General features: G+C 70.5%; 35 protein-coding genes and 2 pseudogenes. 19 read left to right on the top strand and 18 right to left on the bottom strand.

Going from position 1 to position 50,627, the window contains the following annotated elements; genetic code table 11:
• Positions 1-118 precede the first annotated feature (118 nt).
• Genes ABZ920_RS27600 through ABZ920_RS27585 form a run of 4 tightly spaced genes read right to left on the bottom strand, consistent with a single transcriptional unit; the run spans position 119 to position 4,938 of the window.
• Positions 119-1,258 carry an XdhC/CoxI family protein gene (locus tag ABZ920_RS27600; protein ID WP_361510498.1) on the bottom strand — a complete coding sequence of 380 codons (1,140 nt, stop codon included), beginning with the start codon at positions 1,256-1,258 and terminating at the stop codon, positions 119-121.
• On the bottom strand, positions 1,251-3,398 hold the full coding sequence (locus tag ABZ920_RS27595; RefSeq protein WP_361510495.1) for a xanthine dehydrogenase family protein molybdopterin-binding subunit: 2,148 nt from the start codon (positions 3,396-3,398) through the stop codon (positions 1,251-1,253). Before ABZ920_RS27595 ends, ABZ920_RS27600 begins: the two co-directional genes overlap by 8 nt.
• On the bottom strand, positions 3,395-4,387 hold the full coding sequence (locus ABZ920_RS27590) for a xanthine dehydrogenase family protein subunit M (protein WP_361510492.1): 993 nt from the start codon (positions 4,385-4,387) through the stop codon (positions 3,395-3,397). Before ABZ920_RS27590 ends, ABZ920_RS27595 begins: the two co-directional genes overlap by 4 nt.
• Positions 4,384-4,938, bottom strand: a complete 555-nt coding sequence (locus ABZ920_RS27585; RefSeq protein ID WP_361510489.1) for a 2Fe-2S iron-sulfur cluster-binding protein — start codon at positions 4,936-4,938, stop codon at positions 4,384-4,386. The genes ABZ920_RS27590 and ABZ920_RS27585 overlap by 4 nt, the downstream gene beginning before the upstream one ends.
• Positions 4,939-5,217: 279 nt before the next feature.
• Here ABZ920_RS27585 and ABZ920_RS27580 point away from each other — a divergent pair, with 279 nt between their 5' ends.
• Positions 5,218-5,796: a TetR/AcrR family transcriptional regulator gene (locus ABZ920_RS27580; RefSeq protein ID WP_361510486.1), complete on the top strand. Its 579-nt coding sequence runs from the start codon at positions 5,218-5,220 to the stop codon at positions 5,794-5,796.
• Positions 5,797-6,426: 630 nt separating this feature from the next.
• Here the strand turns inward: ABZ920_RS27580 and ABZ920_RS27575 are convergent.
• Positions 6,427-6,849, bottom strand: a complete 423-nt coding sequence (locus ABZ920_RS27575; RefSeq protein ID WP_361510483.1) for a secondary thiamine-phosphate synthase enzyme YjbQ — start codon at positions 6,847-6,849, stop codon at positions 6,427-6,429.
• A 120-nt stretch (positions 6,850-6,969) separates the two neighbouring features.
• Between ABZ920_RS27575 and ABZ920_RS27570 the strand changes: the two genes are divergently transcribed.
• Complete coding sequence (locus ABZ920_RS27570; protein ID WP_361510480.1) at positions 6,970-8,049, top strand: FAD-dependent oxidoreductase; 1,080 nt, start codon at positions 6,970-6,972, stop codon at positions 8,047-8,049.
• A 203-nt stretch (positions 8,050-8,252) separates the two neighbouring features.
• Here the strand turns inward: ABZ920_RS27570 and ABZ920_RS27565 are convergent, their stop codons facing one another.
• Entirely contained in the window at positions 8,253-10,073 is a 1,821-nt protein-coding gene (locus ABZ920_RS27565) for an ABC transporter ATP-binding protein (RefSeq protein ID WP_361510477.1), read from the bottom strand.
• 115 nt (positions 10,074-10,188) lie between these two features.
• Here ABZ920_RS27565 and ABZ920_RS27560 point away from each other — a divergent pair, with 115 nt between their 5' ends.
• Positions 10,189-10,644, top strand: coding sequence for a MarR family transcriptional regulator (locus ABZ920_RS27560; RefSeq protein WP_361510474.1), 456 nt, complete (start codon positions 10,189-10,191; stop codon positions 10,642-10,644).
• 111 nt (positions 10,645-10,755) lie between these two features.
• Here the strand turns inward: ABZ920_RS27560 and ABZ920_RS27555 are convergent, their stop codons facing one another.
• Positions 10,756-11,511 carry a L,D-transpeptidase family protein gene (locus tag ABZ920_RS27555; protein WP_361510471.1) on the bottom strand — a complete coding sequence of 252 codons (756 nt, stop codon included), beginning with the start codon at positions 11,509-11,511 and terminating at the stop codon, positions 10,756-10,758.
• Between the two features lie 274 nt (positions 11,512-11,785).
• Here ABZ920_RS27555 and ABZ920_RS27550 point away from each other — a divergent pair, with 274 nt between their 5' ends.
• The 3 genes from ABZ920_RS27550 (at position 11,786) to ABZ920_RS27540 (ending at position 16,266) form a co-directional block, all read left to right on the top strand.
• Complete coding sequence (locus ABZ920_RS27550) at positions 11,786-13,663, top strand: ABC transporter ATP-binding protein (protein WP_361510468.1); 1,878 nt, start codon at positions 11,786-11,788, stop codon at positions 13,661-13,663.
• Entirely contained in the window at positions 13,660-15,480 is a 1,821-nt protein-coding gene (locus ABZ920_RS27545; RefSeq protein ID WP_361510465.1) for an ABC transporter ATP-binding protein, read from the top strand. Before ABZ920_RS27550 ends, ABZ920_RS27545 begins: the two co-directional genes overlap by 4 nt.
• Positions 15,481-15,990: 510 nt before the next feature.
• Positions 15,991-16,266, top strand: a complete 276-nt coding sequence (locus tag ABZ920_RS27540; protein ID WP_361510504.1) for a type B 50S ribosomal protein L31 — start codon at positions 15,991-15,993, stop codon at positions 16,264-16,266.
• A gap of 101 nt (positions 16,267-16,367) precedes the next feature.
• Here the strand turns inward: ABZ920_RS27540 and ABZ920_RS27535 are convergent, their stop codons facing one another.
• A complete protein-coding gene (locus ABZ920_RS27535; protein WP_361510462.1) occupies positions 16,368-17,162 on the bottom strand; it encodes a metal-dependent hydrolase in 795 nt (264 codons plus the stop codon).
• A gap of 145 nt (positions 17,163-17,307) precedes the next feature.
• Here ABZ920_RS27535 and ABZ920_RS27530 point away from each other — a divergent pair, with 145 nt between their 5' ends.
• Together ABZ920_RS27530 and ABZ920_RS27525 are read left to right on the top strand one after the other, a co-directional pair.
• The gene (locus ABZ920_RS27530; RefSeq protein WP_361510459.1) at positions 17,308-19,821 is read left to right on the top strand and encodes a DUF3516 domain-containing protein; all 2,514 of its coding nucleotides are present in this window, start codon (positions 17,308-17,310) and stop codon (positions 19,819-19,821) included.
• 19 nt (positions 19,822-19,840) lie between these two features.
• Positions 19,841-20,710, top strand: a complete 870-nt coding sequence (locus ABZ920_RS27525) for an acyl-CoA thioesterase II (RefSeq protein WP_361510456.1) — start codon at positions 19,841-19,843, stop codon at positions 20,708-20,710.
• Positions 20,711-21,285: 575 nt separating this feature from the next.
• Here ABZ920_RS27525 and ABZ920_RS27520 read toward each other — a convergent pair.
• Entirely contained in the window at positions 21,286-21,549 is a 264-nt protein-coding gene (locus ABZ920_RS27520) for a hypothetical protein (protein WP_361510453.1), read from the bottom strand.
• Between the two features lie 167 nt (positions 21,550-21,716).
• On the opposite strand from ABZ920_RS27520, the gene ABZ920_RS27515 reads away from it, so the two are divergent.
• A complete protein-coding gene (locus tag ABZ920_RS27515; protein WP_361510451.1) occupies positions 21,717-26,516 on the top strand; it encodes a CHAT domain-containing protein in 4,800 nt (1,599 codons plus the stop codon).
• A gap of 235 nt (positions 26,517-26,751) precedes the next feature.
• Positions 26,752-27,273, top strand: a pseudogene (locus tag ABZ920_RS27510) (IS5 family transposase); the annotation flags it as partial.
• 27 nt (positions 27,274-27,300) lie between these two features.
• On the opposite strand, the gene ABZ920_RS27505 reads toward ABZ920_RS27510, so the two are convergent.
• The 9 genes from ABZ920_RS27505 to ABZ920_RS27465 form a co-directional block, all read right to left on the bottom strand.
• Positions 27,301-30,504, bottom strand: a complete 3,204-nt coding sequence (locus ABZ920_RS27505; protein WP_361510448.1) for a CHAT domain-containing protein — start codon at positions 30,502-30,504, stop codon at positions 27,301-27,303.
• A complete protein-coding gene (locus ABZ920_RS27500; protein WP_361510445.1) occupies positions 30,488-30,823 on the bottom strand; it encodes a hypothetical protein in 336 nt (111 codons plus the stop codon). Before ABZ920_RS27500 ends, ABZ920_RS27505 begins: the two co-directional genes overlap by 17 nt.
• Before the next feature lie 166 nt (positions 30,824-30,989).
• A complete protein-coding gene (locus tag ABZ920_RS27495) occupies positions 30,990-31,640 on the bottom strand; it encodes a hypothetical protein (RefSeq protein WP_361510442.1) in 651 nt (216 codons plus the stop codon).
• A 65-nt stretch (positions 31,641-31,705) separates the two neighbouring features.
• Positions 31,706-32,527, bottom strand: coding sequence for a hypothetical protein (locus ABZ920_RS27490; RefSeq protein ID WP_361510440.1), 822 nt, complete (start codon positions 32,525-32,527; stop codon positions 31,706-31,708).
• Positions 32,528-32,574: 47 nt separating this feature from the next.
• Complete coding sequence (locus ABZ920_RS27485; protein WP_361510437.1) at positions 32,575-33,729, bottom strand: hypothetical protein; 1,155 nt, start codon at positions 33,727-33,729, stop codon at positions 32,575-32,577.
• The gene (locus ABZ920_RS27480) at positions 33,726-35,999 is read right to left on the bottom strand and encodes a hypothetical protein (protein WP_361510434.1); all 2,274 of its coding nucleotides are present in this window, start codon (positions 35,997-35,999) and stop codon (positions 33,726-33,728) included. Before ABZ920_RS27480 ends, ABZ920_RS27485 begins: the two co-directional genes overlap by 4 nt.
• A 744-nt stretch (positions 36,000-36,743) precedes the next feature.
• A complete protein-coding gene (locus tag ABZ920_RS27475) occupies positions 36,744-39,665 on the bottom strand; it encodes a CHAT domain-containing protein (protein WP_361510431.1) in 2,922 nt (973 codons plus the stop codon).
• A gap of 94 nt (positions 39,666-39,759) precedes the next feature.
• Positions 39,760-40,410 (bottom strand): hypothetical protein, encoded by a 651-nt coding sequence (locus tag ABZ920_RS27470; RefSeq protein WP_361510428.1) that lies wholly within the window; start codon positions 40,408-40,410, stop codon positions 39,760-39,762.
• Between the two features lie 3 nt (positions 40,411-40,413).
• Complete coding sequence (locus ABZ920_RS27465; RefSeq protein WP_361510425.1) at positions 40,414-40,851, bottom strand: hypothetical protein; 438 nt, start codon at positions 40,849-40,851, stop codon at positions 40,414-40,416.
• Between the two features lie 393 nt (positions 40,852-41,244).
• On the opposite strand from ABZ920_RS27465, the gene ABZ920_RS27460 reads away from it, so the two are divergent.
• From ABZ920_RS27460 to ABZ920_RS27420, 9 genes and pseudogenes are all read left to right on the top strand, one after another.
• Positions 41,245-41,607, top strand: a complete 363-nt coding sequence (locus tag ABZ920_RS27460; protein WP_361510422.1) for a CATRA system-associated protein — start codon at positions 41,245-41,247, stop codon at positions 41,605-41,607.
• The gene (locus ABZ920_RS27455) at positions 41,576-43,351 is read left to right on the top strand and encodes a CATRA conflict system CASPASE/TPR repeat-associated protein (protein ID WP_361510419.1); all 1,776 of its coding nucleotides are present in this window, start codon (positions 41,576-41,578) and stop codon (positions 43,349-43,351) included. The genes ABZ920_RS27460 and ABZ920_RS27455 overlap by 32 nt, the downstream gene beginning before the upstream one ends.
• Positions 43,352-43,452: 101 nt before the next feature.
• On the top strand, positions 43,453-43,950 hold the full coding sequence (locus tag ABZ920_RS27450; RefSeq protein ID WP_361510416.1) for a Pycsar system effector family protein: 498 nt from the start codon (positions 43,453-43,455) through the stop codon (positions 43,948-43,950).
• 120 nt (positions 43,951-44,070) lie between these two features.
• Positions 44,071-44,697, top strand: a pseudogene (locus ABZ920_RS27445) (metallophosphoesterase); the annotation flags it as partial.
• A 439-nt stretch (positions 44,698-45,136) separates the two neighbouring features.
• A complete protein-coding gene (locus ABZ920_RS27440; RefSeq protein WP_361510414.1) occupies positions 45,137-46,576 on the top strand; it encodes a hypothetical protein in 1,440 nt (479 codons plus the stop codon).
• Complete coding sequence (locus ABZ920_RS27435; RefSeq protein ID WP_361510411.1) at positions 46,573-47,727, top strand: hypothetical protein; 1,155 nt, start codon at positions 46,573-46,575, stop codon at positions 47,725-47,727. The genes ABZ920_RS27440 and ABZ920_RS27435 overlap by 4 nt, the downstream gene beginning before the upstream one ends.
• Before the next feature lie 395 nt (positions 47,728-48,122).
• Positions 48,123-49,040 (top strand): DUF5134 domain-containing protein, encoded by a 918-nt coding sequence (locus ABZ920_RS27430; RefSeq protein WP_361510408.1) that lies wholly within the window; start codon positions 48,123-48,125, stop codon positions 49,038-49,040.
• A 256-nt stretch (positions 49,041-49,296) separates the two neighbouring features.
• Positions 49,297-49,749: a hypothetical protein gene (locus ABZ920_RS27425; RefSeq protein WP_361510405.1), complete on the top strand. Its 453-nt coding sequence runs from the start codon at positions 49,297-49,299 to the stop codon at positions 49,747-49,749.
• 98 nt (positions 49,750-49,847) lie between these two features.
• Positions 49,848-50,510 carry a DUF305 domain-containing protein gene (locus ABZ920_RS27420; protein ID WP_361510501.1) on the top strand — a complete coding sequence of 221 codons (663 nt, stop codon included), beginning with the start codon at positions 49,848-49,850 and terminating at the stop codon, positions 50,508-50,510.
• Positions 50,511-50,627: the final 117 nt, after the last annotated feature.

Raw genomic sequence — 50,627 nt, 5'->3', positions numbered from 1 at the left:
CCTCTAACCCTAAATAGTCCCTGGTGACCGATAGCGGATAGTACCGTGAGTGAATGGTGAAAAGTACCCCTCCCGGCTCCCCGGGCGCGGCCGTTCCGCGGCGGCGCTCCTCCCGCCGTCAGGCGGCCACGACGCCGCCGTGTTCCCCGTCGTGGTGGATCGGCGCCCCTGATCCGGTCAGCGGGAGACCCGTTCCGCCGCGCCGGGTGGCGACGATCTCCGCGGCGATCGACAGGGCGGTCTCCTGTGGCGTACGGGCGCCGAGGTCGAGGCCGATCGGCGACCGCAGCCGGGCCAGCTCCCGCTCGCCCAGGCCCGCTTCGCGCAGCCGCCGGTCGCGGTCGGCGTGCGTGCGGCGGGAGCCCATCGCGCCGACGTACGCGACCGGCATCCGCAGGGCGGCCGTCAGCAGGGGCACGTCGAACTTGGCGTCGTGGGTGAGCACGCACAGCACCGTGCGCGCGTCGGTCGCGGTGCGCCGCAGGTAGCGGTGCGGCCAGTCGACCACCACCTCGTCCGCCTCGGGGAAACGGGCCCTGGTGGCGAAGACGGGGCGGGCGTCGCACACGGTCACGTGGTAGCCGAGGAACCGGCCCGCCCGCACGAGGGCCGCGGCGAAGTCGATCGCGCCGAAGACGATCATCCGGGGCGGTGGCAGGCTCGACTCGACGAGCAGTGTGAGACCGCCGCGGCAGTGCGACCCGTCCGCGGAGAGTTCCACCGTGCCGGTGCGGCCGGTCTCCAGCAGGGCCCGGGACTCGGCGGCCGCCGTCCGGTCCAGCTCGGGGTGCCCGCCGAGCCCGCCCTCGTACTTCCCGTCGGGGCGGACGACCAGGGCGTGGCCGAGGAGTCCGGCCGGGCCGCGGGCCACCCGGGCGACGGCCACCGGCTCGCCGCGGACCGCAGCCGAAACCGCCGAGCGGAGCACTCCCCGGGCGGGTTCGTCGGCGCGGACCGGTGTGACCAGGACGTCGATCACCCCGCCGCAGGTCAGTCCGACGGCGAAGGCGTCCTCGTCGCTGTAGCCGAACCGCTCCAGGACGGGGGTGCCGTCCTGGAGGGCCTGCAGGCACAGGTCGTACACGGCCCCCTCGACGCAGCCGCCGGAGACCGAGCCGATCGCGGTGCCGTCGCCGGCGACGGCGAGGGCCGCGCCGGGGTCGCGCGGCGCGCTGCCGGAGACGGCGACGACCGTGGCGACGGCGAAGGAGCGGCCCTCCGCCATCCAGCGCTCCAGTTCCGCAGCGAGGTCAAGCATCCGGTGCCTCCGCGGCCGCCGCGAGGATCCGGTCGGGGCGGATGGGCAGATTGCGGTGGCGGACGCCGGTCGCGTGCCACACGGCGTTGGCGATGGCCGCCGCCGCTCCCACGATGCCGATCTCCCCGATGCCCTTGATGCCGACCGGGTCGTCCGGGTCCGGGTCGTCGATCCAGTCGGCCTCGACGAGCGGGACGTCGGCGTGCGTGGCGACGTGGTAGCCCGCGAGGTCGGCGCCGACGTGGCCGCCGGAGGCCGCGTCCCGGACCGCCTCCTCGTGCAGGGCCATGGAGATGCCCCAGGTCATGCCGCCGACGAACTGGCTCCGTGCCGTGAGCGGATTGACGATCCGGCCCGCGGCGAAGATGCCGAGCATGCGCCGCATACGCACCTCGCCGGTCGTGACGTCCACGGCCACCTCGGCGAACTGCGCGCCGAACGAGTGCCGTTCGCTCTGTGCCAGCGCGGCGACGGCCGCCGAGGTGTCCGACCGTACGGTGATGCCCGCTGCCGGAACGGCGGCGCCCAGATCGAGCCGTTCGCGCAGTTCGCGGGCGGCCGCCGTGACGGCCCACGCCCAGGAGCGGGTGCCCATCGAACCGCCGGCGATCATGGCCGGCCCGAAGTCGCTGTCCCCGATGCGCACGAGGACCCGGTCCGGTGTCACCGCGAGCGCGTCGGCGGCGACCAGGGTCAGGGCGGTGCGTGCCCCGGTTCCGAGGTCGGCGGCGGCGATCCGCACGGTGAAGGTGCCGTCCGCCTCGGCCGTCAGGGCCGCCGTCGACGGGCCGGCGCCGGCGGGGAAGGAGGCAGCCGCCGTGCCGGTGCCGAGCAGCCACCGTCCGTCGCGCCGCACGCCCGGACGCGGGTCCCGCTCGGCCCAGCCGAACCTGCGGGCGCCCTCCCGGAAGCAGGCGAGCAGGTTCCGGCCGGTGAAGGGCAGCCCCGAGACGGGGCCCCGCTCGGGCTCGTTGCGCGCCCGCAGCTCGATCGGGTCGAGGCCGCACTCGGCGGCGAGTTCGTCGAGCGCCGACTCCAGCGCGAACGAGCCCGGCGCCTCGCCCGGCGCGCGCATCCACGTGGGGGTCGGCACGTCGAGGGGCACCACGCGGTTGGCCGTGTGGTGGGCGTCGGCGTCGTACATGACGCGGGCGACTCCGGCGCTCGGCTCGACGAACTCGTGCACGGTGGAGGTGAGACTGAGGGAGTCGTGCTCCAGGGCGCGCAGCCGTCCGTCGGCGTCCGCGCCGAGCCGGACGCGCTGCGCCGTGGGGCTGCGGTAGCCGGTGAGCGAGAACATCTGACGCCGGGTCAGGACGACGCGGACGGGCCGCCTCAGTACGGTCGCGGCCATCACGGCGGCCACCTGGTGGGCCCGCAGTCCCTTGCTGCCGAAGCCGCCGCCGACGTGTTCGGAGCGGACCCGAACCGAGGAGACGTCCAGGGAGAACATCTGCGCCAGTTCGCCCGCGACCCAGGTGGTGCCCTGGTTGGAGTCGACGACCTCGAGCCGGCCGCCGTCCCAGTGGGCGGTCGCCGCGTGGGGCTCCATGGGGTTGTGGTGTTCCTCGGGGGTGGTGTATTCGGCGTCGACGACCACGGCGGACGCGGCGAGCGCGGCGTCGAGGTCGCCCTTGGCGGTCACCGCCGGCATGTGGCCGTCGGCCGTGTGGGCGCCGGGGCGGCCGGCGGCGAACGCGACGTCGTGCGGTTCCTCGTCGTAGTGCACCACCAGCGCCTCGGCGGCCTCCCTGGCCTGTTCGGAGGTGCCGGCGACGACCAGCGCCACCGGCCAGCCCCGGTGGGGCACCCGGTCGTGCTGGAAGACGGCGGCGGTCGGGTCGGGCGGCACGCCCAGCAGGCCCACGAAGTCGGTCTCGACGCGGGGGGCGTTGCCGTGGTGCAGGACGGTCAGGACACCCGGCATGCCGAGGACGGCGTCGATGCCGATCGAGCGGATGCGGCCGCGGGCGACGGTGGAGAGCACGAGCCAGCCGTGCGCGAGACCGGCGAACGGGATCTCCGCCGCGTAGCGGGCCGCTCCGGTGACCTTGTCGCGGCCCTCCACGCGCGTGTGCGCGCTGCCGACGGCGCCCTTGGCCGCCACGGCGCCGGTCGTGCGGGTGGTGGCGGTGGTCATCGGACGGCCTCCTCGGCGAGTTCGGTCAGCACGGCGACCAGGAGGTTGCGCATCAGGGCGACCTTGTATCCGTTCTCCGGCAGGGGCGTGGCCGCGGCCAGCTCGGCGTCGGCGGCCGCGGCGAAGGTCGCGGCGCCGGCGGGCGCGCCGGTCAGGACCCGTTCGGCGGCGCGGGCGCGCCAGGGCCGGGAGGCGACGGCGCCGAGGGCCACGCGGGCCTCCTGGACGACGCCGTCCCGGACGTCGAGCGCGGCGGCGACCGAGCCGATCGCGAACGCGTAGGAGGCGCGCTCGCGCACCTTCCGGTAGCGGGAGCGGGCGGCGACGGGGGCGGGTGGCAGGGTGACGCCGGTGATCAGGGCTCCCTGCGGCAGGGCGGTCTCCCGGTGCGGGGTCTCGCCCACGGGCCGGTAGAACTCGGTGAGCGGCACCTCGCCCGGTCCGTCGGCCGTCCGGTAGGAGACGACGGCGTCGAAGGCGGTGAGCGCCACGGCCATGTCCGAGGGGTGCACGGCCACGCAGTGCGGGGACGCGCCGAGGATGGCGTGATGGTGGTGGTCGCCCTCGACGGCGGGGCAGCCACTGCCGGGGACGCGCTTGTTGCACGGCTGGGTGACGTCGGTGAAGTAGCCGCAGCGGGTGCGCTGGAGCAGGTTCCCGCCGACCGTGGCCATGTTGCGCAGCTGGCCGGACGCACCGGCCAGGACCGCCTGGCTGAGGGCCGGGTAGCGGCGGCGGACCTCGGGGTGGGCGGCGAGGTCGCTGTTGGTGACGGTGGCGCCGACGCGCAGGCCGCCGTCCTCGGCCGGTTCGACACGGTCCAGGGGCAGGTGACGGACGTCGACGAGCCGGCCGGGGCGTTCCACGCCGGTCTTCATCAGGTCGACGAGGTTGGTGCCGCCGCCGAGGAAGCGCGCGTCCGGATCGGCGGCCAGCAGCGCCACCGCTCCGGGGACGTCGGCCGCCCGCTGGTAGCCGAACTCCCTCATGCCGGCGCCCCCTCGGTCGCGGGCTGTGCGGCGGCCGCCCGGGCGACCGCCTCGACGATGGACACGTAGGCGCCGCAGCGGCACAGGTTGCCGCTCATCCGCTCGCGGATCTCCTCCGGGCTCAGGGGCGGGGGTCCCGCCTCGGGCCGGACGTCGCCGGTGACCGCGCTCGGCCAGCCGGCCGCGTGTTCCCGCAGTACCGCGACGGCCGAACAGATCTGACCCGGCGTGCAGTAGCCGCACTGGTAGCCGTCGGCGTCGAGGAAGGCCTGCTGCACCGGGTGCAGCCGCTCGCCCTCGGCGACGCCCTCGATGGTGGTGATCTCGCATCCCTCGGCCGCCACCGCGAGTTGGAGGCAGGCCACCGCCCGGCGCCCGTCGAGCAGGACGGTGCAGGCGCCGCACTGGCCCTGGTCGCAGCCCTTCTTGGTACCGGTCAGATCGAGACGCTCGCGCAGTGCGTCGAGCAGGGTGGTGCGGTGGTCGACGGACAGCGGATATGTCTCGCCGTTGATGGTCAGGGTGATGGCGCTGGACGTCGAAGGGCCCATTGGTCAGCCTTCTTTCACGTGTCCGGACGTTCCCGGGCGGACCGTCCGGCGGACAGGCGAAGCAAGAGACAGTCGGATGGCGCTGTACCTGGCGGACGATGTCGGAAGCGGGCAGGATGCGGGGGGCGGGTGTGCCGGGGCGACGGCCCCTGCTGCCTGAGCCGGCCGCGTCCGCCGTAGGGTGAGGTCGAAGCGGACAACTGTCCGCTACGAGAAACCTAAGGGACAGCTGTCCGCTCAGCAAGACCGGTCTCGGCCACGAGCCCGCGAGGAGGACGGGTGCAGCAGAAGAAGGACGCGCCCCTGCGCTCGGACGCGCAACGCAACCGCGAGCGCATCCTGGAAGCCGCGCTGGCCGAACTGACCTGCTGCGCCGACGCGCCGCTCAGCGTCATCGCCAAGCGGGCGGGGGTCGGCCAGGGCACGTTCTACCGCAACTTCTCCAGCCGCGAGGCGCTCGTCCTCGAGGTGTACCGCTACGAGATGCATCAGGTGGCCGACAGCGCACAGCCGTTGCTCGACAGCCGGGAGCCGGACGGGGCCCTGCGGGAGTGGATGGACCGCCTGGCCCAGTTCGCCATGGCCAAGGCGGGCCTGGCGGACGCCATCCGCCAGGCCACCAGCGCTCTCGGCGGCCCGGCGAAGCCGGGACACACCCCGGTGCTCTCCGCCGCGGAGCTCCTGCTCCGCGCCAACGAGGAGGCCGGCACCATACGCCCGGGGGTGACCGCGGAGGACTTCTTCCTCGCCATCGCCGGCCTGTGGCAGATCGACCCGCACGGCGACTGGCGGCCGCGGGCGAAGCGCCTGCTGGACCTGGTCATGGACGGTCTGCGCGCGGGCGCCCCGGGCCGCTGACCCGCCACGGCGTCATGGCGGCCCCGGCGGCGTCCGTGGTGACGGGCGGCCCCGCCGCACCGTCACCTCCCACGACGGCCCCGCCCCAGCCGCGGCCCCGGTGCCGGCACCGTGACGGCACCGGAACCGGCCGGCACGCTGCGCATGAACCGAGCCTGGGGCGGTCGGCCCGGGAAGCCCAGCCGCACCGGGCGGTCCGGGCCGTGCATCCGCAGGCTGGTCCTGCGGACCTCAGTAAAGGTGGGCGAACGACCGCACCTGGGACGCGGTGAGGGCTCCGCCGAAGACCCGGACGGTGTCCGCCCCTCCGTGGAAGTACTCGCCCCAGCCGCCGTCGGCAGTGTGACCGCGGCCGATCTGAAGCGGGCCGCCGGCACTCCAGGAGGCGTCGGGGCGCGACAGGCGCGACCCGCTACTGCGTCAGGCCGCGCCCCCGCAGCCGAGGACCGGGACCGCATCGGCGTGGTCCGGCGGTGAACGTCCACGAGAGAGCCGCCGCGCGCCGAGCAGTCACTTGCCGCATGCGTCGAACGGCGTTCGGTCGCTTCGAGATCCGCATCCCGCAGCGGTTCTCTCCGTCCGAGCACGCAGGGTACGGCGCATGGCGGCGGGCCTGGGCGGACCGCTTGGTCAGCCCAGGAAGCTCAGCCGTACCCGGCGGTCCGGGTTGTCCCTGTTGGTGTCCACCAGGCACACCGACTGCCAGGTGCCCAGTTCCAGGCGTCCGCCCACCACCGGGAGCGTCGCGTGCGGGGGGACCAGGGCCGGGAGGACGTGGTCTCGGCCGTGGCCGGGGCTGCCGTGGCGGTGCTGCCAGCGGTCGTCGGCCGGCAGGAGGGTGTGCAGGGCGGCGAGCAGGTCGTCGTCACTGCCCGCGCCCGTCTCGATGACCGCGATGCCCGCGGTCGCGTGCGGGACGAAGACGTTCAGCAGGCCGTCCCGGCCGGCGGCGGTCTCCCGCAGGAAGGCCTCGCAGTCGCGGGTCAGGTCGACGACCGTCTCCCGCGAGCCGGAGGCCACGTTCAGCACTCGGGTGGTGAAGGCATCTGGCATGTCCTTCATCCTCACCCCTCGGCCGGTGTTCACACGCGACCGTCGCCCCGGCAGGTCGCCCGGTCCGGGGAAGCGCGGGCACCCGGGAAGATCCACGCCCGGGGCGCCGTTGGCACGGGCGTGAACAGCTCACGTGAGGTCGAGGTCGTCGTCGTGGGGGCCGGCCAGGCCGGACTGTCCAGCGCCTACCACCTGCGCCGCGCCGGCTACGTGCCGGACCGCGACGTCGTGGTGCTCGACCACTCCCCCGGACCCGGCGGCGCCTGGCAGTTCCGCTGGCCGTCGCTCACGTACGGCAAGGTGCACGGCATGCACGCGCTGCCCGGGATGGAGCTGACGGGCGCCGATCCCGGCCGGCCGTCGGCGGAGGTCGTCGGCGCGTACTTCGCCGAGTACGAGCGCGCCTTCGGCCTGCGGGTGCGGCGTCCCGTCGACGTGTCGGCCGTGCGGGAGGGCCCGGACGGGCGGCTGCTCGTCGAGACGTCGGACGGCACCTGGACCACGCGGGCGCTGATCAACGCGACCGGCACCTGGGACCGGCCGTTCTGGCCGCGCTACCCCGGCCAGGAGACCTTCCGCGGGCGGCAGCTGCACACGGCCCGGTACACCGGGCCGCAGCAGTTCGCCGGGCTGCGGGTGATCGTGGTCGGCGGGGGCGCCTCGGGCACGCAGCACCTGCTGGAACTGGCGCCGTACGCGGCGGCCACCACGTGGGTGACCCGGCGTCCGCCGGTGTTCCGGGAGGGGCCCTTCGACGAGAACGCGGGCCGAACCGCGGTCGCCCTGGTCGAGGAGCGGGTACGGCGGGGCCTGCCGCCCAGGAGCGTCGTCTCGGTCACCGGCCTGCCGCTGAACGACGCCGTCCGGCAGGGCCTCGCGGACGGGGTCCTGGACCGGCAGCCGATGTTCGACCGGATCGTCCCGGACGGCGCGGAGTGGAAGGACGGGCGCCACGTGGCGGCCGACGTCATCCTGTGGGCGACCGGTTTCCGGGCCGCGCTCGATCATCTGGCCCCGCTGCGGCTGCGCGGACGCGGTGGCGGCATCGAGGTCGAGGGCACCCGCGTGGTGGCCGATCCGCGCGTCCATCTGGTGGGGTACGGACCGTCGGCGAGCACGGTCGGCGCCAACCGGGCCGGGCGGGCGGCCGTACGGGACGTCAGGCGGCTGCTGGCGCAGGATCCGGCCACCGCCGCCTGAGGCCGCCCGGCACGTCATCGCCCGCCGGCGCGTGACCTCGCCCTCTGCCGCACGCGCGCCTCGGCGCTCGGCGTCCGGACCGTGGGCTCGGCCGGGCGGCGGCTCGTGACGCCGGGGGCCGTTCCGGCCTCGTCCCTTCGGTCCGGCGGCAGCTCCTTGGCCCAGTTGTTCGCCGGCGGGCGGGCCCGGTGACCCGCGCGGACTCACAGACCGGCGTGCGGTCGGCCGACCGGGTCCAGGAGCGCGTCCCGGCGCACCAGTGCCGCGTAGCGCCCTTGGCGTTCCAGCAGTTCCTCGTGCGTGCCGTGTTCGACCACGCGCCCGGCGTCGAGCACGACGATCTGGTCGGCGCCGCGGACGGTGGACAGGCGGTGCGCGATGGTCACCGTGGTGCGGTTGGCCGACAGGGCGTCGATGGCCTGCTGGACGGCGGCCTCGGTCCGGGTGTCCAGCGCGCTGGTGGCCTCGTCGAGGACGAGGACCGGCGGGTCCCGCAGGATCGTCCGGGCGATGGCCAGGCGCTGCTTCTCGCCTCCGGAGAAGCGGTGCCCGCGCTCGCCGACGACCGTGTCGTAGCCGTCCGGCAGGCCCGCGATGTGGTCGTGGATCTGGGCCGCCCTCGCCGCCGCGTACAGCTCCTCGTCGGTCGCGTCGGGCTTGGCGAAGCGGAGGTTCTCGGCGACGGACGCGTGGAAGAGGTACGTCTCCTGCGAGACAATGCCGACCGCGCGGGCGAGGGTGTCGAAGTCCAGATCGCGGACGTCGACACCGTCCAGGGTGACCCGGCCGCCGGTCACGTCGTACAGCCGCGGCACCAGATGCCCGAGCGTGGACTTGCCGGCGCCGGTCGGGCCGACGACCGCCAGGCTGCCGCCCGCCGGGACCGTGAGGTCGATGCCGTCGAGGATCGGGGCGCTCTTGCCGTCGTAGCGGAAGGTGACGTCCTCGAAGCGGACCTCGCCCTTGACACGGTCGAGGTGGACCGGCCGCTCGCGCTCGGTGATGTCGATCGGCAGGTCCAGGTACTCGAAGATGCGCTGGAACAGCGCCAGGGAGGTCTGGATCTGGACGCCGGTCGACAGCAGGCTGACGGCCGGGCGGAACAGGCCCTGCTGGAGCGAGACGAAGGCGACGATGGTGCCGAGGGACACCTCGGGCCCGCCGAAGTGCAGTGCCAGGCCCGCGGTCCAGTAGATGACGGCCGGCATGGCGGCCATGACGATCGTGATGACGGCCATGCGCCACCGCCCGGCCATGTTCGACCGGACCTCGAGGTCGACCAGGCGTTCGGACTCGTCGGCGAAGGACGCGGTGAGCGAGGTGGAGCGGCCCATGGTGCGCCCGAGCAGGATGCCGCTGACCGACAGCGACTCGGTCACCGTGGCCGCCATCACGGCCATCTGCTTCTGGCGCTGGGTGGTGATCCTCTTGCGTTCGTTGCCGACGCGGCGGCTGATCCAGACGAACACCGGCAGCAGCACCAGGGAGACGACGGTGAGCCGCCAGTCCAGGGCGACCATCGCCACGATCGTGGCCACCACGCCGGTGAGGTTGGAGACCAGGGAGGTCGCGGTGGACGTCACGGTGGCCTGCATGCCGCCGATGTCGTTCGCGATGCGCGACTGGACCTCGCCCGTGCGCGTGCGCGTGAAGAAGGCCAGCGACATCCGCTGCAGCCGGCCGTAGACGGCGGTGCGCAGGTCGTGCATGACGCGCTGTCCGACCGTGGTGGAGATCAGGGTCTGCAGGACGCCGAAGACGCTGGTGAGGACGGCGCTGAGGATCATGCCGAGGGCGAGCAGGCTGAGCAGGCCGGTGCGGCCCTGGGGGATGGCGACGTCGAGGACGGCCTTGAGCAGGAAGGGCGTGGCGACCGAGACCAGCGAGGCCGCGCCGACCAGCAGGCCGACGATCGCGAGACGGCCGCGGTAGGGGCGGAAGAGCCGCAGGATGCGGCGTATCTGCCGGGGCTGTTCCCCGGCGTCGGCCGGTGGGGTCCAGGAGGGTGGGCGGTCGGGATGCATGAGCTCCTACGGAGGTGGACGGGCGTCGACGGCGAGCGCGGTCGACGGCGGCCTCTGGATCCTAGCTCATTGTTACCTATACTCACAATGAACTACATCCTGATAGGGTACCCGTATGACCAGCCCCGACCCCGACGGCCTCCTCGCCGAAAAGCTGCTGCGCCTCACCCGCCGCGTCCACCGCATCCAGAAGCGCCACCTGCAGCAGCGCGAACTCGGCATCACGCCGGCCCAGTCCCGGCTGCTGCGCGTGCTCGCGCACTTCGGGCAGCCGCCCCGCATGGCGGACCTGGCGGACTCGCTGGAGGTCGTGCCCCGGGCCGTGACCACGCTCGTCGACGCGCTGGAGGCGAGCGGCAGGGTGCGCCGGGTGCCCGACCCGGCCAACCGCCGGGTGATCCGGATCGAGCTCACCGACGACGGGCGCGCGGCGCTGCACGAACTGCACGGCGCACGGCGCGCCGCGGCGGAGGAGATCCTCGCCCCCCTGACGGACGACCAGCGCGAGACGCTCGGAGGGCTGCTCGACACGCTGGTGGGCGCGGCGCCCGAGCGTGTACAGCGCTGCTGAGGAGCGGGCCTGCCACGCCGGCCCGCGTCACCCGCGCGCCGTGAAGGCTGGAGGCGGGCGCCGGGGCACCGGGTCCGCGCGGACGACGGTCCTGACGCCGGGCGTGCCGCGTCACGCCATGAGGTTCGCCTTGTCCCCCATCACCACCACCGGGTTCTGCTTCGGGTCGAGTGTCCGCAGCAGGCGCTCCATCGCCTCCTTGGGGACGCTCACGCAGCCCAGCGTGCCGTTGCCGTGGTCCAGATGGAGCCAGATGCCGCCGCCCTTGGCCTCCCCCTGCGGCCGGGTCGGGTCGTCCGGCGGCACGCCCCTGCGGCGGTTGTAGTCGATGGCGATGACGTAGTCGAAGTCGTGCCAGTGCGACTCGTCCCAGTAGTACGGGGAGGTGAAGGCCTGCTCGTCCTGGAGGTAGGGGAACCGGGTGCCCGGATCGGGGAGCACGCCACCGGCGTCGGAGAGCGTGAACACGCCGACCGGGCTGCGTTCGTCACCCATCCGGTGGTCGGTCGTCCAGCCCTGCTTGCCGTTGTGCGCCGGCCAGCCGGCCGTCAGCTCCCATTGGGACCCGCGCTTCTCGTACAGCACGAGCGTGGAGTCGGGCGAGTCCTCGCTCTCGCCGTACACCGCCACGACCTGGCGGGTGTCGGCGGGAACCCGCTGCCACAGCCGGGCGCCGACACCCGGCACCCGGGGCGGCTGGGACGGCTGGGAGGGACTGGGCCGGATGGTCGCCGCCGTGCCGCCGGCCTTCGGCTCGGCGCCCCGGCTGACCTCCTCCCGCTGATCGCCGCACGCGGCCAGAGATGTCAGGAGTAACCCGCAGGTCGCCGCGGCGACCGTCGCCCGCTTTACACCACAACTCTTCATGGCCTCATCGTGACATGCCAATACCGCCCAATCTCTTCGAGATGGGGCCAACCGGCCCCAGATGCGGACAGGTGATGCCTCATGGGATCCGAGGTCCGGGCGACGTGCCGGCACCGCCGGACCCGCCCTCCCGGCCGGCGCCGACAGGGGTTCACATCCGGCCGCCGCTGCGGAAAACCAGTTGCCGCCCGCCACGCTGCGAGGCCAACCTGTCACGACTCGTCGCCGCCGCCGCGGCCCCCACCCACCCGCTGACACGAGCCCCTGGGACGTCATGCAGATCCAAGACCTTCCGTATCCCGACCCGGGCGTGCCGGACACCCGTTCGGGTCCCCGTTTCCTGTGGTGGCTGGGGCGTCATCAGCTCGGCGGACAGGTGAAGGCGTTGGCCTGGGGGCTGCTGCACTTTGCCTCCGTCGCCGCGCTGCCGTTCTGCGTGGGCCTCGCGGTGCAGGCGGTCGTCGACCGCTCCGGTGCCCGCCTCGCCCTCGCCGGCGGGCTGCTGGCCCTGTGCGGCGCGGGCAACGCGCTCGGCGACACCTTCCTGCACCGCGCCGCGGTCACCAACTGGATCACCGCGGCGGCCCGCGTCCAGCAACTGCTGGCCCGTCAGGCCGCCCAGTTGGGATCCGCGTTGACCCGCAGGGTGGCCGCCGGCGAGGTCGTCGCCGTGTCCACCGGCGACGTCGAGAAGATCGGCTGGTTCGTCGAGGCCGTGTCCCGGTTCACCGCGGCGGCGCTGACCATCGTGCTGGTCTGCGCCGGCCTGATGGCCTACCAGCCGGCGCTCGGCGTGGTGGTGACCGCGGGTCTGCCCGTGGTGGCGCTCGCGGTGCTGCCGCTGCTTCCGCGCGCGACCCGGCGCGCCGACGTCCAGCGCGACAAGGCCGGACGGGCCACCGAGCTGGCGTCGGACACGGTCGCCGGGCTGCGGGTGCTGCGGGGCATCGGCGGCGAGGACCTGTTCCTCGACCGCTACCGCCGCGCCTCGCAGGAGGTGAGGCGGGCCGCCGTCCGCAGCGCCCGCATGTGGTCCCTGATCGCCGCGATCCAGGTCCTCCTGCCCGGTCTGCTGCTGATCGCGGTCGTCTGGTACGGCGTGCACCTGGCCCGCGCGGGCCGCATCACCGTGGGCGAGCTCGTCACGGTCTACAGCTCCGTCATGCTCCTCACCTACCCCCTGCGGCACTTCGAGGAGATCGCCATGGCGTACTCCTTCTCCCGGCCGTCGGCCAAGCGGGCGGCGCGGGTGCTCTCCCTGCGGCGCGCCACGGACACCGCGGGGACGCGGGAGGCCGAGGTCCCGGCCGGGGACTTGAGCGACCCGGCGACCGGCCTGGTGGCCCCGGCCGGCCGGCTCACGGCCGTGGTGTGCGGCGACCCGGACGCCGCGGGCCGGCTGGCGGAACGGCTGGGCGGGCACCCCGCCGAACCGGGCCCGTCGGTGCTGCTCGGCGGCGTGCCGCTCGACGAACTGCCGCTCGACTCGGCGCGCACGGCCGTCCTGGTCCAGGACAAGGACCCGGTGCTGCTGTCGGGTTCGCTGCGCGAGCTGCTCGACGTGCCGGCGTCGGGCGAGGTCGCCGCGCGGGACGCACTGGAGGCCGCGCAGTGCGGGGACGTCCTGGAGGCGCTCGCCCAGGCGTCGCCGGGCGCCGAACAGGCGATGGACGTGCGCATCACCGAACGCGGCCGGTCCCTCTCCGGCGGCCAGCGCCAGCGTCTGGCACTGGCCCGGTCGCTGATCACCGACCCCGAGGTGCTCGTCCTGGACGAACCGACCTCCGCCGTGGACTCGCACACCGAGGCGCGCATCGCGCAGGGCCTGCGGAGCCTGCGGGCGGGACGCACCACGGTCGTCCTCACCTCCTCCCCGCTGGTCCTGGACGTGGCCGACCGGGTGGTGCTGGTGCACGAGGGCCGGGTCGCGGCGGTGGGCACGCACCGGGACCTGGTCCACACCGACTCCCGGTACCGGGCCGTCGTGACGCGCGAGACGGACGAGGAACGCGCGGCCCTGGACGTGCTGGAGGCCGAGGCCGCACTGCACGGCAGGCCCCGATCCACCCGGCCGGTCCTGCATGGCGGCACCTCCGAACACACCCGGCCCGCCCTGCGCGGCGCGCTGCGAGAGATCGAGGAGAAGGCATGATCGGCGTGGCGCCACCGGCGTACGACCCGGCGGCCCCGACGACGGCGACCACCCTGCCCGTCGGCGCCCCCGCGACCGTGCGCGCCTATGTGGGCGAGCTGTTCCGCCGGCACCGCCGTGCGTTCCTGTTCCTGATCGCCGTCAACACGGCCGCCGTGCTCGCCTCGATGGCGGGCCCGTGGCTGCTGGGCGGCCTGGTCGAGCGGGTGTCGGACGGTGCACGGGACATCCACCTGGGGCGCACCGCGGCACTGTTCGTCCTCGCCCTGGTGGTGCAGGCCGTGTTCGTCCGGCAGGTACGGCTGCGCGGGGCCATGCTCGGCGAGCGGATGCTGGCCGACCTGCGCGAGGACTTCCTCGTGCGGTCGGTCGGCCTGCCGCCGGGCGTACTGGAGCGGGCGGGCACCGGTGACCTGCTGTCCCGTGTCACCACGGACATCGACCGGCTCGCCAACGCGATGCGCGAGGCCGTGCCGCAGCTGGCCATCGGTGTGGTGTGGGCCGGGCTGCTGCTCGGCGGCCTCGTCGTGACGGCGCCACCGCTGGCCGCCGCCGTGCTGCTGGCGCTGCCGCTGCTGGTGATCGGCTGCCGCTGGTACTTCCGGCGGGCGCCCGCCGCCTACCGGTCGGAGGCCGCGGGGTACGCCGCCGTGGCCGCGGCGCTCGCCGAGACGGTCGACGCGGGCCGCACCGTGGAGGCGCACCGCCTCGGCTTCCGGCGTGTCGAGCTGTCGGAGCGCCGGATCAGGGAGTGGACCGCCTGGGAGCGCTACACGCTGTGGCTGCGGTCGGTGCTCTTCCCGGTCATCAACGTCACCCACGTGACCGTGCTCGGCTCGGTCCTGATGGTCGGCGGCGTGTTCGTCCTGCAGGGCTGGACCGGGGTGGGCCAGCTGACGACGGGCGCGCTCATCGCGCAGATGCTCGTCGACCCCGTGGGACTGATCCTGCGCTGGTACGACGAGCTGCAGGTGGCCCAGGTGTCGCTGGCCCGGCTGGTCGGCGTGCGGGACATCGAGCCGGGGGGCGGGGACGCCGCCCTGCACCCCGACGGTCGCGCGGTGGACGCCGACCGGGTGCACTTCGGCTACCGCGAGGGCGTCGACGTGCTGCGCGAGGTGTCGCTGAAGGTCCCGCCCGGCACCCGGCTGGCGCTGGTGGGGCCCTCGGGCGCGGGGAAGTCCACCCTGGGCCGGCTGCTGGCCGGCATCTACGCGCCACGGGAGGGCCGGATCACCCTGGGCGGTGCCGAACTGTCCCGGATGCCCGCCGAACGCGTCCGCTCGCACGTCGCCCTCGTCAACCAGGAGCACCACGTCTTCGTGGGCTCTCTGCGCGACAACCTCCTGCTGGCCCTGCCCCACTCCCGGCTCGGCCCGAACGGGACGGCGGCGCCCGCCGACGCCGTCGACGCCGAGCTGTGGTCGGCGCTGGCCGCGGTCGACGCCGACGGCTGGGCCCGCGCCCTGGACGACGGCCTCGACACCGAGGTGGGCTCGGGCGGTCTCGCGCTGACTCCGGCCCAGGCCCAGCAGATCGCGCTGGCCCGCCTGGTCCTCGCCGACCCCCACACGCTGGTCCTGGACGAGGCGACCTCCCTCCTCGACCCGCGGGCGGCCCGTCACCTGGAACGTTCCCTGTCGCGCGTTCTCGACGGGCGCACGGTCGTCGCCATCGCCCACCGGCTGCACACCGCTCACGACGCGGACGTGATCGCCGTGGTCGACAACGGCCGCATCAGCGAGCTGGGCAGCCACGACGAGCTGGTCGCGGCGGACGGCGCCTACGCGGCCCTGTGGCGCTCCTGGCACGGCTGAGCACGGCGCACAGGCGCGAGGCGCGGCGGCGGGGCGGGGCCGTCCGCCCGGGGCGGCCCGCCGTGGCGCCGCCCTGACCGGACCGTGGCGCACCGCGACGGCCGGCCGGTGTCGGGGCAGGAGGGCGGGCACCACCGGCCGGAACGGTCCGCCACCCGTCCGCCGCCCGCGGCCGCGGGCCACCCGGACGGGCGCCGGGAGAGCGCCGCACGGATGAGGGGCGCAGGATCCGCCGCGCCTGCCGCCGCGCGGTGCCGGACAGGGGTGGAAGGCCGGGGAGGGGGAACTCCTGGACAACGAGGCGGCGCCGCCCGCTCCGGCCGCCTCGCCGCACCCGAGGCGGGCACGCACGAGCACGAGCAGCCCGCGCCGGTCGCCGCGCTTGCCGGGACCGACGCCGCGGCCGCCGCCGAGGCGGCCGCGGCGCACCTGGACGACGCGGACGTACCGCACGGCCGGACCCGCCGGACGCCCGCCCTCAGCCTGTCCCCCGCCGTACAAGGAGTTTCGATGCAGCAGGACAAGCACCCGGACTACCACCCCGTCGTCTTCCGCGACCGCGCCGCCGGATACGCCTTCCTGACCCGGTCGACCGCCACCAGCGAGCAGACCATCGAGTGGGACGACGGCGAGACGTACCCGGTCGTGGACGTGGAGATCTCCTCGGAGAGCCACCCGTTCTACACCGGCAAGGCCCGCACGGTGGACACCGAGGGCCGCATCGCCCAGTTCGAGCGGCGCTACGGCAGCACCGGGCAGGGCTCCGCCGGAAGCGGCTCCTCCTAGCCGGTGCCCGCTCAGGAGCCGGGCGCCCGGCCCGGGAGGGCGCGGGTTCGGCGAGCGTCCCCGGCCGGCACCGCGGGTGCGGGGGCGCCCGTCGCGAATCCTCAGATGAAGTTGAGCGCGGCCGCGCAGCCCACGCCGCCGAGCAGCATGAACACCGGCATCAGCACCTTCAGCTCGACCCAGCTGCCCGCCCGGAACCGCATCGCCTTCGGCGGGCCCACGGGGTACCAGCGCTTGCGGCCCACCGGTATGGGCCACAGGATCGGGCAGCCGGACACGGTCAGCGCGTCGCCGATGTCGTGCACCAGCGCGCCCAGAAGGATCGGCAGACCCAGCCACAGGTAGTCCTGGCCCGGTGCGGAGAACAGCCAGTGCGACCCGTTGCCCGGGTGGTCCAGGATCCCGGCGAGGATCCAGGCACTGGTAGCGGCCAGCAGCCACACCAGGACGTCGCTGCTGGAGCCGCGGGCCGCCCGCCACAGCAGGCCCTCGATGGCCAGCACCATGTGCACGAAGAGGAGGGCCAGCACCGCCCAGCGGCCGCCGGTGACCGCCGCGGCGGAGGAGCCGGCGCCGATCAGCACCGCCCACAGCCAGGTGTGCGTCAGCGTGCGGTGTCCGCCGGAGCGGCGTGGGTCGCCCTGCTTCCTCGTCGCCTTGTAGACGGTGTAGGAGAGCTTGTCGACGATCTCGCACAGCCAGCGCGAGAGCGGTCCGAAGGCGCGCGATATGGTGGCGGCCTTGTGATCGAGGTCGGGGGCGAGCGCGGCGCCCGCGCAGATCAGCGCACCGGACAGCAGGACGGGCCAGGGCATCGCGTGCCCGGCCGCGGCGGCCGCCGCTCCGACGCCGAGCCAGGCCGCGGCGCCCGACAGTGAGTGTGCTGGTCCCATCATGACCGTTCCCCGCCCCGTTTCTCGTGCGCCGCTGTCCAGTTGGCCCGGTGCGCTCATGCCGTACCGGCGACACAGCGTAGCGGTCGTGATCTTCAACCGGGCATCCGATTCCCGCCGCGGTCCGGTCGCCAGGCAAGATGGGGGCGTGACCCTCATCGATCAGCTGCCGCCGACCGCCGACCCCGACGCCCTGTACGAAGCCTTCGAGTCGTGGGCCCAGGAGCGCGGTCTCACGCTCTATCCCCATCAGGAAGAGGCGCTGATCGAGGTGGTCTCCGGCGCGAACGTGATCGTGTCGACGCCCACCGGATCCGGCAAGAGCATGATCGCCGCGGGGGCGCACTTCGCCGCCCTGGCCCGTGACGAGGTCACCTTCTACACCGCTCCGATCAAGGCGCTGGTGTCGGAGAAGTTCTTCGAGCTGTGCAAGCTCTTCGGCACCGAGAACGTCGGCATGCTCACCGGCGACGCCTCCGTCAACGCCGACGCGCCCGTCATCTGCTGCACCGCCGAGGTGCTCGCCTCGATCGCGCTGCGCGACGGCAGGCACGCGGACATCGGCCAGGTGGTCATGGACGAGTTCCACTTCTACGCGGAGCCGGACCGCGGCTGGGCCTGGCAGATCCCGCTGCTGGAACTGCCGCAAGCACAGTTCGTCCTGATGTCGGCCACGCTCGGTGACGTGTCGTTCTTCGAGAAGGACCTCACGCGCCGTACCGGCCGCCCGACCGCGGTGGTCCGTTCCGCGACCCGTCCGGTGCCGCTGTCGTACGAGTACCGGCGCACCCCGCTCACCGAGACGCTCACCGACCTGCTGCAGGCCCGGCAGGCGCCGGTGTACATCGTCCACTTCACCCAGGCCCAAGCCGTCGAGCGGGCGCAGGCGCTGATGAGCATCAACATGTGCTCGCGTGAGGAGAAGGACCAGATCGCCGAGCTGATCGGCAACTTCCGCTTCACCACGAGGTTCGGCCGCAACCTCTCCCGCTACGTCCGGCACGGCATCGGCGTGCACCACGCCGGCATGCTGCCCAAGTACCGGCGCCTGGTGGAGAAGCTCGCGCAGGCCGGTCTGCTGAAGGTGATCTGCGGTACGGACACGCTCGGCGTCGGGGTCAACGTCCCGATCCGCACGGTGCTGTTCACGGCCCTGACCAAGTACGACGGCAGCCGGGTGCGCACGCTGCGCGCCCGTGAGTTCCACCAGATCGCCGGCCGCGCCGGGCGTGCGGGCTTCGACACGGAGGGCTTCGTCGTCGCCCAGGCCCCCGAGCACGTCATCGAGAACGAGAAGGCGCTCGCGAAGGCCGGCGACGACCCGAAGAAGCGCCGGAAGGTCGTCCGCAAGAAGGCGCCGGAGGGTTTCGTCGGCTGGACGGACCACACCTTCGACAAGCTGATCGCGTCCGAGCCCGAGCCGCTGACCTCCCGTTTCCGGGTCACGCACACCATGCTGCTGTCGGTGATCGCCAGGCCCGGCAACGCCTTCGAGGCGATGCGGCACCTGCTGGAGGACAACCACGAGCCGCGCAAGCAGCAGCTCCGGCACATCCGCCGCGCGATCGCCATCTACCGCTCGCTGCTCGACGGCGGCATCGTGGAGAAACTCGACCAGCCGGACGCCGAGGGCCGCATCGTCCGCCTGACGGTCGACCTGCAGCAGGACTTCGCGCTCAACCAGCCGCTGTCGACGTTCGCGCTCGCCGCGTTCGAACTGCTCGACCCGGAGTCGCCGTCCTACGCGCTCGACATGGTGTCGGTCGTGGAGTCGACGCTGGACGACCCGCGGCAGATCCTCGTCGCCCAGCAGAACAAGGCGCGCGGCGAGGCCGTGGCCGCGATGAAGGCGGACGGCGTCGAGTACGAGGAGCGCATGGAGCGCCTCCAGGACGTCACCTACCCCAAACCGCTGGAGGAGCTGCTCTTCCACGGCTACAACACGTACCGCAAGAGCCACCCCTGGGTGGGTGATCATCCCCTGTCGCCCAAGTCCGTGGTCCGGGACATGTACGAGCGGGCGCTCTCCTTCACGGAGCTGGTGTCCTTCTACGAGCTGGCCCGCACCGAGGGCATCGTGCTGCGCTACCTCGCCAGCGCCTACAAGGCCCTGGAGCACACCGTCCCGGACGACCTGAAGTCCGAGGACCTGCAGGATCTGATCGCCTGGCTCGGGGAGATGGTCCGCCAGGTCGACTCCAGCCTGCTGGACGAGTGGGAGCAGCTGGCCAACCCGGAGGAGATGACCGCCGAGGAGGCGCAGGAGAAGGCCGACCAGGTCAAGCCGGTCACCGCCAACGCGCGTGCCTTCCGCGTCCTGGTCCGCAACGCGATGTTCCGGCGGGTCGAGCTGGCGGCCCTCGACCAGATCGAGGAGCTGGGCGAGATGGACGCCGAGTCCGGGTGGGACGCCGACGCGTGGGGCCAGGCGATGGACAAGTACTGGGAGGAGTACGAGGACCTGGGCACCGGTCCGGACGCGCGTGGCCCCAAGCTGCTCGTGATCCAGGAGGAGCCGCAGAACGGGCTGTGGCGGGTGCGGCAGATCTTCGACGATCCGAGCGGTGACCACGACTGGGGCATCAGTGCCGAAGTCGATCTCACGGCCTCCGACGCCGAGGGGCGTGCGGTCGTCCGCGTCACCGATGTCGGCCAGTTGTGAGCACAGGAGAAGCCGCCGCATGACGAATCCGGCCGAAAGCCTCGTCGACCTGCTCGACCTGGAGCAGATCGAGGTGAACATATTCCGCGGCCGCAGCCCGCAGGAGTCCCTGCAACGGGTCTTCGGCGGCCAGGTCGCGGGGCAGGCACTGGTGGCCGCCGGCCGCACCACGGACGGCGAGCGCCCGGTGCACTCCCTGCACGCGTACTTCCTGCGTCCGGGCCGGCCGGGCGTGCCGATCGTGTACCAGGTGGAGCGCGTGCGCGACGGGCGGTCCTTCACGACCCGCCGGGTCACCGCCGTGCAGCAGGGCCGCACGATCTTCAATCTGACCGCCTCCTTCCACAAGCCCGAACAGGGCGGCTTCGAGCACCAGTTGCCGCCGGCCCGCACGGTCCCGGCCCCCGAGTCGCTGCCCACGGTCACGGACGAGATCCGGGAGCACCTGGGCGAGCTGCCCGAGCAGTGGGAGCGCATAACACGCCGCCAGCCCTTCGACATCCGCTACGTGGACCGGCTGCGCTGGACCCCCGAGGAGATCCAGGGCGCCGAGCCGCGCAGCGCCGTGTGGATGCGCGCGGTCGGGCCGCTCGGCGACGACCCGCTGGTGCACACCTGCGCGCTGACGTACGCCAGTGACATGACGTTGCTGGACGCGGTGCGCATTCCGGTCGAGCCGCTGTGGGGCCCGCGGGGTTTCGACATGGCGTCGCTGGACCACGCCATGTGGTTCCACCGGCCGTTCCGCGCGGACGAGTGGTTCCTGTACGACCAGGAGTCGCCGATCGCGGTTGGCGGCCGGGGCCTTGCCCGGGGCCGCATCTACAACCTCGAGGGGCAACTGATCGTGTCCGTGGTGCAGGAGGGGCTGTTCCGCAAGGTGGACTGACCTGCGGTTTCACCGATCATCGGTCGGCCCGCCCCGCGTCGTCCGACGCTGCGCGGGCCGGCCGTTACGACGTTCTCGCCGAGAACGAAGCAGGGGCCGTGGCCCGAGGTGCCCCCACCGCGTCTCATTGCGTTTCGTTGCACCCCACAGCGATTGTGCCCATAGTGTGCCAGCGAAGACACGTGGTCTAGTCCACTTCGCCCGATCCCCGCTCTCCCGATCGTCACTGAGGGCGTCGATGATGCGCTGCACCATCTGCTCGGCGATCTGATCGGCGACTACGAGCTCGCCACCAGCGGACACTGAACAGGGGCACACGAACACAGCGCGTCAGCCGCTGACCCCAGGCATCTGCCCGGGGTCGGCGTCGCCACTGAGTGCTGGGACCAGGCGCATACAGCCTCCGCCCCTCCACGGCGCTTGACACTCACCTGCCGAAGGGCGGGATCTGCTGCACGGCGAGGTCGTCGCGCAGCCGCAGGAAGCGCACTGGGTGACGGTACCGGGCCTCATCGATCGCGGTGTCGGCCTCGAACTTCGCCACCAGGTCGGGGCGGACAGGGTGGTACTCCAGCTCACCGCGAGTACCCCAGCCCGCGCTGAACCGTCGCCCGTGCCAACGTGGTCGGGGCCGGCCGGACGCAGTTGCCGGGCGAGGTCGCGCCGTTGGGCGGTGGCCAGTGGGGTGGTGCGGGGGCGATCAGCCGCAGGGTGCCGACGGCGTCGTAGCGGGCCAGCAGCAGCGTGGCCGGTGATGTCAGCGACCCGGTGACCCCGCCGACCGGGGCTTCAGCAGTGACACGCGAACGCATCTTGATCCAGGCTCGTTTGTCGGGCAAGTAGTGCTGCTCGCTGCCCTTGACCCTGCTCGTCCAGGGGCAGGGTCATCTCATCCCGCTGACGACCGGCTGGCCCCGGGCAAGGTAGCCGGGCTGAGTGCGGGATGGTCTGCCAAATCCTGTCATGGAATGATTGGTTATTGTTGTGACCGGGGGGTGACGGGGCGGTGGAACAAGACTTCCTCGCTGATATGGAAGCGCGGTTGCAGCGCTTCCGGACCAGTGGTGATCCTGCGCATCTGCTGGACGAACGCGCCCAGTGCGAGGCGACTGCGTTGGCCGCTCTCCTCCATGCCGATGCCGACCTCAGGTGCCACTTCACGCTGGGGTTGTTCCACTGGTACCGCAGTCGCCTCCTTCCTCGGCGCGACGCCATGGAAAACGCCGCGAAGGCCCATGACTTGCTGTTGCCCTGCTACGTCGCTGGACGGGAAGACCTCCCGGCATCCGTGGTGCCGGTCCTGGCCGCGCGCGTTCTCCGGTCGGTGACCGGCCGGCTGGAGGAGACGATCGCCGGTTCGGCCGGTCCTCCGCCCAGCGAGCTGGTGTCGCTGTGGGCGCGCAGCTTGGCGCTGGCGGCGCCTGGGGCTCGGGAGGAGATCATCGCCCGGGTGCTGCCCGCGGGCGGAACGTATACGCCGGAGCAGTTGGACCTCCTGATCGACGTGGGCCGCGCCGTCGTCAACGCCACTCCGCGGGGCCATGGCCACGAAGCCCCCGGCATGTCCGTACTGGCCAGTTGCCTGATCGAGCGCTTTCACGCCAATAACGCCACAGCGGACCTCGAAGCGGCCGACGAGGCGTTCCGCACGGCTCAGGGGATCACACCGCCAGACCACCCGATGGCCACCCAGCTGGAGCTCCAGCGTCGCCAGACACGGCGCCTGCGACTGGCGCACATGGCAGGGAAGACAGAACTCGACGAGGCCGTCCGAGCCGCGCGCAACGCCTTGGCGGCTGACGAGTCCGCCCCCGATCGACAGTCCCGGCTCCACGACCTCGCCACCGCGCTGCACAGCCGTTACCAACGATTCCGGTCTGCCACCGACTTGCAGGACGCCATCAACGCATTCCAGGAGCTGAACGACCGTACCCCGGTCGACCACCCGGACGTCCTGCGCATCGACGAGATCAGCTCCTTGGCCGAGTTGTTGTCCGCGCGGTACCAGCTTCACCAACGGTTGCCCGATCTGGACCAGCTGATCGACGCACTCACCGCGCTCGTCCACACCGTCCGCATCACGTCCCCGCTGTACATTCCCTCCCTGCGCCATCTCGTCACCGTCATGGCGGGCCGCTCCGAGATCACCGGCCAGCCAAAGGACCTCGACGCAGCAATCACGCTACTCGAGACCATCGAGCGTCACCTGCCCGCCAACGCGCCGCCGACCGCCGACGTTCTCCTGCTCCACGGCCGCATCCTGCAGACACGGGCGAGCCGCCTGGCATTACCAGCGGACCTTGACAAGGCCATCGAACTGTACGGGTCGGCTGCGGCGGCTTCGGCGCCCGGTCGGACCGTACGACTCGACGCCCTGAAACATCTGGGGGCGGCCCTGGGCCAGCGGGCGCAATGGTCGGGACGCCGGCCTGACGACATGGATAAGGCGGTGGCCGCCGCCCAGACGGCCGTCGACGAAGCTCCGCCCGATCACCCCTTACGTCCCTCGCTCCTGCACGACCTCGCCGGCGCCCATCATCTCCGACACCACCTAACGCGGAGCACCGCGGACCTCGACGCGGAGATCCGCATCAACCGGCTGCTGCTGGATGACGGCGGCACGGAGGACCCGGAATACCCGCTGCACGCCCAAAACCTTGGGATCGCACTGCTGTTGCGGTCCGAAGCCGTGAACGACCCGTCCGACGCGAACGAGGCGGTGGACGTACTGAGCGCGGCCCTCCAGCGGGCCGAAGAGGGCACCCCGCAGGTCGGTGTGCTGGAGCACATGCTTCGTGGGGCATACCGGTGGCGCTTCACATTCACCCGGGACTGGCGGGACGCGTGGGCCGGGGCCACGGCCACGGCCACGGCCACGAAAGGAAAACCGTCCCCTGATGAGTCATCCACCGACCGGCTCTTCATGCAGGCGGACAGCCGGCCACAGTCTCCCTACCCCGTCCTCGTCGATGGAGTGGGGGTGGCGCATACGAAGACGCCCGGCTGGAACGAAGGTCTGATTCCCTTCCTGACCCAGATGGGTGAAACTCTGGACAACGTGCCTCCAGGGACCCCCGGATGGCTCTACGCGCAGCGCTTCAGGCAAGTCCTGCGTGAGTCGCCGGCCGCCCTCGGCAGCCTGGCCGGGGTAGAGGAGCTGATCAACGCCTACAGAGCGGTTCTGCAGCCGATCAACCTACCAACCACGACCGCCGGCCACTTGGACTACGACGCCTCACTGGAGGCGCTCAGGCACGAGCTCCGTGACCCCGCCGCCCGCCCGTACGGCGCGCTGCGCGTCCAGACGCTGATCGACGCACAGCACAAGGCACTCGAGGAACCGGAGCCATCCGTGCCTGCGCGCTACACACACCAACTGCTGGCCTGCGCTCTGCTCACCACCTACGAGCGCTCCGGTGACCTGCACGAGCTCGACGCGGCCGTACGCGCCATCCGCACTGCACTGGCGGCCACCCCTTTCAACAACCCGGAGCGGGCCGCGCACCACTGCTTCCTGGCCGATGCCCTGTGGCAACGGTACGAGCGGACGGGCGAACAAGAGGACCTCACCGGCGTGATCGCCTCGCTGAGACACCTGAGCGAGCTGCTTCCACGCGGCGGCTGTGGGCAATGCCGGCGGTGCCGCCTGCGGGGCCGGCTCCACTTCAACCTCGCCTGCGCGCTGCGGCGCGTCTTCGAACAGACCGGGCGTGAGGAGGACGGGGCGACGGCCCTCCTGCAGGTGTACCTGGCACGGGCCTACGTGCTCCCGGGCCATCCCGACGCCGACCTGTACGGGGCACTGATCAACTGGTGGTCCCCGGACTCCGCACAGTCCACCGAGGACTTGAAGGAACTGATCCGTGCCTACCGCGCCGTGATCGACGACCTGCCCGAGGGAGATGCCGATCGGACAGTGTGTCAGTCAAGTCTCGGAGAACTGCTGCGACTGCTGCACCTACGTACCCAGGACAGCACGACCTTGGACGCGGCCATCGAGGCTACCCAGTGTGCCGTAGCGGGAACCGTGGTACCGCGGGCGGCACACGCCTGCGACCTGACACGGCTGGCCGCACTGCTGCTCCAACGCCACCAACAAGAGCGCGATGAGGCCGGCCGGGAAGCGGCGATCCAGGCGTACACGCAGGCGGCGGCCGTCCCCACAGCGCCCCCGTCCCTGCGCATTCACGCCGCTCAATCCGCTGCCGCACTCTGCGCCCCCGACCGCCCCAGGGATGCCACCCAACTGCTCACCCATGCGATGCGACTGCTGCCCGACACGGCCCCTCGGCATCGGCCGCGCGCGTTGCAGGAAAGCGCCCTGTCCGCTTTCCCCGGCCTGGTGGCCGACGCCGCGGCACTCACGCTCCGCACCGCGGATGCGGACACGCAGGAGCCGCCTGCCTACCAGGCGTTGACCCTGCTGGAGTCGGGCCGTGCGGTACTGATCGGCCAGGCCCTGGAGGTCCGGGGCGACATCGCCCTCCTGCGGCAACACCATCCACAACTGGCCCACCATTTCGTAGAGCTGCGCGCCGCACTCCATCTCCCCGACGGCGAAGGCGAGGTGGAAGGAGAAGCAACCAGCTCAGCGACCCGAGCCTCCCAGCACAGTCGCCGCCTGACCGAAGAGCTCACCGAGGTGCTGCAGGAGATCCGCAGGCAGCCCGGTTTCGCCTCGTTCGCGCGGCCGCCGACCCTGCGGCAGCTGGCAGCCCAGGCAGCCCAAGGTCCCATCGTCGTCTTCAACGTGAGCGACTACCGCAGCGATGCCCTGATCATCACTGAAGACGGCATCACGAGTCTGGCGCTGCCGACGCTGACTCCGCATGCCGTGAGACATCAGGTGCGGGCCTTCCAGCATGCACTGAGGCAGGCCACCGACCCGCAGCTGAGAGCCGTGGATTGCACAGGCGCCCAAGGGCGTATGCGGACCGTTCTCGCATGGCTCTGGGACAATGCGGCCGGTCCCGTGCTGCACCGCCTCGGCATCGACTCCGTGCACCGCACATCAGCCCCATGGCCCCGAGTGTGGTGGATACCGGGCGGTCTGCTCGGGCAGCTCCCCCTGCACGCAGCCGGCCATCACGACGAGGCCCTCGATGCCCCCGATCGCCGCACCGTACTGGACCGGGTCGTCTCCTCCTTCTCGCCCAGTGTCCGGGCACTCGACCACTCCCGCACGCGCGACAGAAGCCAGCACCGGCCACTCGACAAGGCGCTGATCATCTCCATGCCGACGACCCCCGGCATGAACGCCCCGCTCAGCTGCGCCGATCAGGAAGCCCACGTAGTGAAGTCCCGGCTTCCCGCGTCCCTCCGACTTACGGACGCGACGAGCGTCCAGGTCATGGAGTACCTTGCCGACTACCCGATCGTCCACTTCGCCTGCCACGCCGTGTGCCATCCGACGGATCCCTCGCAGAGCACGTTGCTCCTCGCCGACCACGCCTCCGCTCCCATGAGCGTGCGACGTCTGAACACCCTCCATCTCGGACAGGGCCGGCTCGCCTACCTGTCCGCCTGCAGTACGGCCGTCACCGCCGCCGATACCCTGCTCGACGAAGCCATCCATCTCACATCGGCGTTTCAACTCGCGGGCTTCCCTCATGTCATCGGCACCCTGTGGCCAGTGAACGACAGGACCGCCCTCCGGATCGCCACGGCCTTCTACGGCCATCTCGCTGAGTCCGGCCCCCAACCCGGCGACATGGCTCTGGCACTGCACAAGGCCCAGCGCGCCCTCCGCGATGCCTATCCTCTGTTGGTCAGCACCTGGGCCGCCCACCTGCACACCGGCGCCTGAGAGGTCGTTTTCGTCTTTATCGCTCGCGTTCAGGGCGGTTCTGGAGTGTGAGACTGCGGTACGAAAGAGGTAGCCGGCTGTGGTCGGGGCCTGTGTGCCGGGCGGGGTGACTGGTGGGGCGGTATGTGGCTTGTTCCTGTCTCATCCCAGGACGCCCGGTCTTCCTGGCTGTGTGCTTCTGTCGCCACTGCTGTGCGCCTGGTCGCACTCGGGGCCGTGGCGATACGCCGGAGGCATGCCGACGCGACGCCCGTATCCGAGTAATCTGTCCGATGCCCGCTGGAAGTTGATCGAGCCGGTGCTCTCGGCCCGGCGCTTTGAGCGCCGCGGCAGGGCCCTGGGCTTCGGCCGACCGCCCGAGCACGATCTGCGCGACATCATGGACGCGATCTTGTATGTGGACCGCACCGGCGTGCAGTGGCGCCACCTTCCGCACGACTTCCCGCACTCGAACACGGTCTACGGGTACTTCGCCAAGTGACAGCAGGAAGGCGTGTTCGCTCAGCTCAACGGCCTGCTCAGGCGGCTGCTGCGGGAGAAGGAGGGACGGGACGCTGAGCCATCGGCCTGTGTGATCGAAGCCCAGAGCGTCAAGACCTCCACCGGCGTGCCCGCCGCCGGCCAGGGCGTCGACGCCGGGAAGAGGATCGTGGGCAGAAAGCGGAACATCATCACCGACCCCCTCGGTCTCCTGCTTGCCGTGCTGGTCACCGCTGCGAGCGCGCAGGACTCCGTCGCCGGCACCCGGCTCCTGGACATGGATGGTGTTCGCCAGATCATGCCCTCACGCACCACTGTGCAGATGGGCGGCCCAGACGGACGGGGTATTCTCGGCGTTCGTGCGGCGTCGCAGGAGCGCCTTGTGGAGGGCGAGCGCGGCATTGCGCGCATCGGGTGCCAGCGCGGTGTAGACGTCCGTCGCGATACGGACCGCCGACCCGTCGCCGATCTCCCAGAGCGTGCCGATGGCGTGCCGGTAGCCGGCCAGCTGAAAGGCCGATACGAGTTGGATGGCCTCGTCCGCCAGGGCCGTTCCGGAGCGCGCGGTGGAACAGGCGGAGAGGAACGCCAGTTCCGCGTGCCCGAGCCGAAGGCGCGCTACGTCCGTCACGGTGAAGGGGCGCTCGCTGTGGTCGTACAAAAGGAGTCGGCTCCTGGAGGGGCTCTGAGCGTCACTGACGCCATGGCAGCTGAAGTGTGCCCAGGGAAAGCGCGGCAACGCGCTCAGCACCGCTGCATGGAGATTCTCTGCTCCTTCGCGAATCTCCGCTCGCGTCCCGAACCTCTCTGTCAGCAGACGGGCTTCGCGCCGGGCCCCGGGGATGTTCGCCTCAGCGGGGGTGCGGGGCATAACGACGGCGAAGACACGGCCCGCCCAGCTCGGTTGTCCCTGTGCGGCAGGTCGGCGTGCGTGGAGGAGTGCCCTGATGGTCGGCGTGTACGAGGAGACCGTCCTGTCCATCACCGTCATGGGCACGGCGTCGGACCGCGTGCGGTGGTGCCCGGCGGCGTGCAGGGGCAGCAGCGAGAGCAGTCCGGTAGGGCACCACCAGAGCCTGCTGACCGGGTCGGTCGCCGAACCCTCCGGGACGGCGGCTGCAACGATGCCGGCGGCCTCGAGCACAGGGCCCGCCACCGTGTCCCACAGCCAGCCCAGCATGCCGAGGAGCCGTTGTTCCCGGTCCTCGTCACCGGAAGCGAGGAGTGCTGTGACCCACTGCCTCACCGATTCGGGTGTCAGCCGTGGCAGGGAAACGTGCCTGATGCCTTCCGGCTTGACGACGAGCGCGTCGGATCGAATGTGATGCACATTCACCATGGCAATCGGTCCGTGGACAGCGGCGGCCGTGATCTTTTCCAGAGACAGAGGTTTGAGGAAGTCCCTGAATCCGGGGACTTCCCGGATCCGTTCCAGAATCTGATCCCATGCCCCCGCAAGATGGTGACGGTGGTCCGCGAGGTCGGTACCCGTGCCGGACCAATGCTCCCGGCCTCCCGTGTCCAGTGCGCGGCACAGCGCCGCGAACTCGGCAGCCAGCCCCTCGTCCCGTTCCCGCAGCGCCGTGAGATCGGTACGGGCGTCCAGCGCCCTGGAGAGCAGAACGCCACGGCCCTGCTCCAGCATCATGGCGGCCGCACCGACGTCACCGGCCTGCAGGGCCACTGCAGCGGCGGTGGACGCGAGTCCGGACTGGGCGGCGAGCTCCTCCTCCTGGTCCTTGCGCAACAGCTCGATCCCTGCCAGCCGCGGAAGGAGTTCCACGGCCGTGGCGGCGGCGTCGAGGGCATCCGGCCAGTCGCGGTGTGCGATCGAGGCGTCCCGCCAATGCTGGGCGGCCCGGAGCCGGATGGACGTCGTCGCCGCGGTGATGTTGGCGGCCTTCCGGAAGGCCGGGCCCCCATCCCGCCCCGTCCGTTGCCGTACCTCGCCCAGGCCCACCAGGGCGGCGGCCCTTGCCGGATCCGCAGGCCCGAGCAGTTCCAGCGCACGCTCGTAGGTGTGTGCCGCGGTGTCAGGCTCGCGCACGCGAAGTCCGTGGGCGAGGCTGTTCAGTGCCGCGGCCTTTCCCCTCGGGGTGCCCTGCGTCTCATCGCAGGCGAGTCGCGCGAGCCGGAGGGCCTCGTCGAGATCGTCGCCGTCGTGGCGGCGTTCGTGCCTGCGCCGAAGGGCGATGCCCAGTTGGTGCGCGAGCAGAGCCGTCTGGTTGCCTGCCGACCCGAGCTCCTGTGCGGTCCTTCCGAGGGCGATGGCCCTGTCCAGGTCGCGCGGATCCCCCGCCAGGTCATGGCGTAGGCGCAAGGCCATCAGCAGGCCGTAGAGGTACCGCGTGTGGCGCCGCTCGCCCGGGCGTGACAGCCGTACGGCCTTCTCGCCCACGTCGATCGCCTCGTCGAGGGTTTCCGGGTCGCCGGTCCGTTCGAAGCGGGCTTGCAGCGCGAGGGAAAGCCGTTCGAGCATCTCGGTGCGTTCGGGCTGCGCCGGCTCGGCGGCAGCGAGGGCTCGCCGGGAGTGGGTAGTCGACTCGTTCAGATGTTCCACTGCGCCTGTCCGCTCGTACTGGGCCAGGTGTAGCGCCGCCAGGGACGACCGGTACATGGCGTGCGAAGCCCCATCGGAGCCGTCCGTGGCCAGCAGGTGTTCCAGGTGTTCCTTGGCCTCGCCGACGTCGCGCTCGTCGGCAGTGGTCTCGTACTTGAGTTGGAGGCACTCGGCGAGCAGGCTCCGGTGGCTTCGGCCGACAAGGTCCCCTTCAGGTGATTTCGCGTGGCCGCGGCAGATCGCGATGGCCTCGCTGAGGTCGCCCATGGTCCTGAACTCGTCGAAGCGCTGCTCCAGGGCCGACGCCAGAGCAAGGGAGGCCTTCCGTCGGAGAAGGACGTCCTCGGGTGCGGCGCTGACCGCGTTCCTCGCTTCCGCCACGGCTTGGTCCACGGCTTCCCTGCCGCCACCGGCCCTGAACATCCAGGCACAGGCGAGCGAGACACGGATGAGGATCTCGGCCCGGCCCGGTTGGGTCTCGCCGAGGCCGTCCAGGCACTGTTTCGCCAGACGCACTGCCTGCCGGGCCATGCCGGCGTCGCCTCGCGCGGCCGCGCCGTGGAGGAGGTGGTCGATAGCCTGGACGCGCACATCGAGCGGCGGATCCGTGCTGGGTTGGCTCCTGCGGGACGCGAGAAGGTGATCCCGTACGAGTGCGGGTAGTCCGCCGTCAGACAGCACGGCCTCTCCGGCGGCCTCGAAGCAGCTCAAGGCGGAGTCCAGGTCCGCGTTGCCCGCCGGGTTCGGGGGCACCGCGCGGTAGCAGGCCCAGTGGTACCAGCCCAGCAGTTGGGCGACGTCCGGCGGAAGGGGATGCGCGGCCGCCAGGATTCTCGCGGCTTCCCGGACCTCGTCGTCCGGTCGGGCGACGCCGGCGGCTCCGGCTCGAAACCGTCGCACGAAGGAGGCGACGACGGCGAGCTGCCGGGGATCAGGAGGCGTCGTCATCGAGAGGTACGGCCGTGTCGCCGATGATCATCCCCTGTCCTGGGCCCGCCTTGACGAGTGACGCGGCCAGGTTGAGACCGAACTGGTCGGCGAGGTCGAGCAGTTTCATCACCTGCTCCACGCTCGCTTGGAGGCGGTCGTCTCCTTGCTGTCGGGCGTGGCCGTACATCCCGCTGAGCACAGGGTCGCGGGCGGGAGTCTGCAGGGCCGGGTGGGTGCGTACGAACTCGGCCTGGTCGTCCACCGTTGGAAGACGCACCAAGGTCGTCAGCATGACCTGCAGGTCGTGGAAGTCCATGGGTTCCCTCTGTTGTCCCATCCGCTCGTGTCCTGTCCCCTCGTGTCCTGTCCGCTCTTGCCTCACCCGTCCGAGGGTGGCCCTGGCGTCCACCGCGCTGGATCTCCGGTGCGTTCGGATTCCAGGCGGAGCACGACGGCGAGCGTGCAGAGGGGCCATCCGCGACAGGGCGCACCTAGGTGATCGGTCAGTGGCTGTCCGTCGTGGGTCCCCAGCCCCCCGCGTCCACGACTTGGCGAGCTGCTCGTCCACACCGGCTTCTTTCGAGTGCGGAGGCGAGTGCCGCGCCCGACGCCGCCATGTCGGCGCCGGGCTCGAGGCCGGATCGACGGGCGCTCTCGGCGCCGCGCACAGCACAGGCCGCCGCCTGGCTCGTATCCCCGAGCAGCAGAAGCAGCCGGGACTGGTTCCACAGTTCTTCGGCATACCGCAACCGGTCCTGTGGGCCGCGGCGCATGGCGAGGCCGTCGCAGATTGCCCGGGTGTCCTCCAGGTCCCCGGGGGCGTCGACAATGACCCGTGCGAGATGGCGCAGCAGGTCCTTGGACTGATAGGTGCTGAACGTCTCCATGAGTGAGTCGACGATCCTGGGCATCGAACCCCAGTGGTTGGAGTCGAAGTCCGCCACGAGCTCTCCGCCCGACTGTGTGAAAGTGAGCGCCAGCCGGCCTTTCACCGCGGAATCACCGAAGGCCGAGACCGTTCGTTCCCGCTGTGTGAAGATGCCCTGGACCTGGGCGGACCCGCTCTTCCCCTGCTTGGTCGCGGTGCCCGTCACCAGGGGTGCCAGGACAACCAGGTCGCAGATGTAGTGATGGGGCCTATGGAACGGCCCCACCCCGTGGTCAAGGGTGAATTCCCCTCGTACCGGAGCGATCGATCGCCGCCGACCCGTGCTCGGACTCAGCCCGTCAGCCACCAGATCGCCCATGCCATCGCCAGTGCCAGGGTGACGGCCAGGATGAGGAGTTGCGGTCTGCGATACGTGCTGGGGTCCCGGCGGCCCACCGGGGCCGGTACTTTTCCCCCGCTCACCGCCGTCTCGGTGTCGGAGCCCTGCGAGAGGCTCTCGAGTCGTCCCATGTCGCTGTCGTGCAGCAGGACGGCCACCTCCTGAGGCAGTGCCCGGGCCATCCGCCGTGCGCCTTCGGCGGTTCCGATGGCGTGGGTGGTGAAGGCCATGCCGGGCCGGGGGTCCTGGAGCAGGCGCTGTGCTCGTATACGGAACGCTTCTCGCGCTCCTGGGTCCTGGATACCGCCCACCCAGGAACCGCGCCGGTCACTGCCACCGGCTGTGTCGTTCGGTGCCGCGGAAGTCCGTCCACGCAGCGCGGTGAGCAAGCGGCGCTCGACCTCCTGCGGGGAGCCGTCGAGGGCTGCGCCATCCGCGCCCCCGGTACCCGCGAGCCAGGCATCGACATAGTCCGCGTCGAAGCCTTCGTCGAGGGCACGGCCCAGTCGCTCCCGTTCCTCGTCCTCGAGACCGCATCGGATCAGCCGTGTGGCGAGTGCCTGATCGTCGTGCACGTCGTCCACCACGACGGTGTAGCGGATCCGGGTCCCGATCACATCCCGCCGTTCCGACGGAATCCCGCTCAGCAGCAGCCCTGCCGTCCGCTCGTCCCGGCGGCTCACAACGAGTTCCTCGGCATCCAGGAAGAGCCACTTGCCGACGGTTTCCCACCACCAGTGGGGCGGTGACTGGGCGAGGAAGGAATAGTCCATCCGCCGCAGCGTGCCCCTCGTCATCACGTAGGCGTGCATCCCCCGGCTCACCACACTTCCACTCGGGGATCGGCCGGGGTCGCGGCGATCCTGCGCAGTGCTCCGGCCAGTTGTTCCCTGTGCAGTTCGGCCTGCGTCAAGGCCCGTCGGCTGTCGATCAGGGCCATCCTGTTGGTCCGGGCCTCACCGGAGAGGTAGAAGTCGACCGCTCCCCAGAAGCCCTTCCTCTCTGCCTTGCGTGCCAGTGCCGTGTCGTACGTGGAGCGGGCGAGGGCCGCCTGTCGACGTTCCGCGCGATCCTGGCCGGAGATCACACACCGGCACAGTTCCTGGATCACGGTGCCCGCGGCCTTCACCTTCACCTTGGGCGGTAGCTCACGGAAGCGGTAGTGCCCCTGGAAGTCCAGAGTGTGCTCCCCGTCGGCGCCGGTCCTTTCGATCCACTGGCCTTCCATCAGGTCCACGCAGCCATAGGTGTCGACGGGGGCATAGATCACCCGGATCGTGCGGTGCTTGGACTCCTCGTGCACGATGTCGAGCATCGACCGGTACTTCTCCCGCACCAGCTGCCGCAGCCGTGCCGCGTCACGGCCCTTTCCGCCGTTGTCGTCGAAGTACTTTTCGCACTTCAGTGGGGCGATCACCAGCACGGCCGGCTCGTCGCGGTGAGCGGGCAGGTTGCGTGCCCGGGCCCATTTGCGGGCCATCGCCTCGACGTCCTCGAAGCCGAGCAGATCGGCCACCGCACGGCGCTGGGCGGGAGTGACCGCCTCCATCAGCACGGCCGCCTCCACCGGTACCAGGAGCATGAGGCTCTCGGTGATGTGCGCTTCGCAGTCCGGCCAGCTCTCCTTCGCTTTGGGCCTGCTGCTGCGTTCCACGGGGTCCAGCCATGTCCCCGGGTAGTCAAGGATGCTGAACGGGATGCCCGGCAGGCTGTCGCCCGCGGCTCTGAGCCCCACCTCGTAGAGCTGTATGTCCTGGCTCCCGCCCAACGAGGCGGCGTCGAACTCGCGTGCTTCGATGGCTCGTCGCAGATCCTTGCGGTTCCTGCGGACCTTCATCTCGGTCTGTTCGTCCAGGATGAGGCTGATCTCCGTGCCGGACAGCATGGTTTCGGTCTCAGCCAGGATGGCGGTGATCAGGGTGGTCTTGCCGACCCTGCTCGGACCCACCATGGACGCCTTGAAAGACGGTGTCACCGCCCAGTCCTCTCTGCCGCGATGCGCGGACGTTCGTCGGCGATCAAGGTCCGCAACTCGGCGGCCAGCCGATGCACTCTTCGCAGCACCTCCATCACGGCCTGCGGTCCGGTTTCCTCGTCCGGCCACAATCGGTCCTGGAAGGCGGCCGCGAGGCGCCGGAACTCGGCTTCGGAGGAGTCGGAGCGCACGAAGGCGTCCTCGAACTGCTCGCCGTAGGCGAAGAGCACCTGAGCCGTCGCGCCCGGCTCCTGTGCCAGGACCGCCTGGGCGTCGTACGCGGCCTGACGGGCCAACTGGGTGATGCGGTTGAACAGTTCGGCGGCCCCCTCGGCCGTTCGCGGCACCGCGAGAAGGGGGGTGGCCGCGTTGCCGTCGCGGGGGTCGTCCTCCTCCGGGAACAGTACGTCCAAGGCGCGGCGCAGCCGGGGCAGCACCCGTGTGCGGTAGTCGAGGCGGACGTCGAGCGCGAAGTCCAGGCTCTCGGCCAGCGACGGACAGGGATCGGGTGCCTCCCGAAGAGCCTCTGCCATGGCAGCCATCGCGTCACGAGGGCTTGGTCCGTGGCCGTTGGTCAGGCGCACCATCCGGGTGCCCAGCCCGGCCACCAGGCCGGCCCAGTACTCGTCGCGGCGCTGGAGGAGCAGATCGTCGACCGCGGAGAACCGGCGGGCCATCTCCACCCGTACCCGGTTCAGCTCGGCGGACGCGAAGGGCAGGGATGCCCGGTCGACCCGGAAGCGGCTCAGCGCCCGTTCCTGCCATGCCTCCGGGCCCTCGCCGAAGCCGCTGAGTATCCATTCGCGGACGTCGGTGTGCACCTCGGCGACCCGCTCGAAGAACTCCTCGTCCTCGTAGTCCTTGTCGGCGCGCCCGCGCAGCCCTTCCACCCATGTCTGCAGCGAGGCCGCGACCTGAGCGCGGAGCGTTTCGGCGCGGGCGATCATCTGCTCTGTCAGCGTGGGAACGGCGAGCGCGCGGAGCGTCTTCGACAACTCGTGCAGGTCCGACCAGATCCGCTCCCCCCGGTCACGGCAGACGGCGATCGCATCCTCGATGACCACCTCGTCCATACGCGGCAGTGCCGTCGCGAGGTGGTGGAGGACGGGATTCAGCACCTGTTCCCGGACGGCGTCCCGGTCGGCTCCGTCCGCCACGATCACCCAGTAACCGCGTTCTCCGGCGGCGTTGAGTCGGTCACGGATGTCGTCGTGGAGGGCCGTGACGTTCTCCGGAAGGCAGGCGCCCGTGTTGACCAGAATCAGCGTGAAGTCCCGCACGTCGGCCACCGTGCAGGCCTGGCCGATCAGTTGCAGTGCGTCGGCGTCCTCCCTGGCCCACATGGCGTTGGTGTCCGTGGGGCGTTTGACCACGATGGCGAAGTCGATGTCGTTGCGCAGGCCCGCCAGGTGGTGTTCCTCTGCGTTGGGGGTGAGTTCGCCGAGTCCCGGCAGATCGACCAGCCCCAGCGCAGTGACGTCCTCGATCGGGAAGGCGCACGTGATGGTCGCCTCGCGAACCGCCAGATAGGGCCGCCGATCAGGCTCCGCATCGGCCTCCGGATAGGCGACCCAGTCGCGGATGTCCGCCAGGTCCACGGCGCGGATCTCGCCGGTGAGGTGGGCGCGGTACGACGGCAGCGCCTGCTGTGCCTCACGCAGGCGTGCCAGCATCGGCGCCAGCGTGGGCCGGGCCGCACCCTCCCCGGCTTCATCGTCGATCACTCGCGGATAGGGGTGACGGGCGAAGGCCGACAGATCCCTCGGCACCGGGCCGAGGCCCAGTTCCCCATGATAGGGAGCGATCACCTCCTCAAGGAACGACCGTTCCGTGTGCATCGTCAGACGCGCTCCAGGGTCCGTGAGGGAGTGGTAGATCTTGCTGCGAACAGCCGTGACAGGCTGTCCCCGGCCGCTGGGTATCTGCCGATCGTCCAGTCCCGACAGGGACTGAAGCAAGGTGCTCTTCCCGTTTCTGGCACGGCCGCTCACGCCAAGGTTGACCGTCTCGCGGTCGACCCTGCTTCGCACGGTGCTCAGGGTGTCCAGGCAGTCCCGTGCCGCCTTGGCCATCCCCGCGGGATCGGGCGTTTCGAGGAGGCCGGCAACAGTGCCGCCGGGCTCGGTCGCCCGGATTCCGGCGACCGCGTCGCTCAATTCCTCGGTCAACCTCAGGATGTGCCGCCATCGATCCAACTGGGCGTCGACGGCCGGAAGATGTTCACGCCGCCTGCGCAGGACCGCATCAAGGCGTTCCGCGTTGTCACTCACCACTCAACAACCCCCTGGTGCCCCGCTCTTGCCCTCGTGCGTGCCCGCCGTCAGGTGTGCCTGCCCCCCACGAACGAGACTTCCCCGGAAAGTTCGATTCGAATGACCAAGCTACCCAAGAATCCGGGCATCTGATCGTGATTTCAGCGCTTCATTTTCTTCCAGGCCGATCACCCCTCCACCACACCCTGAAAGTGATCTCTATAAGCGCCAAAAAACGACTCACCCGAAAGATTTGTCTACCCAAAGCACCTTTCTTCAACCAACCGAAGGAGCCCTCACACCGAACCTGACGTAGATGATTATCCGCAGCTCTCTGGTGGAGCCCTTGGCACCGGAGCCGAATTCCAGCACCACGTCCTGGGCCAGGGCTCATCGGGGGGTGAGGGACATGGACACGCCTTGATCTCGGCCCTGCTCGCGTAACCGGTGGCGCCCTGGTCGCGGGTATCGGTGCGCTGCTGCGGACACGGGACTGCATCCGTTCGTCCGCCCGGCTGATCTACGCCGAGCTCACCAGGGAATCTACCGCTGTGGCGTTCTTCTGGAGTCACGGACAATGGGCGTCGCCGGCGCCGCGCCGTGACGCGTGGGACAGCAACAGTTCCGCGTTGGCACGCCGCCGGGCCAGTGCGACCTTCGAGGCTGTTCTCCGAGGCTACGAGGCCCTGGAGTCCATGCCCTTCATTGCCGGCGACTCCATTTCGCCGAAGCGGGCTGGGAGGCACCCCACCGATCCGGCCGTCACCGGCCGATGTGCACCAGGTTCGCCCACAGAAGTGGGCTGGCGGGGGCGCGCCGATGCGCTTCCACCACAGTGTGGTGAAGGGCGTGTGCCGGGCCGCTTCCGTCGGACAGCTGCCGGTAGAAGCGTCGTGCCAGCCATCGCCCCGTCGCGTCCGGCATGGACCAGAGCGTACCCACGACGTCGGGGTATCCGGCGATCAGGAACGCTCCCGCGATATGGACCGCCTCGTCGGTGATCTCCGCACCGGGCCGTGCAGCCTCACACACCGACAGGTAGGCCAGCTCCACGGACGACAGGTCCAGGCGGGCGATGTTGTCGACCGTCAACTCGTCATCGTAACCGTGCAGGACGAGTCGGCTCAGCGAGGGCGAGCGGGTGTCGGTGTGAGCGTGACAGGTGAAATGCACCCGCCGGTAGCCAGGAAGTTCACGCAGCAAGCTGGATTTGGTTGCCTCGGCGTCGACCAGGATCCTGGCGGCAGGGTGGGCCTTGGCTACTTCGGCGGCTTCGGAGAGTGCGCCCGGAAGCGGTGCCTCGTCTCCTTCGGTACGGCTGACCGCCACCGCCAGCAGACCCCGGTCAGCAGCCGACGGGTCGGCCCCCCGGGCACGCACCCGTCGCAGTGCCATGATCGTTGGAATGTAGGAGGAGACCACCCGTGCCGCAACAGTCCGCCCGTCGCCCGAGCGATAGTGGCCGGCGGCATGCAGGGGCAGAAAGCTCAACGGCCCGGTGGGGCACCACCACAGGCGCGGCAGGGAACCGCTGTGGTGCTCGGCCGGCGCCGCGACGGACAGCACCGGCTCGGCCAGGTTGTCCCAGAGCCAGGCGAGCCCGTCGAGCATCGTGTCGTTCGCAGCGGCGTCGGCCTGCGTCACGGCGTCCTGGAACGCAGCGACGAGCGAGTCGACCGCTGCCGGAGTGACGGCGGGCAGGGGGACCACCGTGACGCCGCTCGGCTGCACCACCAAGGCATCCGATCGCAGCCGACTGAGGTTGACCACGACGACCGGTCCCCGACCGGACGCCGCCAGCAACTCATCGTCCGAAGGCGGTTCCAGGAACCGCTCATGGCCAGGGACTTTGCGTACCTCTGCGGCCAGCAGCTTCAGATTGCGTGCGGCGATCCGCCGCCTGTCGCCGATCCGCCCGTCACCCGGCAGACTCGCTCCCGCGACGATCAGTCGGCTGCCCAGCATCGCCGCCGCCTCGTCGCGGTCCTTCAACTGTTCGGACAGCCGACGGCTCAGCTGCGGTGCGGAGTGTTCCAGGGCCCGTATCTCGTCGTAGAAGTCGAGGTCCTGAGTCATCATCACCCCGCGCCCGAGCTCCAGGACCATGAGCGCATTCATCGGCTTTCCGGCCTGTAGCAAGCAGGCTGCGCCCGACGAGGCCATTCCGGAGAAACGGTGGAGGGTGCTTTCCTGGGACTCCCGGCTGACTTCCATGCCGGTCATCCGCCACATCGCGCTGAGCGCGGAGAAGTGGGCCATCCCGGCTTCCAGCCATGACTCCGCCGCGATGGCGAGGTCCGCCCACCGGCCACCAGCCTCGGCCAGCACATGAGGTTCCTGACCGTCGATCTTCACGCACGCGGACAACAGGTTTCTGGCGGCCTGTCGCAGTTCGTCGTCAGGGTTCTGATCGGTGTAGTCGATCAGCAGGGTGGCGGTCTGCAACAGGTACGACGCTTCGAGGTCCTTGGGCAGGTCATCCGTCTTCAACGCTTTGGTGGTGGCGCGGACACCCCGCTGAAGGTGCGAGGCGTCCCCCGAGCTCTCGAAGGCCAGCCGTGCTCCCCTGCCGTACCGAGCCAGGTGGCGGTGGTGATCAGGTTGTTCCTTGCTCAGCCGCATGGCCACGAGGGTGGCCTCGAACGCACCGTCGAGGTCTGCAGACTCCTGGGTCTTCTCGAACTGCGCCAGCCAGGTATCGGCGAGCACCCCGATCGCGGCGACGCGGCCGGGGTGGCCCTCGGGCATCGAGCCGATGGCAAGGCGCTGCAACGGCACGGCCACGTCGATCACTCCCCGGCCACCGTGTGCCGCGTGGCTGAGCAGCCGGGCATGCGCCGCCTGCTGGAGGTACCGGTATCGCGTGGGGTCCGCGGGGCGAGCCGCGGCAAGGGCACGCCGTGACGTCTCCACGGCCTCCCGTATGAGCCGCTCGTCCCGGTTCGTCGGGTACATCAGACACAGGGCCCGGGCCAGGGCCCGCAGGGACTCCGGGTGAGGCTCAAGATCCACCACCTGCCGGAGAGCGGTGACGGCGTACTCGATTTCTTCCATCGAGCCCGTCGCCTCGTAGGACGTCAGGAGGGCCGCCCCGAGCGCGTACCCGCACTCGGCAGGTACGGGTTCACCGTTCAGGGCCGCCGCGGAGGCCGCCTCGCCGAGTGCCAGCTTCCGGACCATGTCCTGACCGGTACGTTCGAAGAGGGCACAGAGAGCGCGGCTCAGACCGCACATGTACGTCGCTTTGCGTCTGTCGGTGGCGGCGTAGGACAGGGTCGCCTCTTGTGTGTGACGGACCGCGTCGGTCAGATGCGCGATACCGCCCTCGTAGGCGGAGAGGTCGATCAGGGCGGCCCCGAGGTCGTGGCGGACAGCGGGGGAAGCAGCATCGACGGTCACGGCCCTCTCCCACAACCCGACAGCGCGACGCAGCGATGCGACGTCGTCCGTCTCACGGTGCAGCGCCTGAAGGCAGCGTGCCATCAATGCCAGAGTGCCCGGCTGCTGGACGTGGCGCTCCACCACCGGATCCAGCAGGGCGATCGCCTCGGCGAGCAGACGGGTTCGGCCGGTCTCCTGTTCCGGTGTGGGCAGGGCGACACCCAATGCGCTACGGGGATCGACCCGGTGACAGACACCGGTGACGATCGCTTCCATCGCCACGTCCTCGAGCGTCGATCGCACGGTCGGCGTCGTGTTCAGGAACCGCTCGTACAGGCGGGTGGCCGCTTCGACGCGGGCTGCCTCACCCCGATGAGGTCTCCGGGATCGGAACATGTCAGGGGGCGGCCGTGAGCGATGTCAACTGGTCGCGCCACTCCTGCTCCAGGTGCCGCTTGGTGTTCGCGAGGCTTTCGCGCTCCGCCGGGCTCCGTGCGGCTGCCGGGTCGGCCTCGGCCAGCAGCCGCAGAGCCTCCCGCCAGCGACTGGCCAACGCGTCATGGTCAAGCCCCAGGCCAAGGGCGAGATGCCCGCTCACGTAGACGGCCTGGGCGTGGTCAAACTCCCGGTACGGCGAGGGCTCGAATCGCCACAGGACGTCGAGCACGCTGATCAGGTTGCGCACACTCTGCTTGTCCTTGACCACTGTCACCGCTTTCCAGGCACTGCCCATGCCGGCGGCTGCGATGAATTCCGTCAGCGACTCTCCGAGGGGCTCCTTCGCCCATACACGCCCAGCCGTATGGAGCACACTTGCAGCACAGAACGCCGCAGTGACAGGCGGCATGGAACGCAATGGTGCGGCAACCGCCTCGAGTTCATCCACCGACCTGAACCCGCGGTCCCTTACCGCAACGTACAGCTCCACGAGCAATGGCTTCAGCGCCGTCTCCAAGTACTCGTCGTCCGGAGAGAACTTCTCGAACACCGAGTTGGCCCTGCGGATCAGCTCCTCGATCGGCTGTCGCTTCCTGCTGAACAGCGGCACCGCTTACTCCGTCCGACGGCGTGGACCTGATGACGCGATGAGGCTCGGACCAGTATGTGGCCAACCGCGCGACACCACGCCGGCGAGCAGGCAGGGGGTGAACACCCTTGCAGCAGCGTCGAGTTCCCGTTCCTCCGCGGTTGGGTCGTCGGCGATGGCATGGTAGCGGTACCAGTGGAGCCAACCGAGGCGGCAACGGGCGGTGAGTGCGGCCTTCCTTTCTCCCTCGCCGCCATCCTCGGATTCGCCGGCGCTGCGGTCGCCTTCCTCGTAACTGTGCGCGTCCAGCAGGCCGGCGAGCCGGAGTGCCTCGTCCCGTGCGCCGGGCTCCAGGACGGGGGCAAGATCCCGTGCTTCGGCCACTCTGCGCAGCCGTTCCGCCACCGCCGCGCTCAGCTCGTCCCGTGTCAACGCGTCCCACCCCTCTTTGCGATGTCCCATACGCAGTCCTCGGCGTAGGCCGGTGGTTCAACCCTCGCCCGACCAGGACGAAAGCCGCCCGGTGAGACGGCCGTTCGGTGTACGTGGCGCGCGTCCGACGCAGGCCCACGGACGCGGCGAACCTGTTGAATTCGGCTGTGTCGGCGTCGCGCAGCCAGGCCTGGGCCCCGGCCAGTGCCACCGCGGGCGGCATCGGCGGCTCGTCCTGTCGAACAGGTCCGGCTCCCCCGTGTTCGTGTCCATGCCCCTCCCCCGGGTCGGCGATCACGTCGTTCCGTTGTTCCGACCCACGCACGGGAACCGGAGCGGCTGCCCCGACGTATAGATCTGTGTCGTGACGGATACGCTAAGTAAAGCGTACGGGGTCGAGGGGGATGGGTGACCGGTCGGCAGATGATCGACGAAGAGACGCGGACCGACGTGGTGGAGGTCCTCGGCGATCTGCTCGAATGGCAGCTCTCGCCCCAGCGTTGGGACCGCGTGCAGGCCCTTGTCGACGCACTCGCCGACGCCCTGGCGACCGGTGACGGCGACGGCGTACGCGCCGTCACCGCCGAACTCGAGCTGTCCGGGCCGGTGCGGATCACCAGGATCGGCGCCGACCCGGTGATCCCGGCCCCGCCCCACACCCGGGACCAGGCAAATCATCTGGTCCACTCGCTCGGCGTCCCGCCGCCGCAGGATGCGAAGCGCGGTGGCGGCACCGTCACCCCGGGAGGTGACGATGACGACGGACCTGGCCAGGACTCCCATTGATCAGGAACTCGTCGTCCACCTCTACACAGCACTTGACGGACCGCAGGCCGCACAAGGGTACGAACAGATCCGCCGCATCTGGGAGCGCTGCCGGGACGAGCTCGGCATGGACCTGCCGATCGCCGGCACGGGCCTGCCGGCCACGCTGCCGCCCGACTCCAAGTCCCTCGTTCCGGGAAGGCCCGCGGCGGCGCAGGAGCATCCCACGGCAGACTTCCAGGCGGTCGTGCGGCGCGAGCACGACGTGGTCAACCTGTCGGTCGCGCTGGCCGCGCCGCTCGGGGCCACCTCCAGGCGCCTGCGCATCGGCTCGGCGTCGCCCCCCGGCTGGGTGGAGTTCGACCGGTGGTGGGCCGGGCTGACGGCCGACGGCACCGAAGCGGTGCTGGGCGAGACGCGTGTGTACCAGGCGAAGTTCGTAGGCACGGACGTCCCACCGCTCGACCTGGCGGCAGCCGAGGTCCGCCGGGCCCTTCCCGACGGCGACAACGCTCCGTACTGGTGGCAGCGGGGCTGGACCACCGAGCAGGGCTTCGCCGTGTGGGAGCTGTCTCCGGACGACAGCGAGGCCCGACGACGCATCGTCGTACTGGCCTCCGAGAATCAGGACGCACAGCTCAGCGCCTGGACGTGGAGCCAGGGGCAGCCCGACATGCCACCCTTGTGCCGCTACTCCATGCACGCGGCGAAGCTGCGCTACCAGGCGCGGGTGCGGGACGACGGAGATGTGATCGGCACGCTGATCCGACAGGTCGTCGAACGCGGCGATCAGCTGCTCGAGTTGTCTCGCCGACGCCCAGCCGACGTCCCCGCCGAACTCGGTGCGCTGCGCGACGACGAGGCTCGTCTGGCCCTGGTCCACGCCAATGTGCGGGACATGCTGCAGACCGTACGCATAGCTGTCGTCAACATGACCAAGGCCCAGTCCGCCTTCTTCCCCACCGACCGGGAACTCGCCGAGTGGCTGCCCCGCCAACTCGGGGCCGACGCCGACTACCTGACGAGCGCCCGGCTGCGCGCCGAGGACCTGCGCCGCCTGCTCGGCCCCGCAGCCGATGCGGCCGGCCCTCCGCCCGACGGCGGCACCCGACCGGAACCGTCCCAGCCGGACGGCGGTTCCGTCCGCTCGTCGGCGACGCCGGACGAACCCCGCTCTGCCCGCCCCTTCGTCGGCGACGCCTCAGGGGCCGTCAAACTCCGCATGGGGTTCGCCGTGGACATCGAGGGATACAGTCGCCGTACTTCCCTGGAACAGAGTGATCTTCAAGTCCGGCTCGCCCTTCTCGTCAGGCAGGTCCTCGGAGGGCTGGACATCTCCCTGGAGGGAGCCGACCACCAAGGGACGGGAGACGGGATGAACGTCTTCCTCCCGGCCGGGGCGGAACTACACCGGGCGCTGCCCCACGTACTCCGTTCCTGGCAGGACCAACTCGGTGCCGACAACCGCCGCTTCCGTGACCGGATGCGCCTGCGCCTCGCCACCGTCGTAGGACCGGTCGGAATCGCCGCCCTTGGCTACTCGGGCAGCACCATCGTCAAGGTCAGCCGGATGCTCGACAGCGCGGTGCTGCGCACTGCTCTCCGGGACAATCCGCACGTCGACTACGCCGCCCTGGTCTCCGAACCCCTCCACGAGTACGTCGTCGGGGAAGGCTGTCCGGGGCTGGATCCGGAACAGTTCCGGCGTGTACTGGTCGAGTTCAAGGAGTACGAGGCACACGCGTGGCTGTGGCTTCCCGCCTGATGTCGGAAGTATCACCGAGGCACGAAGGGACCAACATGGCGCGCAGAACGCGACGTCCCCAGACATCCATACCGCGGATTTCGCTGCCGCAAGAGTCCGGGGTGGACAACGCCTGGCGAACGCTCCAGATCGTCACCGACTGGATCAAGCATGCCGATGCCAAGGCGGCGGTGATGCTCACCGCGGCGGGAGTCATCGGCGGCATCCTGTACAGCCTGGTCAGCACTGCGCCCTATCGCAGCCTCCCCTTCGACCTCGCCGCGTCCCTGTGCGCTCTGTTGACCGCGGGCTCGGCGATGGCCACCGGCATGGCCTTGCGCCCGCGGAGGAAGAACATCGGACAACCACCCAACCTGCTGTTCTTCGAACATGTGGCCCGCGCCTACCGTTCCCCTGAGGACGGCTACACCGAGGCGCTCTCACGCCTCCTAGTGGACGATAGGACACTGACCGCCGCCGTCGCCGAACAGATCTGGGCCAATGCGCACGTCGCCCGCCGAAAGTACTACTGGAGCGGTGTCGGTACCATCCTTGTGCTGTTTGCCCTCGCGGCCGTGGCCCTGACCGCAGCCCTCAGTGTGCTCGGCGATGCGACGTGAGCTGATCGCCAGGACGGCATCACGACGTCGAAGCGTGCCCTGCCTTCACAGCGGAGCCAGCTTCGCGTCCGTGGGCGGTCAGCACAGCCAGTTGTCCCCCAGGCTAGCCACTATCTCCCCCTGATCGCCCCCCGTCCTGCTGTGGGCCGTGTCCTGCTCGGTGCTCCTGCACACCGGCCGGCACTGGCCACTGCCCGGCACGCCGTTCGCCCTCGGCCTCATATGTATGCCGCTCGCGATGGTGCGCGGCCACGGCCGGCGTCACCAGGATCGGGTGGCGATCATCGGCGACACCCTGCTGGGCACCAGCTGGATTCTGTTCGCCTGGTCCGTTCCGCTCGGCGTCCTCCTGCGGCTCGCCCTGACCGTGGCGGCGCCGGCGAGAGCCAGGAACGGGCCCGCATCGTCACCTGGGCCGTCCTCGGCGTGACCGCCGTACTGCGGCTGGGGGTACGCCGAGGCCGCCGCGTGCCACGCGTGCGCCCGCTCGACGTACAACTCCCGCGGCTGGGTGCCGACATGGACGGCGTCCGCGTCGTCCTCATCGCCGACGCCCACTACGGCCCGCTCGATCGCGCTCGCTGGTCGGCACGGGTGTGCGAGAGGGTGAACACTTTGGAAGCCGACCTGGTCTGCCACACCGGCGGCATCGCGGTCGGCACGGCCGAACTCCGCCGCGCCCAGGCCGCCCCACTCGGTACCGTGCAGGCAACCCGAAACCGCGCTGTCCATCGCGGCGGAGATCATCGCGGCCCGGCACGGCGGGACGGGCGGCCCGCTGACCGAGGCGGGAAACCCGGTCCATCACGGCGGCAAAGCCGGGATGCAGTTCCTCACGCAGCCGGGAGGACCGGGAACGCGTGGGACCGGCATGACCTCATCCCCGTGCGCCGACGCAGGGCTGCCCCAGGAGCACGACGTGACGCCCGGCTTGTCCTCTCCGGCCACGGAGCGGTCCGACACGGCGCGCAACCGGGTCCGGGTGTCGAGGCGGCCGATCGACCGGTCGGTGAGCGATGGGCCTGGCAGTGACGGAAGTCAGTAGAGGCCTTGTCACCCGCTCTGTTACGGTCCTGTGGCCGGCCGCGGGACTTCGGCGCGACTTCCGGAACCTGCCTGTAAAGCAATGATTCGCAGCTCGTGCCCCCATTCCCCGGCCGGCATCGCACCCATGAGGAAGATTCGGATGGATTCGTACGGGGACCTCATCGCGGCTGACGATGTGCTGCTCTTCGTCAACGCGGCGATCACCTCCACCGGCCAGCGCGAGTTCCACAGCGACGCGGGCGAGCAGCGGCTGTCCTTGGACTTTCTCCATGCGTACATGCTGGGTAACTACCGTGACCTCTACGCCGGAGTCCTTGCCCTCGACATCAACGACTACAACGCGGTCCTCATCATCCGGCGTCTGCTGGAGACCGCCCATGAGGCCACCGCCGACCAGCGTCGCAGCGAGGGCCGTCTGATCGCGTGCCGTTTGGCGATGCTGCCGCCGCAACGCGTGTACGGGCTGTTCGACGCACTGCGCCGGGCCCGGGTGAACAACCGCCGCACCCGCGCGATCATGCGTGACTGGCTGTCCGCCCGCCCGGACCTGGCGTTCGATGCCGTGAAGTACCGCAGCGGGCTGAAGCGGGCGCTTCGCCACGCACACCTGGCCCCCTCCGGGAAAGAGCTGGGACCGTTCGTCTTCGCGCCGCTGACCCGCAAGCGCTATGCGACACCCCTCCTGGAGACATGGCGTCGCGCACACTACGAGAAGGATGCGCTGTACAAGCTGCCCTTCACGGCTGCCGAGGGCTTCGCCGCCAAGCACGGCATCCCCCGGGACGTCTTCCTCCAGCGCATGGCTCCACGCATGACCCGTCTGGAGACCCTGCGGCTGCAGGAGTCCGCGTACCGGCACGGGGCCGTAGGTGTACAAGCGGACCTGACCCGAATGCCCCTGACCAGACTGGCCGCCTTTGTCCTGTCGCTGCCGGTCGAAGACCGCCTGCGCCGACGCCATGAGCTGACCCACGCCCTGGAATCGGCCGCAGCTAGGGTGGCTGGCTCTCACAGGGGGAGCTGGGGCAAGGTCGCAGCCGTCCTCGACGACAGCTTCTCCGCCTTCGGCTCGGCTCACAACCGTCGCCGGCCGCTGGCTGTGGCCTTTGCCTGCCACTACCTGCTCGCAGCCCTTGCCGGCGACTACACCGGGCTGTGGACCTCGGGGCGGACCGACGCTCTGCTGACCTATCCCTACGGGCCGACGCCGCTGGGGCGGCGGATCCTCCACGCGCTGGACACCACCCCGTCCAGGCTGGTGATCGTCTCCGACGGCTGGGACAACGCACCCCCCGGCCTGGCGGCCGAAGTGCTGCGCATCTGGCGGACCCGGCTCGACCCCGAACGTCGTACCAGCATCGTGCACGTCAACCCCGTCTACGACGCGGCCGGCTTCGACGTGCGCCGACTGTCCGCGGCGGTGCCCACGGCGGGCATCCGTGACGCCGAGGACCTTCCCCCACTCGTAGAACTCGCCCAGTTCGCGGAAGGCCGGACCGGCCTGGCCGAACTGATCACTTACATGGACACCCGTGCGGCCCGAATGATGAGCGGCCACAACCACGAGCAGGCGCGATGACCACGCTGGACCTGACCGGACTGGACACCCGCCCCTCCCAGGTCTGGGGCGCCGTCCGTCTGGTGCCGCTCGTCCGTGACGAACCTGTCCACGATCTCCGTCTACGCCCGGAGCTCTACGGTGACATGGCAGGTCTGATCGAGGTCAGCCCACGCCATGCCTACGTCTCTTACATCCCGCACGGATTCGTCGCCACGTGGACCAATGACAGTACGCCGGCAGCCGCCTACGGCACCCAGATGTCCACCGACGGCAATGCGGCTCCCGCTGCCACGATGGGCCTGCGTTTCCATCGCAGAATGGCCCGTCGCCAGGCCAAGGACCGGCTGCGGTTCCTCCCCGTGCACCTGGCGCTGGAAGGTTACCTGGCACTGCACTTCGGTGGCCCCTCGATCGCCTGGGAGGAGTGGTCGCAGCGTGCGATCCGCCAAGGGCTCTCCCCTCGCGTCGAAGAAGCGTACGTGGGCGCCGAAGTACACGGACTCGGTGACGCACTGCGCATCTTCGAGATCCACCCCGACCAGTGCGGCGTGATGCTCTATGTAGCCGACGCACTCGCGGCCGTGTTCGCGGTCCCGCACCCCAACGACTACCGCGCGCTCCACCCGACCCTCCTGCAGGATCTGTACGGCGAAGTCATCCATCACTACGCCACGCTCATGCCGCCGGTGCAGGAGTTCCGGGCACGCATCCCTGACGCGCAGATCCGCTCCCTGGCCCACCTGCGCACGGCAGTTGCCGATCAGGAACGCACCTGGACGCATTTTCACGACACGACCATGGCCACTGGCCTGCTGGAGCACACGTACACCTGGCAGACGGTCTACCGGATGGAACGCTTCACCCTCTCCCGCTTCCTGCCGACGTTCCGTCCCAAGCGGGAGAACCACATCGGTGAGGCCATCACCGACGACTGTGGCAAGATCGCCTACCTCAAGACGTTTCGGCTGTCGGAGAACCAGGTCCGTCGCGGCCACCTTCTCAGCCGACTGGCGGCCAAGGACTGGAATCTGGCGGCCACCGCAGCCGACTTGGGTATCGATGAGGCTCAACTGGGCCTGCGGTTGGAGTCTGCGGGCTTCGGCTTCCTGCTCCGCCAGGATGTCCTGGACGCATACCGCAAGCAGGGACGAACCCGAGATCAACGGTGAGTGAGCGCGCGGCCTGCGGTTCACAGATCCGTCTCAGCCACCAACCGCCACGGCACGCTGCCTCCGCGTGGAACGGTTCCGCGACGAGCCACCCGATCGGCCACTCACATAGCAGTTCCCGCCCCTGGTGCCGAGAACCCATTCCTGAGCCCTCCGCCTGACCTTTCCTCGCGTGCTCGCCGTCGGCACCAGGATTCGGGCCACAGACGGACCCATACTCGGCGATCGAAACGCCGGACCGTCATTCTTGCCGGTCAGCGAGATGTTCCGCCAGAACCACCAGCGGGCGAGGGTCGGCTGCGAGTGGCCTGCCTGTGCTTCCGTCCCTGAACACGTGCTCCCTCCACTGCGTACTCAGGGCATCAGTAGTGGTCAGCCCGATACGGAGGGCAGCAATGGGAAGTCCGGCCCTGACCTGGTCGCTGGTGGCGGTCTCGGTGCTCGTCGCCATGGTGAGCCTGGCCCGGCTGGCGGCGGCCGACAGCAGAGAAGTCCGGTTCGCCGCAGGAGGCGATTTGGTCATGGCCGGGGGCATGGCCGCCATGTTCCTGCCCGCCACCTCGGCGTCCTTCGGGGACCACGGCCTGTTGTGGGTGACGGCGTTCGCCGCCGTCGGCCTCGGCGGAATCGCGCTGTCCGGACATCACACACGGCGACATGGCTGGCGCCAGGGCCGACACTGGGCACACCACATCATCGGCAGCGCCGCCATGGTGATCATGACGCTTGCCATGCCCGGCAGCACATCCGGTCCCGTTCTCGCCCTGGGCACGTCCGGACACGGTCACGGAGCAGCGAACACGGAAGGTTCCCCGGAAGCGATGGACTCGGCCGGAATGGCGGGGATGGACCACTCCATGACGGGGATGTCAGGTGCCGGCCATTCGGGGATGGCCGGTCACGACATGGCCTCCGTCGGGACGCAGGCAGCAGCGTCCTCAGGCTCCGCCTCGGTCTGGCGTCTGGTCCTGGTCGGACTTGCCGTGTACTTCGCACTCTCGATCGCCGCGTCCCTGTGGACACGCTTCCGCAGCGCCGACCAGTCCGCCGCGGCAGCAGGCCGCCGCAGTGGCCGATCCCGCTGGACGCACCACGTTCTGGCCCTGCCCGACGCCGTGGTCGTGTTCATCGCGTCGCTGGCCATCTCCGTGTGGGACCGGACCCGGGTGAGGAGCGAAAAGCACCGTTCCCACGCGGCCGTCGGCGGCCGACGCCGCCGGCGGGCGCCGGGCACCTCACCCGGTGCGGCACTGCTGGCCCACATCGGCATGGGCAGCACGATGTCCGCGATGCTCGTCATGATGGCCGCCTGACGGGCCGGCCGGCCGCCAGCCTGGCGGTCGGGGCCGGGACCGCCGTCCCGCGACCGAGGGCCTATTGCCACAGAATGCACGAACCGATGCTGAGATCTGCGGAGCATCGGCGCAGGTCAATGTGCACGAGGTGGGGACACGGTCTGAGCGGTCAGGGCCCGCAGCCACCAGTCCGCCACGGCATGATCAAGTCTGTTTCGGTAGTGTCGGGAGCGGAGGGCCGCGGCGGCCCTCAACGGATGTCCTGGGAGTGGCTGTGAGCCGGTACGTACGAACAGGAGGCGCCCTCGGGCACCTGCTGCTCGTGAGCGTGCTCGCGTTCGGCGTGTTCATCATGCACACCCTCGGGCATCCCACCGAGTCGCATGCCGCAGGAATGAGTCCGGCCTCCCATATGCCGGCGTCGACGGCCCATTCGGCCCCGGCGACGTACCAGGACGCCGCGGATCATGCCGCGGCGGAATTGAAGCACGCGGCCGCCCCCGAGCAGGCACCGTTCACCGACATGCCTGTCATGGCGATGGACATGCTGTCCCTGTGTCTGGCCGTCCTGCTCGCCGCTTGGGTGCTTGCGGCGCTCGTCCGGTCGGCACTCGCCCGTCACCTGGACTGGCTGGCGAACCTTCGTGCCCAGGTCGCCGCCGTGCTGCACCCCAACCCTCCACCGCGCGGTCCTGATCTCACCCTGTTGTCGGTCCTTCGGCTGTAGGCCGAGACACCCTCGCGGGCGCGCAGCGCGCGTTCCCGCTGTCTCGTACGCCCGAAAACCGCCAGATGAACCAGACAACACCCGAGGTGAAATCGATCATGACTGCCTTCACGCGTGCCCTTCGCGGCAAGTCCACTCGTCGTATCGCAGCCGCGAGCATCGTCGCGACGGGAGCCCTGCTGCTGACCGCCTGTGGCGGCGACGGCGACGACATGAGCGGCATGAGCCACGGCAGCGGCTCTTCGTCGGCCGCGGCGACCACCGGGGCCGGAGACAAGGCCGGGGACTTCAACGACGCGGACGTCACGTTCGCGCAGATGATGATCCCCCACCACGAGCAGGCTGTGGAAATGGCCAAGCTCGCCGGCGGCCACGCATCCGATGCGCAGATCAAGGACCTTGCCGGGAAGATCGAGCAGGCTCAGGACCCTGAGATCAAGACGATGAAGTCCTGGCTCACGTCGTGGGGCAAGCCGACCGTCGGGATGGGTGGGATGGGGTCCATGCCCGGGATGGACCACGGAAGCATGAACGGCATGATGTCCGACACGGACATGAAGGAACTCCAGGCCATGAAGGGCACGGAGTTCGACAAAATGTTCGCGGAGATGATGATCGACCACCACAACGGCGCGATCGCCATGGCCAAGGACGAGCAGAAGAACGGCGAGAACGCCGACGCCAAGAAGATGGCCGGCGACATCGTCAAGGGTCAGTCCGCCGAGGTCAAGCAGCTCCAGGGCATCCTCGGCCAGCTCTGAGGCGACTCACCCGGGCCGTCCGCGTCGGCGTCCTTGCCGTCCCCGAAGAACACGCCGACCGGCGCCATGTGGAAGGTGTCGCCGACGCCCATGCGCTCCGCCGCCGCCTTCAGGTGC

The sequence above is a fragment of the Streptomyces sp. NPDC046831 genome (assembly GCF_040645305.1).
Taxonomy (GTDB): Bacteria; Actinomycetota; Actinomycetes; order Streptomycetales; family Streptomycetaceae; genus Streptomyces.
The sequence above is the reverse complement of the archived record's forward strand: the minus strand, read 5'-3'. Positions and strand labels throughout refer to the sequence as shown.

Excerpts from the sequence above, each read along its gene's own strand:
- ABZ920_RS27490 (WP_361510440.1), bottom strand. The coding sequence starts at position 32,527 with ATGGACTATTCCTTCCTCGCCCAGTCACCGCCCCACTGGTGGTGGGAA.
- ABZ920_RS27600 (WP_361510498.1), bottom strand. The coding sequence starts at position 1,258 with ATGCTTGACCTCGCTGCGGAACTGGAGCGCTGGATGGCGGAGGGCCGC.
- ABZ920_RS27465 (WP_361510425.1), bottom strand. The coding sequence starts at position 40,851 with ATGGGACATCGCAAAGAGGGGTGGGACGCGTTGACACGGGACGAGCTG.
- ABZ920_RS27575 (WP_361510483.1), bottom strand. The coding sequence starts at position 6,849 with ATGCCAGATGCCTTCACCACCCGAGTGCTGAACGTGGCCTCCGGCTCG.
- ABZ920_RS27595 (WP_361510495.1), bottom strand. The coding sequence starts at position 3,398 with ATGACCACCGCCACCACCCGCACGACCGGCGCCGTGGCGGCCAAGGGC.
- ABZ920_RS27500 (WP_361510445.1), bottom strand. The coding sequence starts at position 30,823 with ATGGGACAACAGAGGGAACCCATGGACTTCCACGACCTGCAGGTCATG.
- ABZ920_RS27535 (WP_361510462.1), bottom strand. The coding sequence starts at position 17,162 with ATGATGGGACCAGCACACTCACTGTCGGGCGCCGCGGCCTGGCTCGGC.
- ABZ920_RS27460 (WP_361510422.1), top strand. The coding sequence starts at position 41,245 with ATGATCGACGAAGAGACGCGGACCGACGTGGTGGAGGTCCTCGGCGAT.
- ABZ920_RS27435 (WP_361510411.1), top strand. The coding sequence starts at position 46,573 with ATGACCACGCTGGACCTGACCGGACTGGACACCCGCCCCTCCCAGGTC.
- ABZ920_RS27505 (WP_361510448.1), bottom strand. The coding sequence starts at position 30,504 with ATGACGACGCCTCCTGATCCCCGGCAGCTCGCCGTCGTCGCCTCCTTC.
- ABZ920_RS27525 (WP_361510456.1), top strand. The coding sequence starts at position 19,841 with ATGACGAATCCGGCCGAAAGCCTCGTCGACCTGCTCGACCTGGAGCAG.
- ABZ920_RS27455 (WP_361510419.1), top strand. The coding sequence starts at position 41,576 with ATGACGACGGACCTGGCCAGGACTCCCATTGATCAGGAACTCGTCGTC.
- ABZ920_RS27540 (WP_361510504.1), top strand. The coding sequence starts at position 15,991 with ATGCAGCAGGACAAGCACCCGGACTACCACCCCGTCGTCTTCCGCGAC.
- ABZ920_RS27590 (WP_361510492.1), bottom strand. The coding sequence starts at position 4,387 with ATGAGGGAGTTCGGCTACCAGCGGGCGGCCGACGTCCCCGGAGCGGTG.
- ABZ920_RS27430 (WP_361510408.1), top strand. The coding sequence starts at position 48,123 with ATGGGAAGTCCGGCCCTGACCTGGTCGCTGGTGGCGGTCTCGGTGCTC.
- ABZ920_RS27555 (WP_361510471.1), bottom strand. The coding sequence starts at position 11,511 with ATGAAGAGTTGTGGTGTAAAGCGGGCGACGGTCGCCGCGGCGACCTGC.
- ABZ920_RS27560 (WP_361510474.1), top strand. The coding sequence starts at position 10,189 with ATGACCAGCCCCGACCCCGACGGCCTCCTCGCCGAAAAGCTGCTGCGC.
- ABZ920_RS27440 (WP_361510414.1), top strand. The coding sequence starts at position 45,137 with ATGGATTCGTACGGGGACCTCATCGCGGCTGACGATGTGCTGCTCTTC.
- ABZ920_RS27585 (WP_361510489.1), bottom strand. The coding sequence starts at position 4,938 with ATGGGCCCTTCGACGTCCAGCGCCATCACCCTGACCATCAACGGCGAG.
- ABZ920_RS27545 (WP_361510465.1), top strand. The coding sequence starts at position 13,660 with ATGATCGGCGTGGCGCCACCGGCGTACGACCCGGCGGCCCCGACGACG.
- ABZ920_RS27550 (WP_361510468.1), top strand. The coding sequence starts at position 11,786 with ATGCAGATCCAAGACCTTCCGTATCCCGACCCGGGCGTGCCGGACACC.
- ABZ920_RS27420 (WP_361510501.1), top strand. The coding sequence starts at position 49,848 with ATGACTGCCTTCACGCGTGCCCTTCGCGGCAAGTCCACTCGTCGTATC.
- ABZ920_RS27565 (WP_361510477.1), bottom strand. The coding sequence starts at position 10,073 with ATGCATCCCGACCGCCCACCCTCCTGGACCCCACCGGCCGACGCCGGG.